Genomic DNA, 56214 nt, shown 5'->3' with positions numbered 1-56214 from the left:
AATGCCGTCTGTCCCGGCTTCACCGAGACGCCGATGCTCGAGCGTTCCATCGGCACGATCATGCAGAAAACCGGCAACAGAGCGGTCGCGCCGTTTCGAGGAAGGTTCCGCGCGTCCTGCGGGTGACCGGCCGCAGCGTGAACGTCCTGCCGGCGGCTATGCGGGCGGCGACAAGCCGCGCAGCTATGCCCCGCGTCCGCCCCGCGGCGATGACGAGCGGGCCGAGCGTCCAAAACGTTCTTTCGGATCGGACCGGCCGGAAGGTTCTCGTGATGGTCCGCGCCCGCCCCGCCCGCCACGGGTTGGCAAGCGCGAACGCGCCGAACTGAAAGAGCGGGAAGCCGCAGGCGGCAAGCCGTCCCACCAGTCCGAGCGCCCCAATCGCGCCGAACGTCCATACGGCACCAGCGGCCGCCCAACCCGGCAGGATGGCCGTTCCGGTGACCGGCCCTATGGCGGACCGAAAGGCGCGGCACCGCGTGGTGCGCCATCGAGCGCTCCCAAAGGTCCGCGCGGCGGTTCCGGCGGCGGCGCAGGCCGTCCGCCACGCAAACCCAAGCCATAGGCGTGGACTTCATGCGGATTGTCGGCGGCAAATTTCGCGGGCGGGCCTTGGCGACGCCGAGTACCAATGCCATCCGGCCAACCACGGACCGGACGCGGGAAAGCCTTTTCAACATTCTGGTGCACAATTATCCGGAAAAGTTTGAAGCTACCCGCGTGCTGGATCTTTTTGCCGGCACCGGCGCTCTGGGGCTTGAAGCCATGTCCCGGGGCGCGCGCTATGGTGTCTTCATCGAGGAGTCGACGGAAGGGCGCGGCCTGATCCGTACCAATGTCGAGGCCTTCGGTTTGCTTGGCAATACCAAGATTTTCCGCCGCGATGCCGCCAAACTCGGTGATGCCGGAACAATAGAACCCTTTGACCTCGTTTTCGCCGACCCGCCCTATGGCAAGGGCCTTGGCGAACTTGCCTTCACATCGGCGCTTGAAGGCGGTTGGCTCAATCCCGACACACTTCTCGTGCTTGAAGAAGAAGCCGAAGCCGTGATCAACCTCGATTCGCGGTTCTCGGTGGCCGAAGAACGTCACTATGGCGGAACAATCATACGATTTGTCACGTTGAGCGGCTAAATCGGGCGACCGGATCAAACTTGCTCCGGTTTCGAACAGGATTGCGAAGGAAGACTGATGCCGCAAATATTGAGCCGCGCCATTGCGGCATTCGTTTTGGCCGGAACATTATCGACTGCCGGTTTCATCCTTCCCGCCCATGCCCAGACGATGGCGCAACTGACTGCTGAGGTTCAGAAAGCCGATAGCGCGGGTGTCTCGTCCTTCCGCCTGGAGAACGGTTTGGACGTGGTGGTGATTCCCGATCATCGCGCCCCCGTCGTTACCCATATGCTCTGGTATCATGTGGGGTCGGCCGACGAAGAGCCGGGCAAGTCAGGCATTGCGCATTTCTTCGAACACCTGATGTTCAAGGCGACCAAAACCTATCCGGCAGGCGAATTCTCCCGCAAGGTGGCTGAAATCGGCGGCCGCGAGAATGCGTTCACCTCCTATGATTACACCGCATTCTTCCAGCAGGTGTCGCCGCAGGCGCTTGAAATGGTGATGACCTATGAGGCGGATCGCATGGAAAACCTCATCCTCAACGAGGATGTGGTGAAGACCGAGCGCGACGTGGTGCTTGAAGAGCGCCGTTCGCGCACTGATACCAATCCCGCCGCCCTGCTGTCCGAAGAGGTCAACGCGACGCTCTATCAGAACCATCCCTACCGTTTCCCGGTGATCGGCTGGTTGCACGAGATGCAGCAGCTCAACCTCAAGGATGCGCTCGCCTTCTACGAAAAATTCTACACGCCGAACAATGCGACACTCGTTGTCTCGGGCGATGTCGATGCGGCCGAGGTCAGGACGCTGGCGGAAAAGACCTATGGCAAGGTGCCACGCCGTTCGGAACCCGGCCAGCGCATGCGGCCGCAGGAACCGGAACAGAACACCAAGCGCACCGTGTCGCTTGCCGACCCGCGCGTATCGCAGCCGAGCTTCCAGAAAATATGGCTGGTGCCTTCCTATAACAATGCCAAGCCCGGGGAAGCCGAGGCGCTCGATCTCCTGAGCGAAATCCTCGGCGGCTCCACGCGCAGCCGCGTTTATCAGGCGCTGGTCGTGCAGGACGGATTGGCCGCCAGCGCCGGCGTCTATTATCAGGGCGGTGCGCTCGATGACGGGACATTCGCCGTCTACGGCGCCCCGCGCGGTTCAGCCTCCCTGCAGCAGGTGGAAGCTGGCGTGGATGCGCAGATTGCCCGCATCATCAAGGATGGCATTACATCCGATGAACTGGAGAAGGCCCGCAACCGCTTTCTGAAAAGCGTTATCTTTGCCCGGGACAGCCAGGCGGGTATGGCCCGCATCTACGGCTCGACGCTGTCGACCGGTCAGACGATCAAGGATATTCAGGAATGGCCGGATCGCATTCAGGCGGTGAAGGTTCAGGATATTCAGGATGTGGCCAAGCGCTATCTCGTCGATTCGCGCTCGGTGACCAGCTACCTGATGCCGGAGAACGGCAAGCCTGACGAGAAGATACCGTCGACGGGTGAGACCGCACCGATGCAACCACAGACCGAGGGAGTCATCCAATGATCCGCCTGTTGACGCCCGCTTTCAACCGGATGGCCGCTGCCTTGCTGCTGGTCTTTCTCGCCGCAGCACCTGTCTACGCGGTGGAAATCAAGGAAGTCGTGTCGCCCAAGGGGATTCGCGCCTGGCTGGTGCAGGATGATTTTGTTCCGCTGATTGCGCTGCAATTTTCCTTCCAGGGCGGTTCGGCGCAGGACCCCAAGGGCAAGGAAGGCCTTGCCAATCTGATGACCGGCCTTTTCGATGAAGGTGCGGGCAATCTCGATTCCGATACGTTTCAGGAAAAGCTCGACAATGTCGGCGCCGAAATGGGTTTTACGGCCGGGGATGACCGCATTTCCGGTGCCATGCGCATGCTGTCCGACAAGCGCGATGAAGCCGTCGATCTGCTGGCCCTCGCGGTCAACACGCCGCGCTTCGATCAGGCGCCGATTGACCGTATTCGCCAGCAGGTGGTCGCCAACATCAAGGCTGCCGAGCGCGATCCGAACACCATTGCCGGCCGCAAGTTTGCTGAAGCGCTGTATGGCAATCACCCTTATGGCCGCCAGTCGCAGGGCACCGAGGCCAGCCTGGCATCGATCACCCGCGATGATCTCGCCGCCTATCACAAGCGGGTCTTTGCCCGTGACAAGCTTATCGTCGGCGTTGTCGGCGCGATCAGCGCCGAACAGCTGGGACCGCTGCTCGACAAGGTATTCGGCGACCTGCCGGAAAAGGCCCAGCTTGATCCCATTGACGATGCCAAGCTGGCATTGGGCAAGACCACCCGTGTCGATTATCCCCTGCCGCAGACATCCATTTCCATGGTCTATCCGGGCGTGCGGCGTCAGGATGCGGATTTCTTCCCCGCCTACATCATGAACCACATTCTGGGCGGTGGCACTTTCTCCTCAAGAATTTACAGTGAAGTGCGCGAGAAGCGCGGCCTGGCCTATTCCGCCGGTTCAGCCCTCATCAGCAGAGACCACATGGCCGCCCTGACCATCTCCACGGCCACCCGCTCCGACAGGGCCGGGGAGACGCTGCAGATCCTCAAGGACGAGGTTGCCCGCATGGCCAAGGATGGCCCGACCGGGCAGGAGCTGGCCGAGGCCAAGAAATATCTTGTCGGCTCCTATGCCATCAACAATCTGGATTCGTCGTCGGCGGTCGCCAGCACGCTGCTCGGCCTGCAGGATGAGCATCTGGGCCGCGACTATATCGACAAGCGCGCGGATCTGATCAATGCTGTGACATTGGATCAGGTGAAGGCTGCGGCAAGGAAACTGCTTGAAACCGATCCGGCCATTCTGATCATCGGGCCGCCCCAATCCTGATCAACCGGGGATTTGTCATGAGCGCACGCGATCTCGAAAGTGTTTCCGGTTCTGCGGGAACCAGCGTTGTCAGCAGTTCACCAAGCTTTGCCATTGCCTTTGGCGGCGGCGGGGCGAGGGGGCTTGCGCATATCAATGTCATCGAGGCGCTGGATGAGCTTGGCATCAGGCCGGTGGCCATTTCCGGTTCCTCCATCGGTGCCATCATGGGCGCGGGCATGGCAGCCGGCATGTCCGGCCGGGATATTCGCGACTATGCGGTGGCAACATTGTCGCGGCGCGCCGAAATCGCCGCACGGCTCTGGCGCCTGCGCCCGGCAACCTTCGGCGAAATGTTCGGCGGCGGCATCCGCTTCAGCCAGTTCAATATTGAAAAGCTGCTCAAGACCTTCCTGCCCGAACAGATACCCGATACGTTCGAGGAACTGCCCATCCCGCTCAGCGTCACCGCAACGGATTTTTACGGTCAGCGGGAAATTCCCATCCACGAGGGTGATCTTTTCAACGCCATAGCGGCTTCCGCTGCCATCCCGGCGCTGTTCCGGCCGGTGCGCCGCGACGACCGTGTGCTGATCGACGGCGGGATCTACAATCCCGTGCCCTTCGATCATTTGAAGGACAAGGCCCAGTTCGTCATCGGCATCGATGTTGTCGGCGGCCCGGAAGGCGATGGCCGCAAGTTTCCGTCATCGATTGATGCGATGTTCGGTGCCAGCCAGCTGATGATGCAGTCGATCATCGCGACGCGGTTGCGGACCGATCCGCCGGCGATCTTCCTGCGTCCCAGCGTTGCCCGCTTTGGCGTGCTGGATTTTCTGCGGGTTGAACAGGTGCTGCGCGAGTCAATCGGCATCAAGGACGAATTGAAGCGCGCCGTTGATGCCGCCATTGCCTATACGGAACATGCCGAACAGGAATAGCAGCCTATGTCCCGGCGATGGCCGGTTCCGCCGGCCGCGTCCATTTACAGAAACGACATGACCTCAAGATAGACGGCCCACCAGAAGATCATCCCGAACGCCGCCATGCCATACCACAGCAGCGCCATGGCGAGACGGTTGCGCTTTTCGGTTCGAAACAACCCGCGATGCAGGGCGGGGTCCGGTGTAGGGGCGACTGCGATTGCGAATGTGACCATGATAAATGAGCCTTGCTGACTGTGCGTTCGTTGCTTTTTAGCAGGATCAGCGCGTCATCAGAATCCGTAGTCTTACCGATCTCACTCCGCCGGTTCGGGGTCGGGAAGCATTTCTTCCGTATCGATGCGCTTGGATTCGCGCGTCGGCTTGATCAGCGGCTCCGGCGTGACCGGGCGGGTCAGCAGCAGGTCATTGCCTGCCATCAACCCTTCGGACGCCTGGATGTGCAGCCGGTCCTCGTCACGGCGGCGGATGTCCTCCATGATCTCGTAGGCCACATCTTCGCTGGTTCCGAGCTCTTCAAGCGTGCGGCGGCCGAACAGCAAGCCTGATTCAAAGGTCTCGCGCAATTCATACTGTACGCCGCGGGCGCGCAGTTTCAGCGTGTGCCCCCGGTCATAGGAACGCACGAACAGCTTGATATCGGGATATTCCGACTGGATGAGCTCGACGATCCGGTCGGTGGTCTCTTTCTTGTGCGTGCAGATGGCAACGATTTTCGCCTGGCGGATACCGGCGGCTTCCAGCACTTCCTTGCGTGTGCCATCGCCGAAATAGATGCGGAAGCCGAATTTCGAGGCGGCGCGGATGCGGTCGGCCGAAGCGTCGATCAGCGTGACGCTGGTGCCGCCCGCCAAAAGGATCTGCGCGGCGATCTGTCCGTAGCGGGAAAAGCCGATCATCAGCACGTCGGCACCGGCGGCTCCGTCGAAATCCTCGTCGATCTGTTCTTCCGCATGGGCGGCAACAAGGAAGCGGTTGCCGAGAGCGACCGATAGCGGCATGACGGCCATGGACAGTGTGACCACCGCGATCATCTCCGATGCCGTCGAGGTGCTGAGCAATCCGGCAGCGGCCGCCGTGGTGAACAGGACGAAGCCGAACTCACCGCCCTGGGGCAGAAAGAAAGCGATGCGGACCGCATCATTGTGATTGCACCGGAACAGCCGCGCCAGGATGTAGACGACAAGCGCCTTCACCGCCATGAACACGGGAACGGCGAGAAGAATCGCCTCCCAGTCGGCAAGGATGACCTTGAGGTCAATCGACAGTCCGACGGCCATGAAGAACAGGCCGAGGAAAATACCGCGGAACGGTTCAATGTCCGCTTCCAGCTCGTGCCGGTAGGACGATTCGGCCAGAAGGACGCCGGCAATGAACGCGCCCATGGCCATGGACAGCCCGGCAAACTGCATCAAAAGCGCGGCGCCGAGCACGACGAACAGGGCGGCGGCAATCATCACCTCGCGCGCGCCGGTATTGGCGATGAACCGGAACAGCGGATTGAGGAGATAGCGGCCCACCGCAACGATGGCGCCGATGCAGACGATGGCGATGAGGAATTTACCAAGCGGGTCCGCCTGATGCTGGGCGGAACCGGGTGCAAGCACGGGAATCATGGCCAGCAGGGGAACGATCGCCAGATCCTGAAACAACAGGATGGCGAAGGAAGTCTGCCCGTGCGGCATATTGGTTTCGCCGCGCTCTTCCAATATCTGCATGGCGAATGCCGTGGACGAGAGCGCGAGGCCGAAGCCGATGACCAGAGCCGCCTGCCAATTGACGAGATGGAAGGCGAGGATAAGCCCGGTCAATGCCGCGCCGGAGACGATGACCTGCGCCGCGCCGAGGCCGAAAATCGCATGGCGCATGTTCCACAGGCGCGTGGGTTTCAATTCGAGGCCGATCACGAACAGCAGGAAAACCACACCCAGTTCGGAAAAATGCAGAACCTGCTCGCCATCGGTGATGAGGTTGGCCAGCGGCCCGATCAGCAGGCCCGCCGCGAGATAACCGAGCACGGTTCCAAGCCCGAGCCGTTTGAACAACGGGGCGGCAATGATCGCTCCGGCCAGCAGGGCCAGGGCCTGAAAGTAGAGATTGCCGCTTTGTGAAAGCATGAGCCTGACCCAGTCTGTTGCGAATGTTACCAGTGTTTGCCTTGATAGACCCCAATTTGCACCATATAGGAGGCAGTGCATTGTCTGATCATTGGTCAGATATGTCCTTGCATCCTATCATGCAATCAACTCTAGGGATGAATATGATCGAACCGGCCAATTCCCGCGAATTCGTTGACAATGCCGCTGCGCTTGTCGAAGCCGCACGCCGGGCCGGAGCCGACGCCGCCGATGCGGTTGTCGTGCGTTCGCGGTCGACGGGTGTCAGCGTCAGGCTTGGCAAGGTCGAGGCGACCGAATCTTCGGAAAGTGACGATTTCTCCCTGCGCGTCTTTGTTGGCAGGAAAGTGGCAAGCATATCGGCGACCGCCGGTTCCGATCCGAAAATTCTGGCCGAGCGTGCCGTGGCCATGGCCAGGGTTTCGCCGGATGATGCCTTTGAAGGCCTGGCCGATCCGGCCAATCTGGTGCGCGATATCCGCGACCTCGACCTTTTTGATCCGACGGTTGTCGCCGCCGCGCGGCTGACCGAGGATGCACTGGCTGCGGAAGCGGCGGCTCTTGGCGTGGAAGGCATCACCAATTCCGGCGGCGCATCGGCTTCCGCCGGGCTTGGCGGCATGGTGCTGGTGACGTCGGGCGGCTTCGTCGGCCATTACATGGGCTCGCGCTTCTCCCGCTCGGTCAGCGCCATCGCCGGTACGGGTACCGCGATGGAACGCGACTACGATTTTTCCTCGCGCCAGCATTTCGATGCACTCGAGGATCCTGCGGCCATCGGCCGTTCTGCCGCCGCGCGCGCGGTCAAGCGCCTGGGTGCCCGGCAGGCCAAGACCGGCGTGGTCAATGTGGTTTACGATCCGCGCGTGGCCCGCGGCATCGCATCCCATCTTTCCAGCGCCATCAATGGCGCGTCGGTTGCGCGCAAGACCAGTTTTCTGAAAGATCGCATGGGCCAGAAGATTCTCGCGGACAGCATCAACGTCACGGATGATCCGCTGCGCATCCGCGGCTCGTCCTCGCGGCCCTTCGACGGCGAAGGAATTGAAGGCCAGGCACTGACCATGGTCGAGAACGGTGTTTTGAAGCACTGGTTCCTGTCCACGTCCACAGCCAAGGAATTGGGGCTGAGCACCAATGGCCGGGGCGTGCGTTCGGGGTCGACGGTTGTTCCATCGTCCAGCAATTTTGCCATCGAGCCGGGGGATGAAACGCCGGAAGCCCTGATCCGCGCCGTCGGCAACGGCTTCTATGTCACGGAGCTTTTTGGCCAGGGCGTCGATATGATCACGGGACAGTACAGCCGCGGCGCCTCCGGTTACTGGATTGAAAATGGCGAGCTGGCCTATCCCGTCAGTGAAGTCACGCTTGCGTCCAACCTGAAGGATATGTTCCTGAACATGGTCGCGGCGAACGATATTGACCGTAATTTTGGCGTCGCCAGTCCGACACTCCTGATCGAAGGCATGACTCTTGCCGGCAAGTGAAAAAAATCGCGATGATCTTGCCCTGATCCGGGAGGCGGCGGAAGGTGCCGGGCGTATTGCCTTGTCCTATTTCCGCCAGGACCCGCAGGTCTGGATGAAGACGGGCAATTCACCGGTGACCGAAGCCGACCTTGCCGCGGACAAATACCTGAAGGACATGCTTTTGACCGCCAGGCCTGATTATGGCTGGATTTCCGAGGAAACCCTCGATGACCGCGCGGCAACACCGCGCCGGCGCTTTTTCGTCGTCGATCCCATCGACGGCACGCGCGCCTTCATCGAAGGAACGGATGTCTGGTGCGTCAGCGTGGCGGTTATCGAGGATGGCCGCCCGGTGGCGGGCGTACTGGAATGTCCGGCGCGCGGCCAGACGATCACAGCGCTCCCAGGGCAAGGGGCTGAACAGAACGGCGCGGCCATTCATGTCAGCACCAGCGGCGTTCCGTTCAAGGTAGCGGGGCCGGGGCCTTTCCTCAAGAAGCTGCCTGACCATTTCCAGCAATCCATGATCGCTGCGCCCTACATCGCCTCGCTGGCCTATCGCATCGCCATGGTGGCCCGGGGTGACATTGCCGGGACCTTTGTCCGGCCGAATTCCCATGACTGGGATCTGGCGGCCGCCGATCTCATTCTTGCGGAGGCGGGCGGTCACGTGTTGACGGCGAACGGCAAGCCGCTGACCTATGGTTTGCGCAACAACGAGACGGGTGACTATCGCCATGGTGCGCTTGTCGCTGCCAGCGGTTTATTGATGGACAACATGTTGGACGTTGTCGCCGAAACCGCCTTCGGCTAAACAGACTTAAATTTTAACGATTGATCACTGAACGGATGGGCGACCATGAGCGAAAATACAGCAGAACCGAAGCAGTTGCTTCACCTGGTTTTTGGCGGCGAACTGAAGAAGCTCGGCGGTGTTGAATTCCGCGATCTGGAAAAGCTGGATATTGTCGGCATCTATCCGAATTTCGAAACGGCACAGCGCGCCTGGAAATCCAAGGCCCAGCAGACGGTCGACAATGCCCATATGCGCTATTTCATCGTGCACATGCACAAATTGCTCGATCCCGATACGGGCAAGGCAAGCTGACCGGTTCTCCGGTCACGCATTGACGACGGCATGATTGATAACAGCACAGCAACCGCCAAGGCGCCCCGCAAGAAGAACGGGGTGCTGAAACGGTTTTGGCGCTCCATCCGGGGGCCGCTGGCAAAGTCGCGTTTTGTCCGCTTCCTGGTGGTCTGGCTGATTACCCAGTTTTTCCGGCTGGTGAATGCCACCAACCCGCGTCTGCCCGGCTCGTCCGATCTGGAGGATATGAAGCGGGGCGGTGAGCCGTTCATTGCCGTGGCCTGGCATGGCCAGCATCTGATGGCGCCCTTCCTGATGCCGCGCGGCGTGCGCTTCGCCGCCATGTTCTCCAAGAGCAAGGATGCGGAACTCAACGCACGGGTAGCCGAACGGTTCGGTGTGGAGATCATCCGCGGTTCCGGCGGGCGGGAGCCTACAAAAAGCATTGAAAAGGGTGGGGTAAGGGCCTTGCTCGCCCTGAAAAAGGCATTGAAGGACGGTAAGACGGCGGCAATGATTGCTGATATTCCCCATGGGACACCCCGCGATTCCGGTCAGGGTGTCATTCTCCTTGCCAAACTGTCGGGCCGCCCGATCATTCCCATCTGCTATATGACATCGCGCAGGAAAATTCTCGAGAAGAGCTGGGATAAGACAACCATTCCCTTGCCATTCGGCAGGTCAGGGTTGATTGTCGGCGACCCGATCTTTGTCCCCGAGGATGCTGATGATGCAATGCTTGAAGCCAAGCGTGTCGAATTGACCGCCAGCCTGAACGCCAATACGGCACGGGTGCAGGCGCTTGTGGATGGCCGGGCATGAGCGAACGGTGGGCGCGCATTGTCCTGAGCACCTATCGCTGGGTGGGTGCCATGGTCTTTCCGGCGGTTGGTGCCTATGTCGCCTTCCGCGCCAGCAAGGGCAAGGAAGAACGCGGGCGTCAGGGCGAGCGTTATGGCGTGGCCAGTGTCGCGCGGCCGGCAGGACCGCTGGTTTGGGTCCATGCGGCGAGCGTCGGTGAAACCTCGGCCGTCACGCCGCTGGTCGAAACCATCGTTGACATGGGAATCAATGTCGTTCTCACCACCGGGACCGTGACATCGGCCAAGATGGTGCAGGAGCGTTTGGGTGACCGGGTCATCCATCAATATGTGCCGCTCGATCTGAAACCGGCGGTTGACCGGTTCCTCAGTCATTGGCAGCCCGATCTTGCCGTGATCTGCGAGTCCGAGATCTGGCCCATGACCATTCTTGAACTGGGGCTGCGGCGGGTGCCGCAGGTTCTGGTCAATGGCCGCCTGTCCGATAAATCCTTTGCGGCCTGGCAGAAACGGCCGTCCATCGCCGAAGCGCTGTTTGAAAATCTCGCCCACGTGGTGGCCCAGTCCGACATTGACGGCGAACGGTTCCGCGCGCTCGGTGCCCGTCCGGTCACGGTATCGGGCAATCTGAAAGTCGATACGGCAATCCCGCCGGTCGTGGAGTCGGAACTTGAGGCTCTGCAGAGGCAGATCGGCAAGCGCAAGACCTGGGCTGCCATTTCCACCCACCAGGGTGAGGAAGACGTCGTTGCGCAAGTCCATCACATGCTGAAGGTCCGGCATCGCGACCTTCTGACCATCATCGTGCCGCGTCATCCTGACCGTGCGCCGGCAATTGCCGAAGACATCGAAAAGCTCGGCATGAAGGTGGCATTGCGCAGCCGCTGCGATGTCATCGCGCCGGATACCGACATCTATCTCGGCGATACGATCGGCGAGATGGGCCTGTATCTGCGGTTGACGGAAATCGCTTTTGTCGGACGGTCTCTCATGGCGCAGGGCGGCCAGAATCCGCTGGAGCCCGCCATGTTGAAGACGGCGATCCTTTCGGGCCGCAACGTGCAGAATTTCCGCGATTCCTACCAGCGCCTGATCAAGAACGGGGCGGCCAAGCTCATCCGCGACAAGGACATGCTGGCTGGGGCGGTCAACTACCTCTTCAACAATCCGGCTGAACGCCAGGTCATGATCGATGCGGGAACGAAGACGGTCGAAGACATGCGCGGTTCGCTTGATCTGACCATGACGGCGCTCGAGCCCTTCATCCAGCCCCTGGTGCTGAAGGCGCGATTGAACGCCCGTGAAGGTGGCTGGAAATGACCAGCGAAGCGCCTCCATTCTGGTGGGAAAAGCCGGATTGGCGCGCGCGGGCCCTCAGCCCCCTGTCGATGATATACGGTATGGTCGCCGGACGGCGCATGCGCCGCGCCAAGCCGCCTGCCGTTCCGGTGCCGGTTTTGTGCATCGGTAATTTCACCGTCGGCGGCGCGGGCAAGACACCTACGTCCATTGCCTTTGCGCAGGCCGCGGTTGCCGCAGGTCTGAAACCCGGTATTGTCTCGCGCGGCTATGGCGGCGCCTTCTCCGGACTGCACCGGGTTGATCCGGACCATGACAGTGCCCGGCATGTCGGCGATGAACCCATGCTGCTTGCCCGCCATGCGCCGGTGGTTGTATGCGCCGACCGCTTTGCCGGTGCCACTGCACTACAGGCGGCGGGATGCGATTTCATCATCATGGATGACGGGTTCCAGAGTGCCCGCCTGCATTTCGACTATGCGCTGATGGTCGTCGATGCGGGGCGGGGTATTGGCAATGGCCACGTTATTCCCGGCGGCCCGCTGCGTGCGCCGCTGACGGATCAGCTGGTGCGTACCGATGCCCTGCTCAAGATCGGATCGGCCAATGGCGCCGACCATCTCGTGAGGAACGCTGCACGTGCGGCCAAGCCGGTATATGAAGCCACGCTTCAACCCAAGGCGGTGCTCGGCGTTGCTGATAAACCGCTGCTTGCCTTTGCCGGCATCGGCGATCCCGCGAAATTCTTCCGCACGCTGGAAGAGGCGGGGGGCGTGATCACTGAGGCGCGCCCCTTTCCGGATCACCATCCCTATACGGACGAGGAGATCGCCGATCTCGTCAGAAGCGCCGATGCGGAAGGTTTGACCCTGATCACCACGGCGAAGGATCATGTTCGCCTGCTCGATGGCAGTGAAATCGCCAGGCAGTTCGCCGCGAGAACGCAGGTGCTGGATGTGGAGCTGGTCTTTGCACACCCGCAGACCGCATCGCGTATCATCGGCGAAACCCGGGAAAGAGCGCGCCTGCGTTTTATTCGCCGCTCATAGCCCGCGACGGAAGTTGCGTATGCGTGGCGGCGTTTCGCCCATGGGGATATCCATGGAGCGGCCGGTTGTCTGGCTGTATTGCCGGTCATTTGCAAAGAGGATTCGTCCCGGCGTACCGATCTGCACGGACAAGGCGACCTTTGGTGCTGATTTCGCCGCCGGTATTTCAATCTCATAGGCAATGGGGAAATAGCCGCTGCGACCCAGCGTGAAGCTTGTCTCGCCGATCACCGGCATGGGTTTGGAGTTGCCGTTGGTCGCGTCATAGGCGGTGATGTAAACGACCGAGCTTGGTGAAAGCCGAGCCAGCGGCGATCCGCGCAGATAACCCTTGATCGTCTTGGTCGGTCCGCTATAGGCCGGTTCGCGTTTGGCGCCCATCGTGGTGCAGCCGCCGCCCAGAAGAGCAATCGCGGCAAGGGCCAGAAGCGTGGACCGGCGATTGATCACCGGTCAGGCCTTGCTGCGCTGGCGCAGCGACGGGTTCATTGCAAGCTCGCGCTCAAGCGAAATCGTTGCATCCGCATAGGCTTCCTGGCGGGCAACGCTCCAATACCGCAGTTCATCCAGCGCAATCTTTTCCGACGTCACGGCGCACAGCACGTAAGAGCCCGGCGACAGCACCTGAAAGTCGCCGTCGAGGTAGCGTATCTTGGCTTCGCGCGAGCCGGGGCCTTCAAACCTGTTCATTGTCCGGTGGTTTCCAATTCTTTTCGTCAGCTCATTTAGGCGGCAGATGCCCTGCGGGTCAAGACGTCAGCGCCTGCCGAACAACCGCTCGATATCCGTGAGCTTCAATTCGATATAGGTGGGCCGGCCATGATTGCACGTGCCTGAGCCGGGCGTGTCTTCCATCTGGCGCAGCAGCGCATTCATCTCGTCCGGTTTCAGCCGCCGGCCGGAGCGCACGGAGCCATGGCAGGCCATCGTGGCGGCAACATGATCGAGAATGGCTTTCAGACCGTCGGATGTATCGTGTTCGGCAATCTCGTCGGCAAGGTCGCGGATGAGCTGCTGCACGTCGATCTCACCCAGCATGGACGGGGTTTCCCGCACGGCAACCGCACCGGGGCCGAAGGCTTCGACCCCGAGGCCGAAACGCGACAGGGTTTCCGCATGGGCCACAAGCCGTTCCACATCCTCTTCCGGCAGATCGACGATCTCGGGAATGAGCAGCATCTGCGCGGGCAGCGGTCTTGAATGCAGCGCCGTCTTCAATGCCTCGTAGACAAGCCGCTCATGGGCCGCGTGCTGGTCGACGATGATGAGGCTGTCTTCCGTCTGCGAGACGATGTAATTGGCATGTATCTGCGCGCGTGCGGCGCCGAGCGGAGCAGCCAGCAGCGCGTGCGGCGCTTCCGCAGTGCTTGCCCGCGTATCGGTGGCCAGCACCTCCGCTTCAGCCAGGAAGCTGCGTACCGGTTCCGAGAAACCGTTGCTTGTATAAGATGGTGCCGGGTCGGGTGTGATGGGGCGAAAGGCAGACTGCTGGGGTGTATAGTTCTGGTTGACGGAGGGGGCGCCTTGCCAGTGCTGTGCCGGTTGGGCCGGACGCAAAGGCTCCGCTCCGCCGAGCCGGAAGGACTGCAGCATGGCCTCCGCCCCGCTGGTGGCGGCGCGGATGCCGGAGTGGCCAAGCGCCTGACGGATCGCGCCGACGATCAGTCCGCGCACGAGGCCCGGATCGCGGAAGCGCACATCGGCCTTCGCCGGGTGCACGTTGACGTCAACCAGCGCCGGATCGAGGTTGAGGAACAGCACCACGACCGGGTGCCGGTCGCGGGAGATCACATCCGCATAGGCGCCGCGGATGGCGCCCCATATCTGCTTGTCGCGCACCGGCCGTCCATTGACATAGGCAAACTGGTGCAGGCTGTTGGCGCGGTTGAAAGCGGGTATCCCGGCAAATCCGGTCAGGCGTACCCCGTCGCGCTCCGCATCGATGGCAAGCGCGTTCTCTGGGAATTCCCTGCCGAGAACCTGTGAAATCCGCTCCAGCATGCCGGCCGAGCCAATGCCCGTCGCCGCAAGCTCGAGCGGCGTGCGGTCGCTGCCCGCCAGTGAAAAGCGGATATGCGGGAAGGCAATGGCAACCCGCTTGACGATATCGCTGATGGCCGAGGCTTCGGCCCGGTCCGTCTTCATGAATTTGAGACGTGCGGGCGTGGCAAAGAACAGGTCGCGCACCTCGGCAATCGTGCCATTGTTCATCGCCGCCGGACGCGGGCCGTCCATATGACCGCCATGCACGCTGATCTCGAAACCGGAATCGGCCTGTGCCGTGCGGGATTTGACCGACAGCCGCGATACCGAGCCGATGGAGGGCAGGGCCTCACCGCGGAAACCCAGCGCCCGGATGTCGTGCACGTCATCTGTCAGCTTGGACGTGCAATGACGCGAAACAGCCAGTGTCAGTTCATCCGAAGGGATGCCTGAGCCATTGTCGGTGATGCGGATGAGGTTCTTGCCGCCGCCCGCCGTCACCACTTCGATGCGGGTGGCCCCGGCATCGATGGCGTTTTCGACAAGCTCTTTCACCACGCTCGCGGGGCGTTCGATGACTTCACCCGCTGCGATCTGGTTGATGATGGTTTCGGTGAGCTGTTTGATGGCCATGCCATACATATAGGGGATTCGTCCCGCGACGGAAATTGGTCGCGGCCAAAGCACACCGGAATATATTTTAAGCCAAAACTATCTGGCCATCGACGCGATTTTGGTGCTAGGTCTGGTAAAAGCATTATGGAGGAAATTACATGGCGCATTCCAAAGCTTCCTTTGTCTGGACGGATCCGTTTCTGCTGGAAGATCAGTTGACCGAAGACGAACGGATGATCCGGGACAGTGCGCGGGCTTTCGCGCAGGGAGAGCTGGCACCGCGTATCGAGGAAGCCTATCTTGAAGAAAAGACCGATCCGGCGCTTTTCCGCATGATGGGCGAGGCTGGACTTCTCGGCGTCACCCTGCCGGAAGAGTATGGCACCGCCGGTGCGTCCTATGTCGCCTATGGTCTGGTTGCGCGCGAAGTCGAGCGTGTCGACAGTGGCTATCGCTCGATGATGAGCGTGCAGTCCTCGCTGGTCATGTATCCGATCTACGCCTATGGCTCGGAAGAACAGCGCAGGAAATACCTGCCGAAACTGGCATCGGGCGAGTGGATCGGCTGCTTCGGCCTGACCGAGCCGGATGCGGGTTCCGATCCGGCCGGGATGAAGACCCGCGCCGAAAAGGTTGCCGACGGCTACCGGATTTCCGGCTCGAAAATGTGGATTTCCAATTCGCCCATCGCCGATGTCTTCGTGATCTGGGCCAAGTCCGATGCGCATGACGGCCAGATTCGCGGCTTCGTGCTTGAGAAGGGCATGAAGGGTCTTTCCGCTCCGAAAATCGGCGGCAAGCTGTCCTTGCGCGCCTCCATCACCGGTGAAGTTGTCATGGACGGCGTTGTCGTTGGCGAAGAGCACCTTCTGCCCAACGTTGCGGGCCTCAAGGGGCCGTTCGGCTGCTTGAACCGTGCCCGTTACGGCATTTCCTGGGGCGTGATGGGCGCGGCGGAAGATTGCTGGCAGCGCACGGTGCAATATGGCCTCGACCGCAAGCAGTTCGGCAAGCCGCTGGCGGCCACGCAGCTGTTCCAGAAGAAATTCGCTGACATGCAGACGGAAATCACGCTCGGCCTGCAGGCCAGCCTGCGGGTTGGCCGCCTGATGGACGAAGACCGGATGGCGCCGGAGATGATCAGTCTGGTCAAGCGCAACAATTGCGGCAAGGCACTGGATATCGCCCGCGTTGCCCGCGACATGCATGGCGGCAACGGCATCCAGATCGGCTATCACGTCATGCGTCATGCGCAGAACCTTGAAACGGTCAATACCTACGAGGGCACGCACGATGTGCACGCGCTCATTCTCGGGCGCGCCCAGACCGGCATTCAGGCATTCTTCTAGGAATGGCCGACAGGCTCGTCCTGCTAGGAACCAAGGGTGGCCCGGCAATCCGTCCGGGCGGCCCATCGCCGACATCGACGCTGCTGGACATATCAGGACGGCGGATCGTCATCGACTGCGGTCTTGGCGTCGCCCGCGCGCTGGTCAATGCGGATGTGTCGCTCAAGGATCTGGATATGATCCTGATCACGCACCTGCATTCCGACCACGTGCTCGAACTCGGCCCGCTCATGCACACGGCCTGGACGTCTGGCCTTGCCCGCAAGGTCATGGTCTATGGTCCGGCCGGGATTGAAGACTACTGGTCAGGTTTCCTGCAATCCATGCGCTACGATATCGATCTGCGCATCGGGGACGAGGGCCGGCCCGATCTGCGCGATCTTGTCGAGCTGAAGGTTTATGCCGATGGTTTGGTCCATCGGGACGCGGAACTGACGATCACCGCCTTGCGTGTCGATCATCCGCCGGTTGTCGATTGCTTTGCGCTCAAGATCGAAGCGTCAGGCAAATCCATCGTCTTTTCGGCCGATACGGCCTATTTCCCGCCGCTGGCCGGTTTTGCCCGGGGGAGCGATCTTCTCGTGCATGAAGCGATGCTGCCGGAAGGCGTGGACCGTCTCGTCGCGCGGACGGGCAATGGCGCACGCCTGAAAGACCATCTTCTCGCCAGCCACACGCTCGTTGAAGATGCCGCGCGGATCGCGGTGGCAGCCGAAGTGAAGCATCTCGTGCTGCACCACCTCATTCCTGCCGACGATCCGCAATGCGGCGAAGCCGACTGGCTGGAAGCCCTGCATGGCAAGTGGGATGGCGGGTTGACCATCGGCCGTGATGGTCTGGTCATCCCGCTTTAGAGCCCTTCCTGTCCGAATGCAGTTTTTCAAGTGCCGCCAGCAGGATGCACAGCGCAATGCCTTCAGACGCCAGTGCCACTTCCTGCAGGGAAGGGAATGTCGGTGCGAGGCGCAATGTGCGGTCGTGCGGGTCCTTGCCATGCGGTGAGGTCGATCCGGCTGGCGTCAGGATGACACCAGCCTGTTTGGCCAGTTCGACCACATGCTTGGCGGTGCCTTCCATCGCATCGACGCAAATGAAATAGCCGCCCTGCGGCTTTGACCACTCGGCGACGCCCGTACCGGCGAGGCGCTTTTCCAGGGCATCATTGACCATGTCGAATTTCGGCGCGATCAGGGCACGGTGCGCCGCCATGTGCTTGCGTATGCCATCCTCGTTCTTGAGAAACCGCACGTGACGCAACTGGTTCAGCTTATCCGGTCCGATTGTCCGCTTGCTGGCGCTGGCAAGATACCAGCGCACATTGGCAGGTGACGAGGCGAAGAAGGCAAGGCCGGCACCGGCCAGCGTCACTTTCGAGGTGGAGGCGAAGACAAAGGCCCGGTCGGGATGTCCGGCCTTCTCGCACAGGTCGAGAATATCGGGGATCTGGTGCTCGGTTTCGGTGAGATGATGCACCGCATAGGCATTGTCCCAGAACAGGCGGAAATCCGGAGCGCCGGTTTTCATCGCGGCAAGGCGTTCGATCACCGCGTCGGAATAGGTCTCGCCCGACGGGTTGGAGTATTTCGGTACGCACCACATGCCCTTGACGTTTGGATCAGCCGCGAGTTGCTCGACCATGTCCATATCGGGTCCATCACCCTTGAGCGGTACGGGAAGCATGCGGATGCCGTATTCCTCCAGAATGGAGAAATGCCGGTCATAGCCGGGCACCGGGCAGATGAAAGCCGGGGCTTCCGTCTTCTGCCAGGGTTCGGTACTGCCGGGAACGCCCTTGACCCAAGCCCAGAGCAGGCAATCATGCATGAGCGCCAGGCTGGAATTGTCGCCGACAACGATCCGGTCAGGCGATGTGCCGAGCGTCGGCGCGAACAACGTGCGCACTTCCGCCAATCCCTGCAGATTGCCGTAGTTGCGGGCATCTTCACCGGCCTCGCTGAAATGGTCGCCATTGCCGGGCAGGGTCAGCATGCCGTTGGCGAGCGCCAATTGCTCCGGGCTGGGTTTGCCGCGGGTCATGTCGATCTTCAGCCCGCGGGCGCGAAAGGCCTCGTATTCAGTCAAAGTCTTTTGGAGCAGGGCGGCGAAATCGTCGCTGTTCAGATCGGCAATACGGCTCATGGGAAGGTCAGCTCTGTTGTCTATAGGTCTGGGGCGGTCAACGGTAAGACGGCTGCGGGGACCGCAGCCGTTCTTGCATGGTCAGCCTTTCTGCTGCTGAACAATGCCGTAAATATTGGTCGAGCGGGCGCCGGAGCGGCAATAGGCCAGCACCGGCCCATCCGCTTCTTCCAGCGCTGCGGCCATTGCGTCGACATCGTCCTGGGTCAACTGGCCCGAGACAACCGGAACGTAGTAAATCGGGATGCCTGCCTTTTCGGCAACCTTGGCGATTTCGGCAAATTCCGGCTGATCCGGCGATTCGCCATCGGGGCGGTTGCAGATCAGGGTCTGATAGCCTGCCGCAGCAATATCGCGTACATCGTCGGGTGAAATCTGCCCGGTCACGGCGAAGCCTTCGTCAATCTGACGGATATCCATTTTCTTTCCTCGAGAATGTGATTGGTGGCAGCACCATACATCAAACCAAGTCCAATGCCACATCAAAGCCGATTGATCGGAGCGGCAAATTGCAGGGTTCTGCTTTATAAATAGGCATATAAGACTAATTGATAATAATATAGGCATTCTACCGCCACCAAGGCAGTCACTGCTTCATCGGTGCCCAGTGCAAACGCCGTAATCCGCGGCCAAAACCCAAGATTTTACGATTGTATCGCGCGGTGCTCTCCGGTTGGCACGGTCGTTGCATTGTATTCCCTCGGTACAAACAACCATAAAGAGGGGTTTACCTGAATGTTCAGTCTGACAGCCAGATTCATTGGAACCTTCGCCGCCGCCGCAATGGGAGCGACGCTGGCCCTTGCGCCGGCCAAAGCGGCGGAGGATACGATCAAGGTCGGTATTCTGCATTCGTTGTCCGGTACGATGGCGATTTCCGAAACCACGCTCAAGGACACGATGCTGTTCCTCATTGACGAGCAGAACAAGAAAGGCGGGGTTCTCGGCAAGAAGCTCGAGGCCGTTGTTGTCGATCCGGCATCGGATTGGCCGCTGTTTGCGGAAAAAGCCCGTCAGTTGATCGAACAGGACAAGGTCGCGGCGGTTTTCGGCTGCTGGACATCGTCGTCGCGCAAATCCGTGCTTCCGGTTTTCGAAGAATTGAACTCGCTGCTGTTCTACCCCGTTCAGTATGAAGGCGAGGAAAGCTCGCGCAACGTCTTCTATACGGGTGCCGCGCCGAACCAACAGGCCATTCCCGCCGTTGATTATCTCGCCAAGCAGGAAGGCGTAGAGCGCTGGGTTCTCGCCGGTACGGACTATGTCTATCCGCAGACCACCAACAAGATCCTGAAGGCCTACCTCAACGCCAAGGGCGTGAAGGATGAGGACATCATGATCAACTATACGCCGTTCGGTCATTCCGACTGGCAGACGATTGTGTCCGACATCAAGAAGTTCGGCTCCGCCGGCAAGAAGACCGCAGTGGTCTCCACCATCAACGGCGATGCCAATGTGCCGTTCTACAAGGAACTCGCCAACCAGGGCATCAAGGCTGAAGACATTCCGGTTGTTGCCTTCTCGGTGGGCGAGGAAGAACTGGCGGGTCTCGACACCAAGCCGCTGGTTGGCCATCTCGCCGCCTGGAACTACTTCGAATCCGTCGATTCCGATGCCAATGCCGAGTTCATCAAGAAATGGCATGCCTATATCAAGAACGACAAGCGGGTGACCAACGATCCGATGGAAGCAACATTCATCGGTTTCAACATGTGGGTGAAGGCCGTCGAAGCTGCTGGCACCACCAAATCGGATGCCGTCATCGATTCGATCGTCGGCGTCTCTGTCCCGAACCTCTCCGGCGGTTACGCGGCGATGATGCCGAATCATCACATCACCAAGCCGGTCCTCATCGGCGAAGTGCAGGCCGATGGCCAGTTCGACATCGTCTACAGGACGCCGGGCCTCGTCGTCGGCGATGAATGGTCGGACTATCTGCCGGGTTCGAAGGATCTGATCTCCGATTGGCGCAAGCCGCTGTCGTGCGGCAATTTCAACGTTGCCACCGGCAAGTGCGGCGGCGCGACCAAGACGAACTAAGCATTAAAATCAGGCTCCGGCTTCGGGTCGGGGGCGACAACGCCGAAGCCAACTCCATCCCCGTCTCATGGCGGGGATGGAGCTCCTCCCAGGAATTTCAAATGTGGGATTGTCGAATGTCATTGAGCCGCTTCCTGTCCATCATCGCGATATTCGGGTTTTGCGTGTTTCCTGCCGTCGCCGGTGCGCAAGGCATGGGCGACGCCAAACTCACATCGCTGGTGCAGGCGCTGGCCGGTGATAATTTCGACGAGACGAGCACGGCTGTTTCCGGGCTCGCCAAAAGCGGCGCGCCGCGCGCCGCTGCCATTCTCAACGCATTGAGTGCAGGCGATCTCTATGTCTCGAAGGCCGACAGATCGGTGTTTATCGGTATGCGCGACGGCTCGGATTATGCGGCAACCGATCCGCTGAGCGGTGCAAAACTGCCTCCCGTTCCGCGCAATACGGCGGAGAAGATCAAGGTCAACAACCGGCTGCGCCGCGATATCGCTGCTGCCATCGGCGGCCTGACATTGATGAGCGGCGATGCGGCGGAGCGCCGGTCGGCCGCCGAAGCAATCCTGAAGAACCGCGATCCCGACTCCATCCCGCTGCTGGACCAGGCTTTGTCGTCCGAGAAGGATGCGGGGATCAAACTGCTGATGCAGCGGGCCAAGGCCGCCGCCGTTCTCAATTCCAGCGCGCCGGACGATATGAAGATCGCAGCCATCGCTGAAATCAAGTCCGGCAACGGCCGTGAGGCGCTTGGTCTGCTGACCCCGCTCGCCGGTGTCGAGGGGCCGGTCGGTCAGGCCGCCAGCGCGGCGATATCCAGCATCAACGCAGAACTCGAAATCTGGAACGGCATCCAGAACGTCATTTACGGTCTGTCGCTTGGCTCGGTTCTGCTGCTGGCCGCCATCGGTCTTGCGATCACATTCGGCGTCATGGGGGTCATCAACATGGCCCATGGCGAAATGGTGATGATCGGCGCCTACACAACCTTCGTGGTGCAGCAGATCATCCGCACATCCATGCCGGGGCTGTCGGAATATTCACTTCTGCTGGCCCTGCCTGCCGCCTTTCTCGTCTCCGGCGCCATCGGCGTCGTCATTGAGCGCGGAATCATCCGCTTTCTCTATGGCCGGCCGCTGGAGACCCTGCTGGCCACCTGGGGCATATCGCTGGTGCTGCAGCAGGCGACGCGCTCGTGGTTCGGTGCTTCGAACGTTCAGGTGGGCAGTCCGTCATGGATGTCGGGCTCCTTCGATGCCGGTATGCTGACGCTGACATGGTCGCGCCTCTGGATCATCGTCTTTGCCCTGTCGGTCTTTGCCGTGCTGCAACTGGTGCTGAAGAAAACCATGCTCGGCCTGCGCATGCGGGCCGTCACGCAGAACCGGCGCATGGCATCGTCCATGGGCATCCGCACGCCATGGGTCGACGCGCTTACCTTCGGTCTTGGTTCCGGCATCGCGGGGATCGCCGGCGTTGCGCTCAGCCAGATCGCCAATGTCAGTCCCAATCTCGGCCAAGGCTATATCATCGACAGTTTCATGGTGGTGGTCTTCGGCGGTGTCGGCAATCTCTGGGGAACGCTGGTCGGGGCCATGTCGCTCGGCATTGCCAACAAGTTCCTTGAGCCCTTTGCCGGGGCCGTCCTTGGCAAGATTCTGGTGCTGGTCCTTATCATTCTGTTCATCCAGAAGCGTCCGCGCGGTCTCTTCGCACTCAAGGGAAGGGCCATCGAGGCATGATCACCCAATGGTTTTTCAGGCATGGCGACCGGCGCAGCCGGATTGCGATCTTCCTTCTCCTGGCGGTTGCCTGTCTGGTGCCGGTCTTCAACCTGCTGATGCCGGACACCTCGCCGCTGCATATCCCGACCTATCTGGTTTCGCTGTTCGGCAAATACCTGACCTATGCGCTACTCGCCGTGGCGCTCGACCTGGTCTGGGGTTTTTGCGGCATTCTTTCGCTCGGCCACGGGGCGTTCTTTGCGCTTGGCGGCTACGCCATGGGCATGTATCTGATGCGCCAGATCGGCCCACGCGGCGTCTATGCCGATCCGGTCCTGCCGGATTTCATGGTGTTCCTCAACTGGAAGGAACTGCCATGGTTCTGGTACGGTTTCGACAATTTCTGGTTCGCGGCGCTGATGGTCGTGCTGGTTCCCGGTGCGCTGGCCTTCGGCTTCGGCTGGCTGGCCTTCCGTTCGCGCGTCACGGGCGTCTACCTCTCCATCATCACCCAGGCCCTGACCTATGCCTTGCTGCTCGCCTTCTTCCGCAACGACATGGGATTTGGCGGCAATAATGGCCTCACGGATTTCAAGGACATTCTGGGCTTCAACGTGCAGGCGGGGGCGACCCGCTCGGCGCTGTTCGCCGCAACCGCCCTGTTTCTGGCCCTCGCGGTTCTCGTTTCCAGTTTCATCATCCGCTCGAAGCTCGGCAAGGTGCTGGTCGGCGTGCGCGATGCGGAAAGCCGCATGCGCTTTCTTGGCTATCGTGTCGACCGGTACAAGCTGTTCGTGTGGACGGTCTCCGCCATGATGGCGGGCATTGCCGGGGCGCTCTATGTACCGCAGGTGGGCATTATCAACCCGTCCGAGTTCGAACCCGCCAATTCCATCGAAGCGGTCATCTGGGTGGCGGTCGGCGGGCGCGGCACCATCATCGGTCCGATTATCGGCGCGATACTGGTCAATTTCGGCAAGACCTACTTTACCGCCGCCTTTCCGGAGATTTGGCTGTTTGCCCTCGGCGCGCTGTTCATCCTCGTCACGCTGTTCCTGCCCAGGGGCATTATGGGACTTTACGGCTCGTGGACGAACCGGAGCGCCAGCCATGCGGCGCGCAAGGACGACGAAGTGCTGCCGCCGGTGGTGAAGCAGGGCGGCCAGCTCGCCCCGGTACCCGAACCCCAGGCTGCGGAGTAGCCCATGAAGGCCAAGGACACATTGCTATATCTTGACGGCGTTTCGGTTTCCTTTGATGGATTTCGCGCCATCAACAATCTTTCGCTCGTGCTCCAGTCGGGCGAGATGCGCGCGATCATCGGCCCGAATGGCGCAGGCAAGACCACGATGATGGATATCATCACCGGCAAGACCAGGCCGGACAGCGGCGAGGTCTATTTCAACGGCACGGTCGACCTGACCGGGCATGACGAAGCGGCAATCGCCATGCTCGGCATCGGCCGCAAGTTCCAGAAGCCGACGGTTTTCGAAAGCCATACGGTGGAGGACAATCTCGTGCTGGCACTGTCGGGGCCGCGCTCGGCCCTGTCAGCGCTGTTCCACCGCCAGAGCCAGGATGAAGCCGACCGCATCGACGAAATCCTCTACACGATCCGGCTGTTTGACAGGCGCCACTGGCTGGCGGCCAATCTGTCGCACGGCCAGAAGCAATGGCTGGAGATCGGCATGCTGCTCGCGCAGGACCCGAAACTGCTGCTGGTGGATGAGCCTGTTGCCGGGATGACCGATGCGGAAACCGCGGAGACGGCAAAACTGCTGCGCGATATCGCCCGCACCCGCTCGGTGATCGTGGTGGAGCATGACATGCATTTCGTGCGCGAGCTCGGCGTGAAGGTGACCTGCCTGCATGAGGGCTCGGTGCTGGCTGAAGGCTCGCTTGATCACGTCAGCAACGACCAGCGCGTTATCGAGGTCTATCTCGGGCGATGAGGCGGTGCATGCACATCAATGGGAAGGAACCTTCTGATGCTCACGGTTGAAAATGCCTCGCTTCACTACGGCGCAGCGCAAGCATTGCGCGGCATATCGCTCGAGGTGAAGCCGCAATCCGTCACCTGCGTCCTTGGCCGCAATGGCGTCGGCAAGACAAGCATGCTCCGGGCAATTGTCGGCCAGCACCCGCTATCGTCGGGGTCGATCAGCTTCGATGGTGCTCCGCTCGGCAAGAAGCCGCCCTATGACCGGGCACGAGCCGGTATTGCTTTCGTGCCGCAGGGGCGCGAAATTTTCCCGCTGCTCACCGTGCGCGAAAATCTGGCGACGGGTTTTGCCGCCGCCAAACGCGGCAACCGCAATGTACCGCCCGAGGTCTTCGAACTTTTCCCCGTGCTCAAGACCATGCTGGGCCGGCGCGGCGGCGATCTGTCCGGCGGCCAGCAGCAGCAGCTCGCCATCGGCCGTGCGCTGGTGACGCGCCCGCGGCTGCTTGTTCTGGACGAACCGACGGAAGGCATCCAGCCGTCGATCATCAAGGATATCGGCCGCGCCATCCGGTTTCTGCGCGACCAGACCGGGCTGGCCATCCTGCTCGTCGAACAGTATCTCGATTTCTGCCGCGAGCTGGCAGACCACGTCTACATCATGGATCGCGGCGAGATCGTCCATTCCGGCGACGCGGCGAGCCTCGACAAGCCGGAAGTGCGCAAGTTCCTTACCGTCTGAATTGGGTACTGCTCTTGCTGTCGGAGGGCAATCATCGATAGAGTCTTGCGGGAGGACGGATTTCGATGATCGACAAGCTGGAATTTTTTATCGCTCTGGTGCGCAACCAGCATTTCGGCCGCGCGGCGGAGGAATGCGGTGTCACGCAGCCCACCCTGTCGGCCGCGATCCGCCAGCTTGAAGACACACTGGGCGTGGTTCTCGTTCAGCGCGGCTCACGTTACAAGGGATTGACGCCCGAGGGCCAGCGGGTGCTTGAATGGGCGCGGCGGATTGTCGGCGATACCCGGACCATGCGTGAGGAAATCCGCGCCGCCCGCTATGGCCTGTCCGGGCACGTGAAAATAGCGGCAATTCCCACCGCGCTTGCCATGGTTTCGCGCCTGACGACACCGTTTCGCGAAAAACACCCCGGTGTGACCTTTTCGGTGACCTCGCGCACCTCGCTGGAAGTGCTGACGCTGCTCAGCAATTTCGAGATCGATGCGGGAATCAGCTATCTCGACAACGAGCCGCTCGGGCGGGTGACCTCGGTTCCGCTCTATTCGGAACGCTACCAGTTGATCACCTCGACCGGCAGCACGTACTCAGATCGCGAATTTGTGACCTGGGCGGAGGTCGGTCAATTGCCGCTCTGCCTGCTCACCCAGGACATGCAGAATCGCCGGATCATCAACAAGCATCTGCACGAAGCGGGGGTCGATGTGCATCCGACGCTGGAATCCAATTCGATGATTGTGCTGTTTTCGCACATACGCACGGGCAAGTGGGCGAGCATCATGCCGCTCAACCTTGCGGAAACGCTGGGTTTTTCCGAGCCGATCCGTTCCATTCCCATTGTCGAGCCCGACGCCCGCCACCTCGTTGGACTGGTCGCGGCCGACCGCGAGCCCCATACGCCGCTGGTCTCCGCGCTGCTGCATGAGGCCCGGGCGCTTGCCATCGACCTGAATATGGTTTGATAGAAATCTTCTATCGATCAACGGGACTGGTATATTGATTTGTTGTGCCGCTTTTGATCTGTTCTAAGCTACGAGGAGCATTTAGGGAGGGCGCTGCACGAAATGCAGACCGCAAGTACCGATATCGCTGGGAGAGCGATAGGCATTATCAATCAACTGAAGGGTCAAGAAGGTCCGCTCCTTCCGATTCTGCACGAGTTGCAGGGGGAGTTCGGTTATGTGCCGCAGGAGACCTTGCCGCTGATTGCCCAGGCGCTGAACATATCGCGCGCCGAGGTGCATGGTGTGGTCACGTTCTATCACGATTACCGCGACCATCCGGCCGGCCGCCATGTGCTGAAACTGTGCCGTGCGGAAGCCTGTCAATCGGTGGGTGGCGATGCCATGGCCCGAAAAGCCCGCGAACTGCTCGGCATTGACTGGCACGGAACCACCACCGACGGTGCGGTAACGCTCGAACCGGTCTATTGCCTCGGGCTTTGCGCCTGTGCACCCGCCGCCATGCTGGACGGCGAGGTCATTGGCCGCCTGGACGACGAAAAACTCGAAGAAATAGCGACGGGAGTGCGGCTATGACGGTCACATTCTTTGTTCCGCGCGATTCCGGCGCGCTTGCCCTCGGCGCCGAAAAGGTTGCCCGGACGCTGCAGGACGAGATTGTCGCCCGCAATCTCGATGCGCGCATTGTTCGCAACGGGTCGCGCGGCCTGTATTGGCTCGAACCGATGGTCGAGGTGGAAACACCCGCTGGCCGTGTGGCCTACGGTCCGGTCAAACCGTCTGACCTGGCTTCGCTTCTCGACGCCGGCATGAATGAAGGCCGGACTCACCCACTCTGGCTCGGCCCGACCGAACAATTGCCATTTCTGGCAAAACAGACCCGCCTGACCTTTGCCCGCTGCGGCATAACCGATCCCGTCTCGCTCGATGATTACCGCGCCCATGATGGCTTGAAGGGCCTGGAGAAAGCTCTTGCCCTTTCGCCGCTCGAAATCGTCACTCAGGTAACCGAATCCGGCCTGCGCGGACGCGGCGGTGCCGGTTTCCCCACCGGCATCAAATGGAAAACCGTCCTCGATACGGCAGGCGAACGTAAATACATCGTCTGCAACGCCGATGAGGGCGACAGTGGCACCTTTGCCGATCGCATGATCATGGAAGGCGACCCTTTCGTCCTGATCGAAGGCATGACCATTGCCGGCATCGCCGTTGGTGCCACCAAGGGCTACATCTATACCCGCTCCGAATATCCGCACGCGATCGCCGTGATGAATGAGGCGCTGGTGGTCGCCCGCAGGGCTGGCGTGCTCGGCGCTTCGGTGCTGGGGTCTGCCCATGCTTTCGACATCGAAGTGCGTGTTGGCGCCGGTGCCTATGTCTGCGGCGAGGAAACCGCACTGCTGGAAAGCCTCGAAGGCCGCCGCGGCATCGTCCGCGCCAAGCCGCCTTTGCCGGCGCATAAAGGGCTTTTCGGCAAGCCGACGGTCATCAACAATGTGATATCGCTTGCCTCCGTGCCGGTCATTCTCGACAGGGGCGCGGCGTTCTACAAGGATTTCGGCATGGGCCGTTCGCGCGGCACCATTCCGCTGCAGATTGCCGGTAACGTTCGGTATGGCGGACTTTTTGAAACCGCCTTCGGCCTGACACTCGGCGAAATCGTCGATGCTATCGGCGGCGGGACAGCGACAGGACGTCCGGTCAAGGCAGTGCAGATCGGCGGCCCGCTCGGCGCCTATTTCCCGCGCGAACTCTTCGATACGCCCTTCGACTACGAGGCCTTTGCCGCCAAGGACGGGCTCATCGGCCATGCCGGGCTCGTTGTCTTCGATGACAGCGTCGACATGCTGAAACAGGCGCGCTTTGCCATGGAGTTCTGTGCTGTCGAATCCTGCGGCAAGTGCACGCCGTGCCGCATCGGTTCGACCCGGGGCGTCGAGGTTGTCGATCGCATTGCCGCCAACATCGAACCGGAAAAGCAGATCGCGGTTCTGACCGATCTCTGCAACACGATGAAGTTCGGTTCGCTCTGCGCCCTGGGCGGTTTCACGCCCTATCCGGTCATGAGCGCGCTGACGCATTTTCCTGAAGATTTTCGTCCTGCGCCCGTCGCGGAAGCGGCGGAATAGGAGCCCAAAATGTCCCTGATCCACGAAATCGATTTCGGCACACCCGCCTCCCGATCCGAAAAGATGATCACCCTGACCATCGATGGCAACGAGGTCACCGTCCCCGAGGGCACCTCGATCATGCGCGCCTCGATGGAAGCGGGCATCAAGGTCCCGAAACTCTGCGCGACCGACATGGTCGATGCCTTCGGTTCCTGCCGTCTTTGCCTGATCGAGATCGAAGGACGCAATGGCACGCCCGCCTCCTGCACCACGCCGGCCATGGACGGTCTTGTCGTCCACACCCAGACCCAGCGCCTCAAGGACATCCGCAAGGGTGTGATGGAGCTTTACATTTCCGATCATCCCCTGGATTGCCTGACCTGCGCCGCCAATGGCGATTGCGAGCTGCAGGACATGGCCGGTGCGGTCGGGCTGCGCGATGTGCGCTACGGCTATCAGGGCGATAACCACGTCTTCGCCAAGGCGGACAACGTTGCCAATGACCGTTGGCTGCCCAAGGACGAATCCAATCCCTACTTCACCTATGACCCATCGAAATGCATCGTCTGCTCGCGCTGCGTGCGGGCCTGCGAGGAAGTGCAGGGCACGTTTGCGCTGACCATCGAAGGCCGCGGTTTTTCCAGCCGCGTTTCGCCTGGGATGCATGAGCATTTCATCGACAGCGAGTGCGTTTCCTGCGGTGCCTGCGTGCAGGCCTGCCCGACCGCAACGCTGACGGAAAAGTCGGTCATCCAGATCGGCCAGCCGGAACATTCCAAGGTGACCACCTGCGCTTATTGCGGTGTCGGTTGCTCGTTCAAGGCGGAAATGCGCGGCGAAGAACTGGTGCGCATGGTTCCCTACAAGGATGGCAAGGCCAATCGCGGCCATTCCTGCGTCAAGGGCCGGTTTGCCTATGGCTACTCGACTCACAAGGATCGCATCCTCAACCCGATGATCCGCGAGAAGATTTCCGATCCATGGCGCGAAGTCTCCTGGGACGAAGCCTACAAGCACGTTGCCAATGAATTCCGCCGCATCCAGTACCAGTATGGCCGCAATTCCATCGGCGGCATCACCTCCTCGCGCTGCACCAACGAGGAGACCTACCTCGTGCAGAAGCTGGTTCGTGCCGGTTTCGGCAACAACAATGTCGACACCTGCGCCCGCGTCTGCCATTCGCCGACCGGTTACGGCCTGAACAAGACATTCGGTACATCGGCCGGCACGCAGGATTTCGACAGCGTCGAGCATACGGATGTCGTTATCGTCATCGGTGCCAATCCGACCGATGGCCATCCGGTGTTTGCCTCGCGCCTGAAGAAGCGTCTGCGCAAGGGTGCCAAGCTCATCGTCATCGATCCGCGCCGCATCGATCTCGTGCGCTCGCCCCATGTGGCGGCGTCCTATCACCTGCCGCTGCGCCCCGGCACCAATGTGGCCGTGGTCACCTCGCTGTCCCACGTCATTGTCACGGAAGGCCTGTTCGACGAAAAGTTCATCCGCGAGCGCTGCGACTGGGATGAGTTCCAGGATTGGGCTGCCTTTGTATCCGCACCCGAACACAGCCCCGAAGCGATCGAACAACTGACCGGTGTCCCGCCGCAGACGCTGCGCGAAGCCGCCCGGCTGTTCGCCACCGGTGGCAACGGCGCCATTTACTATGGTCTCGGCGTGACCGAGCACAGCCAGGGATCGACAACGGTCATGGCCATTGCCAACCTCGCCATGGCGACCGGCAATATCGGCCGCAAGGGCGTTGGCGTGAACCCGCTGCGCGGCCAGAACAATGTGCAGGGGTCCTGCGACATGGGTTCGTTCCCGCACGAGCTTCCCGGCTACCGCCATGTTTCCGGCGAGGCGACCCGCGATATCTTCGACAAGCTGTGGGGCGTCAAACTGCAGGACGAGCCGGGCCTGCGTATTCCCAACATGCTGGATGCAGCCGTCGATGGCACGTTCAAGGGCATCTACATCCAGGGTGAGGATATTCTCCAGTCCGACCCCGATACCAAGCATGTGGCTGCCGGTCTTGCCGCCATGGAATGCGTCGTGGTCCACGACCTCTTCCTCAACGAGACCGCCAACTACGCCCATGTGTTCCTGCCGGGCTCGACCTTCCTCGAAAAGGACGGCACCTTCACCAATGCCGAACGCCGCATCAACCGGGTGCGCAAGGTCATGAGCCCCAAGAACGGTTTTGCCGACTGGGAGGTCACCCAGAAACTGGCGCAGACCATGGGTCTCAACTGGAATTATACGCACCCGTCGCAGATCATGGATGAAGTTGCCCTGACGACGCCGAGCTTTGCCGGTGTGTCCTATGACCTTCTGGAAAAAGAAGGCTCCGTTCAGTGGCCGTGCAATGAAAAGGCGCCATTGGGCACTCCGATCATGCACATCGAGAGTTTTGCCCGCGGCAAGGGCAAGTTCGTCCGCACGGAATATGTGGCAACCGACGAAAAGACCGGACCGCGATTCCCGCTCCTTCTCACAACCGGGCGTATTCTCTCGCAATACAATGTCGGCGCGCAGACCCGCCGCACCGACAATGTGGTCTGGCACGAGGAAGACCGGCTGGAGATTCATTCGCATGACGCCGAACAGCGCGGCATCCGCGATGGCGACTGGGTGCGGATCACCAGCCGTTCCGGCGAGACCACGCTCCGCGCGCTGATTACCGACCGGGTTTCACCCGGCGTAGTCTATACGACCTTCCATCACCCGACGACGCAGGCCAATGTCATCACCACGGATTTCACCGACTGGGCGACCAATTGCCCGGAATACAAGGTGACGGCGGTGCAGGTGGGCGCGTCCAACGGGCCGAGCGACTGGCAGGTCAAGTATGACGAGCAGGCCCGCCAGAGCCGGCGCATCGCCCATACACTCGACGCGGCAGAATAGTCATGGCCGGGCGCCCCACACGGTTGCAGGCTTCGCGCATCACCCGCCGCCGCAAGGGCGAGGGCGATGTCTACGCGACCGGCAGCCGCATGGTGCCCGAGGAAACACCCGTGGCATTCAGCTACAATGGCAGCACCCATGCGGTGATGATGGCAAGCCCGGCCGACATGGAGGATTTCGCCATCGGCTTCAGCCTGTCGGAAGGCATTATTGCCCGGCTCGAGGAAATCAGCGACATAGCCATTGAAGAGCATGGCGAGGGCATCGATGTCCAGCTGCGCCTCGCCGATGCGGCCGGACAGGAACTCACCGACCGCCGCCGCCGCATGGCGGGGCCTGTCGGCTGCGGGCTGTGCGGCATCGAATCCATCGAGCAGGCGTTGAAGCCGGTGGCTTCCGTCGGCGCGACGCGCCTGCAGCTGACGCCGGGTGATCTGGCGCAGGCGGTGCGGCTGCTGTCGCCGCTGCAGCCGCTGCACAACGAAACCGGCGCAGTCCATGCGGCCGGGTTCTATATACCCGGTCAGGGTATCGTGGCCGCGCGCGAGGATGTCGGCCGCCACAACGCCCTCGACAAGCTTGCCGGTGCCCTTTGCCGCACAGGCATCAGCGGCGCATCGGGCGCCGTTGTCATCACCAGCCGCGTCTCCATCGAAATGGTGCAGAAGGCGGCGATCATCGGCGCTTCCGTCCTGATTGCCGTATCCGCGCCGACGGCGTTGGCTGTGCGCACTGCCCAGGCGGCGGGCATGACCCTTGTTGCGCTGGTGCGCGGCGATGAATTCGATGTCTTCACGCGTCCCGAGCGCATCCCGGTCGCGGCAAATGCCGTGACGGTCGCAGCCGATGACGCCGCTGCATCCGGAAAATCCAATCCGGACCCGGTCTCGCCCACCCTTGTGCAAAGTCCAACCGTTCGATTGGTGCAATATGGATAATGAGAATCACCGGCAGTCGACCGCCGACAAGCTGGTCTATATGGCCAACCAGATCGCCACCTTCTTTCACACCCAGCCCAAGGATGAGGCGGTGGAGGGTGTCGCCGGCCATATCAACAATTTCTGGGAGCCGCGCATGCGTACCCAGCTCTTTGCCATCCTGGAAAAAAACGACAATGGCCTTGATCCGCTCGTGGTCGAGGCAGCGTCCCATATCCGTAGGCCGGGTCCTGTCTCGGCTTGATCGTTGCGAGGGCTGGGTTCTCGCCAGCTCAATGTGGATTGCCCGCTCGCCCCCGGAAGGCCGGAGAACAGCGGAACAACAAACCAGTCGGGGTTGAACCGGTACCGGCAGAAAAACTGAAATACCAAAACATGAACGACCGCCACGAGGGCTTGGAGGAGGAATTCACATGTCAGCAACGGACAGGGCAGGGCCGGGCATTTATGAAAACCCGGGTATTCTCGACCGGGAGCGCATCGTCGCCAAAGCGGGTTTCAACCGGTGGCTGGTGCCGCCCGCAGCGCTTGCCATTCACCTTTGTATCGGCATGGCCTACGGGTTCAGCGTGTTCTGGCTGCCATTGTCGCGCGCCATCGGCGTCGAGCAATCGGTTGCCTGTGCGGATCTCAATCTTCTGACAGCGCTTTTCACCACGAGCTGCGACTGGCGCGTCAGCGATCTCGGCTGGATCTACACGCTGTTTTTCGTGCTTCTTGGCTGCTCGGCCGCCATCTGGGGCGGTTGGCTTGAACGCGTCGGGCCGCGCAAGGCTGGCGTGGTCTCTGCACTGTGCTGGTGCGGGGGCATGGTATTGGCGGCCATCGGCGTCATCACCCACCAGCTCTGGCTGATGTGGGTCGGCGCCGGCGTGATTGGCGGCATCGGCCTCGGGCTCGGTTACATCTCTCCGGTGTCCACATTGATCAAATGGTTTCCCGACCGGCGCGGCATGGCGACCGGCATGGCCATCATGGGCTTTGGCGGTGGCGCCATGATCGGGGCGCCGCTGGCCAACCTTCTGATGAATCATTTCAAGTCACCGGACTCAGTCGGTGTCTGGCAGACGTTTCTGGTCATGGCTGCGGGCTATTTCGTCTTCATGATGTGCGGGGCGTTCGGCTACCGCATTCCGCCAGCCGGCTGGCGTCCGGAAGGCTGGACACCGCCGACCGATGCCAGGGCGATGATCACGACGCGGCACGTACATCTGCGCGATGCCCACAAGACAAAACAGTTCTGGCTGATCTGGGCGGTGCTCTGCCTCAATGTGTCCGCCGGTATCGGCGTGATCGGCATGGCGTCGCCCATGCTGCAGGAAATCTTTGCGGGCAAACTCATCGGCCTGCCTGACGTCAGCTTCACCCAGCTGGATGCCGGTCAGAAAACCGCCATCGCCTCCATTGCGGCTGGTTTTGCCGGCCTGATTTCCCTGTTCAACATTGGCGGGCGATTCTTCTGGGCCTCGCTCTCCGACCGGATCGGCCGCAAGGCCACCTATTTTACCTTCTTTGCGCTTGGCATCGTGCTCTATGCGCTGGCGCCGACCGCCGCCCATATGGGCAGCCAGGCGCTGTTCGTCGCCATTTTCTGCGTGATCCTGTCCATGTATGGCGGCGGCTTTGCCACGGTCCCGGCCTACCTCGCCGATATTTTCGGGACGCAGTTCGTCGGTGCCATCCATGGCCGGCTGCTGACGGCCTGGGCAACGGCGGGTATCGTCGGGCCTGTCGTGGTCAATTACATCCGCGAGTTCCAGATCAATGCGGGTGTGCCGCGCGATCAGGTCTATGACCGCACCATGTATATTCTTGCGGGCATGCTGGCGCTGGGCTTCATCGCCAACTTCTTTATCCGCCCGCTTGCATCGAAATGGTTCATGTCCGACGCCGAGGTTGCCGCGCTGCAGGCCAAGACCAAGACGGCGGATGCCGGCGCCACCGGCTCGTTCGGCATCGGCCATGGCGGGCTCGATGCCAAGGCGGCGCTCGCCTGGGCGGCGGTGGGTATTCCCATCCTCTGGGGTGTCTGGGTGACCGTGCAGCAGGCGGTCGTGCTGTTCCGGTAACCGTGTTCACGCGCATCAAGGCAGGCTCCGTTCGCGGGGCCTGTTTGCATTTTGAACCCCGGTCAGCAGCTGCGCAGGCCGCAGGGGTCGAAGGGCAGGTCGGCCAGTTCATCCAGGCCCATGGCTTGCAGCGCCGGATGAGAGAGCGGATCACGGCGCCAGTGATCCAGCGCATCATGATCGGCATGGCTGCTCTCCTCGCCCGGCGGGACGAGAGCCTCTGCGAACCATTTTATTAGCCAGAAAATCTTCATTGGGTATGTCCCAGTACTTGAGGGGTGTGCTATTTTGTGCCCGTTTCCTGCGCGATGCAATCAAGAATGGCGATATCTTGATGTAGAAAAACTGGATGAAGAATTTGCATGATGAAGAATTTGAATAGGGTTCACATCAACGGATTGCGTGCCGTTGAGGCAATCGGGCGGCTGGGGTCATTGCCGAAAGCCGCCGCCGAGCTTGGCGTTTCGGTCAGTGCGGTCAGCCAGCAATTGATCCGCACGGAAGCACAGATCGGCCACGCGGTGTTCGACAGGACGCGGGCGGGGCTGGTCCCGACATTCTTCGGCAAGGCTTTCATCGCCCGGCTTGAAGAGGGTTTTCAGCATCTGTCACGCGCCGTGGCACTGGCGGACGATGTCGAGCAGCCCCTGCTTCTTTCCGTCGCCCCGACCTTCGCGTCAAAATGGCTGGTGCCGCGTCTGGGACGGCTGCGGGCAGCGCATCCAGAAATGAAAATCCGCATCGATCCTTCGCCTGGCGTGCTCGATCTGAAGAGTTCCGACATCGATCTCGCCATCCGGCTTGGCAGCGGCGAGTGGCGGGACGGCACGCCGGAATGCCTGCTGCCGCAAAGGATGTTCCCGGTCTGCACGCGCGCCTTTGCCGAACGCCTGACCGGACCGGCGGACATTTTCCGCCAGCCAATCATCTGTTACGAGAACCCCATGTTCAGCTGGGACGAATGGCAGGCCGCTGCCGGGCTCGATGGCCCACTCGCCTTTGACGGGCCGACATTCTCCGATCCATGGCTGGCGATCGAAGCAACGATCAGCGGGCAAGGCATCATGCTGGCCTGGGAACTCTTCGTCGAGGACACGCTGGCGGATGGCCGGCTGGTGGCGCCGTTTCCGTTGCGTGTACCCTCAAATATCGCCTATTGGCTGGTTTCGCCGAAAAACCGCAAGCCAACCCAGCAAATGCAGCATTTCCAGGCCTGGATCCGCGCTGAAATCGCCGAAGACATCCGTGCGCCCACCGCATGATCTGTTGACAAGTTATACTGAAGTTTGAACAGTGCGGCTCACCACCACACGGGTTGCGTTGGGAGGACTTCATGTCTATGCGCGCGGTTATCGGCTTTTCAGCTTTTCTTCTCTCGGCCTTGGTTTCAGGGGCGCCTGCCGGTGCCGCCGAAACGAATCGCGACATTGTCACGACCAAGGACGGGGACTATTTCGGTTTTGACCTGCGCACCGAACAGGACGTGACCCTCGACCAGTGTGAGGCGGTCTGTCTGGCCGAGACAAGCTGCAAGGCCTTCACCTACAACCCCAAGGTGAAATGGTGCTTCATGAAGTCCGACTTCAATGAATTGCACAGTTTTCCCGGTGCCATCGCCGGCAAGGTGGTTGAAACCACGAGCGAGCCGGACATCGGCGCTCCCTCAAGACTGGCATTCCTGTCCGACCAGCTTGTGCAGGATGCGCGCCAGGTCAAGGCACGGCTCGCCCTGACGAACGAGCAGAAGGGGCAGGGCGCTGCCAGCCTGAAGGAGACGGCCCGCGCACAGCTCGCCGCCGGCAACATCGAAAATGCGCTGAATGCCTTCAAGGGCGCGCTGGCGGTTTCGCCGGAGGATGCGGATCTGTGGGTGGAGACCGCCCGCGCGGCCAACCGCGCCGACAAGAACACCTATGTTGCCGGTCAGGCGGCGCTGGCCGCCTATAATGGCTATCTCCTGACGCGCACCACCCAGAGCCGCGCCGATGCCCTCGCGGTGCTGGCCACCGCGTTGCAGAATGCCCAGAACTACCGTGCTGCGCTCAACGCCTACAAGGCAAGCCTTGCGCTTGTCGATGCCAAAACCGTCAATGCAGCCTATCTCGATCTGAAGGCCCGCCAGGGATTCCGTATCGTCAATCACACCATCGATGCGGACAGCGCTGCGCCGCGCGCCTGCGTGCAGTTCTCCGAGCCCCTCGTCAAAATGGGTACGGATTATGCGCCTTTCGTGACGCTGGACGGCGCCGCACCCAAGGCGGTCGAAGCCAAGGGCAGCGAGATTTGCGTCGAAGGCCTGACCCACGGCCAGCGTTACAAGCTGGCGCTGCGTGCCGGCCTGCCGTCTTCTGTCGGCGAAGCGCTGGAAGGCCAGGTGGATCTCGACATCTATGTCAAGGACCGCTCGGCGGTCGTGCGCTTTACCGGCGATAGTTTTGTGCTGCCCAGCACCGCGCGCCGCGGCATTCCGATTGTCTCGGTCAATACCACCAGCGCCAAGCTGAAGCTGTACCGGATCGGTGACCGCGGCATTGCTTCCCTGCTCACCAGCTCGCAGTTCCTCACCCAGATCGATGGCTACAACGCCCAGAAACTCCAGGATGAGTCGGGCGAACTGGTCTGGGAAGGCGCGATCGATATTCAGTCCGACCTCAACAAGGATGTGGTCACCAGTTTCCCGGTGGACGAGGCTTTGCCGAAACGCAAGCCGGGCGTCTATGTCCTGACTGCTGTTTCCGCCGACGCTCACAACAATGAATGGGATTCGCAGGCAACCCAGTGGTTCGTCGTTTCCGATATCGGGCTCTCCACCTATACCGGGACCGATGGGCTCAATGTCTTTGCGCGGTCGCTCGCAACCGCCCAGCCATTGATCGGCGTGGAACTGCAGCTCCTGGCCAAGAACAATGAGGTTCTCGGTACGGCGATCACCGATACGGACGGGCGTGCGACATTTACCGCCGGATTGCTGCGCGGCACGGCTGCCATGACACCGGCTGTCATCACCGCCAAGAACGGCGATGCGGACTATGTCTTTCTTGATATGACGCGGGCCGGCTTTGACCTGTCCGACCGCGGTGTGACCGGCCGCACGGCGCCCGGCGCGATTGATGTGCTCGCCTGGACGGAGCGCGGCATCTACCGTGCCGGTGAAACCGTGCACGCATCCGCACTCGCCCGCGATATCGGTGCGAAGGCGATCGAGAATCTGCCCCTGACCTTTGTATTCCGCCGCCCGGACGGCGTCGAAGACCGCCGCATGGTCAGCGACGGTGCGGCCCTTGGCGGCCACACGCTTGATCTCGCCTTGCAGGCCAATGCCATGCGCGGCACCTGGAACATGCAGATCTACACCGACCCGAAGGGTTCGCCCATCGCCGAAAAGTCCTTCATGGTCGAAGATTTTGTGCCCGACCGGATCGAGTTCGATCTGACGAGCGAGGCAAAGGCCATTGCGGTGGGCACGCCCACGCCGGTCAATGTGGATGGCCGCTTCCTCTATGGTGCACCGGCCGCAGGCCTTGCGCTGGAGGGCGAGGTCAGCCTCAAGCCGACGCACGAGGACGCCAATTTCAAAGGCTATCGCTTTGGTCTGGCCGATGAACAGGCCAACCAGGACACGCGCATTCCGCTCGAGGATTTGCAGGCGCTCGATGAGAACGGCAAGACAACGTTCGACGTGACGCTGAACGAAGTCCCGTCAACGACCCAATTGCTCAACGCCAATATCGTCGTGCGTATGCAGGAGGCGGGCGGGCGGGCCATTGAACGCAATTTGACTTTGCCGGTGAAATCACAGGGCGCGAAAATTGGTATCAAGCCCGAATTCGACGGCGATCTGGCTGAAAATGCTGTCGGCAAATTCCACGTGATCGGCGTTGACAACAGTGGCCAGAAACAGGCCATGAGCGGCCTGAGCTGGAAACTTGTTGCCGTCGAGCGCAATTACCAATGGTACCGGGATGGCAGTTCGTGGAAATATGAGCCCATCATTTCAACCAAGCTGGTTGCCAACGGCACGGTCGATGCAACCGCCGATGGCGCGGAGATTTCCGTTCCCGTGACCTGGGGCCGTTTCCGCCTGGAGGTCGAAACGGCTGATGTGGAAGGCCCGACATCCAGCGTCGAATTCGACGCTGGCTATTATGTTGCCGCCACCTCGACCGAAACCCCGGACGGGTTGGAGATCGCCCTCGATAAACAGAATTATGCGCCGGGCGACACGGCAAAGCTAAAGGTATCGCCGCGTTTTGCCGGCGAGCTTCTGGTGACGGTCGGTGCCGAGAGCCTGGTGGCGACGAAGCGCCAGAGCATTCCTGCTGAAGGCGGCGAGGTGGAAATCCCGGTCACGGCGGACTGGGGTGCCGGTGCCTATGTCACTGCAACGCTCTACCGTCCCGGCAATGACCGGGACAGCCACATGCCGATGCGTGCCATTGGCGTGAAGTGGCTGGGGGTCAATCCGGGCGACCGCAATCTTGCGGTGAAGCTGGATGCGCCCGAGAAAACATTGCCCCGTCAGCCGCTGAACATTCCGGTTCAGGTGACCGGCGCCGGTGTGGGTGATACGGCCTATGTCACGGTTGCCGCCGTCGATGTCGGTATCCTCAATCTCACCCGTTACGAGGCACCCAATCCCGATGGCTGGTATTTTGGCCAGCGGCAGCTGGGTCTGGAAATCCGTGATCTCTATGGCCGCCTGATCGATGGCTCGCAGGGTGCCGCAGGCCGTCTGCGTACCGGCGGCGACGGTGCACAGATGCCGTTGCAGGGCAGCCCGCCCACGGAAAAGCTCGTTGCGTTCTTCTCGGGCCCCGTTAAGCTTGACGCTGGGGGCAAGGCCAATGTGAGCTTTGATATCCCGCAGTTCAACGGGACGGCGCGGGTCATGGCCGTTGCCTGGTCCAAGGCCGGTGTCGGCCATGCCAGCAAGGACGTGATCATTCGCGATCCGGTCGTGGTGACGGCAAGCCTGCCGAAATTCCTGGCGCCCGGAGACAAGACGGCGCTGCGGCTTGATATCGCCAATACGGATGCCCCGGCTGGCGATTATCAGTTGCAGGTGACGAGCAATCAGGCCGTCAGCGTCGAGCAGCAGGTGGCTGCACAGACCGTGAAGCTGACGGCAGGCGGAAAGTTCGATCTGACACTGCCGCTGAAGGGTCAGCAGCCGGGTGACGGTGTTGTCTCGGTCAAAATGTCAAACGCCGCGGGCATTTCGCTGGAGCAATCACTGAACATTCCGGTCCGTCCGGCATCGCTGCCGATCACGGTGCGCAATCCGATCAAGATTGCCCCCAACAGCACGCTGAAGATCGACCGCGAACTTTTGGCAAGCAGCCTGCTGCAGGGTGCATCGGTCAGCCTCAACGTGTCGCGGTCTTCGGCCTTCGATATACCGGCCTTGCTCATGACGCTCGACCGTTATCCCTATGGCTGTGCGGAGCAGACGACAAGCCGCGCCATGCCGCTGCTTTATCTCAGCGAACTGGCCAAGCAGTCGAGCCTTGCCGACGATGGCGATGTGCAGAAGCGGGTGCAGGAGGCAATTTTCCGTGTCCTGTCCTACCAGTCCTCCTCGGGCAGTTTCGGCCTGTGGGGTCCGGGTTCGGGTGATCTCTGGCTTGATGCCTACGTCACGGACTTCCTGACCCGCGCCCGCGAGCAGAAATATGACGTGCCGGAAAAGGCACTCGTCCAGGCATTGGAAAACCTGCAGAATTCACTGAGCTATGACGTGAATGTCAAGGATCAGGGCAATCAGATCGCCTATGCGCTCTATGTTCTGGCCCGCAACCGCAAGGCTGCCGTCAGCGATCTGCGCTACTACGCCGATACGAAACTGTCGGAATTCCCGACGCCATTGTCGCGTGCCCATCTGGCGGCGGCCCTGGCGCTTTACGGGGATGCACAGCGGTCGCAGAGCATCTTCACCAATTCGTTGCAGATGTCGACGAAGGCCACCAATGTCAGTCTCGTGCGTTCGGACTATGGCTCGTCCCTGCGTGACGATGCGGCGGTTCTGGCGCTCGCCGCGGAAAGCCGGCCGGTCCCGGCCATCATTCCGCAGCTGTCGCAGATCGTTGCCAAGGAATGGGAGCGGAAGGTCTATACCAGCACACAGGAACAGACCTGGATGCTGCTGGCGGCCCGCGCCATTCAGGGCGGCGACAACGATCTGAAACTTGCCATCAATGGCGTGGCGCATACGGGCGGCTATGCCGTGCGGATGACCGGCGACGAGCTGATCGCCCAGCCAGTCAGCATCACCAACGGATCGAGCGAGGCCGTTTCGGCTGTCGTGACGACCGTTGCCGCACCGGCCCAGCCTTTGCCCGCTGGCGGCGATGGCTTCAACATCCAGCGGACCTACTACGCGCTCGACGGATCGGAAGCCAATGTCAGCGAAGCCAAGCAGAATGAGCGCTATGTCGTTGTCCTCAAGGTCACCGAGAACAACAACTGGCCGTCGCGGGTGCTGATCACCGATCTCCTGCCCGCCGGTTTCGAGATCGACAATCCCGGCCTCGTCAACAGTGCGCAACTGTCGAATTTCGACTGGATCGGCGAAGTCGAAGCCGCCCATACGGAATTCCGCAGCGACCGCTTTGTTGCCGCCTTTGATCGCAATACAGGCGACAACAGGGAAATCACCCTGGCCTATGTGGTCCGGGCCGTAACGCCGGGTACCTATGATCATCCGGCAGCAAGCGTTGAGGACATGTATCGTCCGCAATTCTCCGCACGCACGGCCACCGGCCGGATGGAGGTCGTCGCGGCGCAGTAAACAAGCCTTGGCTCAAGACCGGTTGATCCGATGATCACGTGGCGCACATTCTGTATCGGCATCTCCGCCAATCTGGTGGTGGCGACGGCGCTGGCCTTCGGCCTTGATCTTGCCGACAGGAAATTTCCGCCGCCGCTGGACAAGGCGGCGGAAGTCTCGCCGGAAGTGGTCGATGCCAATGGCCAGTTGCTCCGCGCCTTCGCCACGCCGGAGGGGCGCTGGCGCCTGCGGACGACGGCTGCGGATGTCGATCCGCAGTTCATTCGCATGCTTGTCGCCTATGAGGATCAGCGCTTCTTTCAGCACCGCGGCGTCGACCCGCGCGCCGTCGCCCGCGCCGCGCTGCAACTGGTCCGCAATGGCCGCATCGTCTCCGGCGGTTCGACCCTGTCCATGCAATTGGCGCGGCTGATCGAACCGCGCGAAGGGCGCTCGCTCAGCGCGAAATTTGCCCAGCTGGTGCGGGCGCTGCAGATCGAACGGCGTCTGACCAAAGCGCAGATTCTCGATCTCTATCTCACGCACGCGCCCTATGGCGGCAATCTTGAAGGTATCCGCGCCGCAAGCCTTGCCTATTTCGGCAAGGAGCCGCGGCGCCTGAGCGTATCTGAATCCGCCTTGCTTGTGGCGCTGCCGCAATTGCCGGAAAAGCGCCGTCCAGACCGCAATCTCGCGGCGGCAAAGACGGCGCGCGAGCGCGTTCTTGACCGTATGGCAGTTGCCAAAGTGGTGGGTGAAGGCGAGGCCGAGCGTGCCGGGCTGATACCCATTCCCTCCCGCCGCCTGCAGCTTCCAGCCTATGCCGCGCATCTGGCGGAAGCCGCCTTGCGCCGGGAGCCGCAGGTCAACCGGCACCAGACGACGCTGCTCCGCCCGATCCAGCAGGGCCTTGAAGCCGTTGCCAAGACTGCGGCGGCCAAGCTCGGCCCCAAAGTATCGATTGCCATGGTCATGGCCGATGCCCGTACCGGCGAAATCGTTGGCGAAGTGGGCTCTGCCGACTATTTCGATGCCAGCCGCTCCGGCTGGATCGATATGACGCGGGTGATGCGCTCGCCCGGATCAACGCTGAAACCCTTCATCTACGGCCTGGCGTTCGAGGATGGGCTTGTTTCGCAGGAGACGATCATCGAGGATCGCCCAGCCGATTTCTTCGGTTACCGGCCGCGCAATTTCGACATGAGCTATCAGGGCGATGTCAGCATCAGGCAGGCGCTGCAACTGTCGCTGAATGTGCCTGCCGTCCGCCTGCTTGACGCGGTAGGGCCGACACGGCTGCTGGTCCGCTTCCGCCGGGCGGAGGTGAGGCCCGTGCTTCCCGCCAATGAAGCGCCGGGTCTGGCGATCGGCCTCGGCGGTGTCGGCATTACATTGAAGGACCTGGTGCAGCTCTATGCGGCGCTGGCCAATCGCGGCAGGCCCGTGCTGCTGGGGGATGGTATTCAGGGCAAACCGCAGCCCATCGAAGCCGAACCATTGCTGGAGCCGGTGGCCGCATGGCATGTCGCCGATATTCTGTCGGGTGTCATGCCGCCGCTCGGCGCTGCGCAGCGCGGCATCGCCTACAAGACAGGGACGAGCTACGGTTACCGCGATGCGTGGTCGGTTGGTTTCGATGGCAATTACGTGCTTGGCGTCTGGGTCGGCCGTCCGGACAATGGCGCTGTGCCGGGTATCACCGGTTTCGGCACGGCGGCACCGATCCTGTTCGAGGGGTTTGTCAAATCCGGTGTGCCGGTCACGCCGCTGCCGCGCGCGCCGGGCGGGGCGGTGCGCATCGCGCAGGCGCAACTGCCGATCAGTCAGCGCCGCTTCACCCGGACATCGAACGGTCTGCTCGCCGCAACGACGCGCGAACCGGCACCGCAGATCGTCTATCCGCCCGAAGGCGCGCGGATCGAGCTTGGCGCGAAGACCGGCGGGGCACTGTCACCCCTCGCACTCAAATTGCAGGGTGGCCGGGCGCCGTTCCGCTGGCTGGCCAATGGCAAGCCGCTGCCCGATATGTCGCGCCGTCGTGACAATCAGTGGGTGCCGGATGGAGCGGGTTATTCGACCCTGACAGTTATCGATTCTGCCGGCCGCGCCGCCAGTGTGCGTATCTTTGTCGACTAGAAACAAAAAGCGGCGCCGAAGCGCCGCTCTGGTTTGACCGGGATTATTACCGGCCCTGGATCATCGATGCGATGATGCCGGATGCAATGCTGACCATGACGTAGTCATTGTTGACGCGCACCCAATGATAGCCGCGTGGCGGTGTCTTCAGGTGATAGCGATGATAGTCGCGCACCACGTTGCGGCGATAGTTGCCGGGCAGCTTGTGGCCGCGCACCCAGCGCGTCTTCTTCACGACGGTGCGCTCGTTGACGACCCGCTTCTTGACCATCCGGTCCTGCTGCTGGTGGCCGTAGCCTTGCTGCTGCTGCGCAAAGGCTGCAGGCGTGGCAATCAGGGAGAGGGCAAGGGCTGCCAGGGCGATCTTTTTCATGTTGGTTCCTCGTTCATTGCAGGGTTTATGATCAAACACCATGCTGTTTTACGAGGGGCGAGATGAACCAAAACTGAACGTCAACCTAAACAATTTGTAATGTTTTAAATGGCTTAGCTGGCGTATGGATGGTGACTTGAATTGGGTTCCCTCCGCCCGCTGACACGCATGCACGGGGCGGAGGACATCTGTCTCATCGTGTTCAGGCGTAGCGGCTGATGCCAAGTTCCGATGCGTCGACATCCGGCGTCTTGCCGGAAACAATGTCAGCCAGCACCCGTCCGGAACCGCAGGACATGGTCCAGCCAAGGGTGCCGTGGCCGGTGTTGAGATAGAGGTTCTGGTATCTGGTGCCGCCGCCGATAATGGGCGGGCCATCCGGCGTCATCGGGCGCAGGCCGGTCCAGAAGGTCGCCTTCGACAGATCGCCGCCGCCGGGGAAGAGATCACCGACCGAATGCTGCAAAGTGGCTTTGCGCGCATCGCGCAAGGTCAGGTCATAGCCGGAGATTTCAGCCGTGCCGCCGACGCGGATGCGGTCGCCGAGCCGGGTGATCGCCACCTTGTAGGTCTCGTCCATGACGGTGGATTCCGGCGCGCAGCTGGCATCAGCGATGGGTACGGTGATGGAATAGCCCTTGATCGGGTAGACCGGCACCGGTACGCCGATGCGGCGCAGCAGGAACGGCGAATAACTGCCGAACGCAACCACATAGGCATCCGCCGTCAGTTCTTCCGTCTCCGTCGATACGCTGGCAATGCGGTTGCCGCTGGTGTTGATCGAGGTAACAGTGGTGTTGAAGCGGAAGGTCACGCCCTTCTCGGCTGCAAGGGCCGCCAGCTTTTCCGTGAAGATCTTGCAATCGCCGGTTTCATCGCCGGGAAGACGCAGCCCGCCGACGAATTTCTCCCGTACATTGGCAAGGGCCGGCTCGGCGGCGATGCAACCTGCGGGATCAAGGAGCTCATAGGGCACACCGAACTGCTTGAGCACTTCGATATCGCCGCCCGTACCGTCATACTGGCTCTGCTTGCGGAAAAGCTGCAACGTGCCCTGGCTGCGCTCGTCATAGGCAATCCCGGTTTCGGCCCGCAAGTCACGCAGCGAGTCGCGGCTATATTCGGCGATGGGGACCATGCGGATCTTGTTGCGCGCGTAGCGTGCCGATGTGCAGTTGCGCAGCATGCGCACCAGCCACAGCGCCATATAGGGGTCGAATTTCGGCCGCACGACAAGCGGGCCAAAATGCATCAGCATCCATTTGATGGCTTTGAGGGGAACGCCGGGACCCGCCCATGGCGAGGAATAGCCGGGCGAGATTTCACCGGCATTGGCAAAACTCGTCTCCAGAGCCGGACCGGGCTGCCGGTCGACCACCACCACCTCGTGGCCCGCCTGGGCGAGATACCAGGCTGACGTGACGCCAACGACGCCACTTCCAAGGACGAGAACTTTCATAAGCGGAACGCTCCTTCAAACAACGCGAGAGAAGCCAGCTGTTTTTGTCGCCAGCATAAGAGTGACTCGCACTGTGGGATGCCGCAGAAATTCTTTCCAGAGTTTTCTTGGGGAATGCGCTGAAATGTCTTGGTTTTTTGGAGCGCGCCCTGAATTCAGGGCAAAATAAAAGGCCGGGTAAACCCGACCTTCTCAAATTCATCTCTGCCGTCAGTGCCAGTACATCCGTGGTCAAAGACGCGAAGACGAATTATTTTTAGCCAGCCTGAAGCTGGTCAGCAGTCATCTTGCCGGACTTGTTGTCACGAACCAGCTCGAAGCTGATCTTCTGACCGTCGTTGAGGCTGCGCATGCCAGCGCGCTCTACTGCGGAGATGTGAACGAACACGTCTGCCGAACCATCGTCTGGCTGAATGAAGCCGAAGCCTTTTGTGGAATTAAACCACTTTACTGTTCCAGTGCTCATAATGAACCCTTTCAAGGAATATGTTTTGGTCACCTATCATGCGACTGCACGATAGTTTTAGCTCGATTTTTGAAGAAGGATCGTTGAGAGCGCTTTGGCGCAATAAAACTAATAACAAACTACCAAATACCGATGGGTCATACATAGTGTCTGGGAGACATTCCGTCAATGCTGCAGCAGAAAAAATAATTTAATTATAAAAACTTAGCCGAATTCAACTGGTGATTTTGATGTTTTTATTGAACAATATTTTGCCAATACCAGCGATCATTTTATGAAGCGCAAGCATTTCCCGATACGGGTAAACGGGTTCGCACGCGGCCGCAAGGCCTCGCCACGAACCGTGCATGTTTGTCGTGGAGCGCTATTTACCCTTGGTCGCGAGCGTCACCTTTGCCTTGGCCTTTGCCGGTTTCTTGGCTGGCTTCAGGGCATTCTCCGCTTCTTCTTCCGCTTCCTTGGCCAGACGCAATGCCTTCAGGCGCGCGGTCTTGCTTTCCCACTTTGCGGTCTCGTCATTGATAATGGCGGATGCAGCTGCGGTTGTGGCCAGGCTTTTCTGTTCCGAAGGACTGAGAACCCGCTTCGGACGGACACCAACTTCAGGCAATTGTTTTGGACTGTGTTTCATCGTGTCTCGCATTTTTGAGCCACAATCATCGCATGCGGCGGTCCACAAGTCTATCGTGCATTCCGATTGTGTCCCGGTGTCCAGCCTCGCGCAAAGCCATAGGACATGGCCAGGGACGCGTATTCAATCTCGCGCAGCAGAAACTCGCGCTCGGCCAGAAGCGCCGCTATCGTCGCCCGGACATCGCCCTGATGATAAGCCAATGCCTCGTCAATTTCGTCGTCCGGTTGTTTCAAGATTGCATTCATCGGATTCTCCTTTGCAATCAAGAATGGCACAATCCGGCGTGCATGAAAAGAAATTTGTTCTTGTTTTGTTCTAAATTTGCACTTGACGCGTGTTCTGGGTTGTATTGCCGGAACGGGGAGAATGCCGGGGGTAAGATGGTATCCATATGCGATACGGCGCAATCCCTGGGGATCGCGCCGCATCTGAACACTCGGGTATCGCTGTGCCGGGCATGCCCTTAGCTCTTGGGCTTGCCCTTGCCGATGACTTCCGTCTGTTTGCCGATCGAGCTGGCAAATGGAACGGCGGCTTTCACTTCAACCTTGTCCTTCTTTGGCTTGCGTACTTCGCGGTTGCTGCGCTGTTGACCTTTGGCCATGGTGGTTCTCCTTCAGGTTTCGGGTAGGGATCGGGGCGGGACGTGATTAGCCGGGGCGGGACTGATCCTCGAGAAGCGCAGCTTCCAGATCGAAATGGTCGATCGGGAAAACCTGCCGGGTGCCGAGCTTCGACGACCGGGCCGGAACATGGATGTAGGTGGCCACGCGGCAATAGGCGGCGCGGGACAACCCGTCGATGAGTTCTTCATCCTGATCCACGTCGTAATCACCGGCGGGTAATGTCTTGTCCACCCCCTTCAGCGCAAAGGGTGCGTCGAAGTGGACGATGGAATGTGTGGTACGCGTGAACATGCCAATCCTCCTTTGGAAGTGGCAAGCAGCGGAAGCTGGCCTGCTGTGTTCTCATCCCGGCGGGTGCCGGAGATCAGTCGTCATGCAACGTTCAAAAAACCGTCGCCATTTTGGAACGAGATTGGCGGGTCGAGAACCTCTGACGCCGCGAAGAGCCAAATCTGAACCGAGGATATCCAAAAGGCGATAGCAAAACAATCGTCATGATTTGCGGCGTAATTGCGGGTGCCGTTTTCAAAAATCGTTCTATCCCAGAACGCCCGCGAAGCTTTTCGTCAATTTTCCCTGCCGGAACGCCTCGGCAATGAAATCAACGAATACCCGCGTTTTTGCCGGCAGCAGCCTGCGGCTGGCATAATAGATGGATAAGGTTCCAACATCGGCATGCCAGTCCGGCAAGAGACGCACGAGCTCGCCATTTTCCAGGTGGGGCAGGGCTACGGGCGCCGAGAGGATGGTTACGCCCAGACCCAGCAAAGCCGCCTGACGCATGGCAGCGGGATCGTTGACCACAATCCTGTCCCGGATATGCGCTGGCATTTCCATTCCGGCGCTGTTGCGCATCATGCGGACGGGAATGCGCCCCGTGCGCTGCTGGCGCAGGACAATCCCGTCCATGGCGGCAAGCCCTGCCGGGTCTGCCGGAAATGCGCGTCCCCGCATGTAGCCCGCAGAGGCCACGGCAATGAGATGCAGGGGCGCGAGCGAGCGTGAAACAACACCGGGCAGAAGTTCGAAGCCGCCGCCGATGGCGGCATCGAATCCTTCCGCGATGAGATCCACCTGCCGGTTTTCAAAGTGCCATTCCGGCCGGATCAACGGAAAGCGCTCGAGAAAGGCTGGAAGCAACGGCAGGACAAATCCGATGCCGAGTGTCGGGCTCATGCTGACCTTGAGCACGCCGGCCGGTTCGTCGCGATGCGCAGCAACATTGGCGATTGCCGCCTGCAGATCGTCGAGGTTTGTGCGGACGGCCTGCAGGAAGCGCTCGCCTTCCTCGGTGAGGGTCAGGTTGCGCGTGCTGCGATGAAACAGCCGCACCCCAAGATTGCGTTCCAGCATGGCCACGTTCCGGCTGACTGCCGCAGGTGTCAGCGACAGGCGCCGCGCCGCTGCGGAGAAACCGCCGGATTCCGCGCTGCGCACGAACGACTCCAGATTGGCGAGGGTTTCCATATCCATACCTTCAATTAATACTTGAAAATATTTAAAGCCATTACCTGCTTCACGTCAATGAATGCCTGTCCCATTTTCAGGCCATGCAACTCCATGCATTCACAAAGAGGAACAGGATCATGAGCATTGGTATTATCGGAGCAGGGCTGATCGGTTCGGCCTTTGCGCGGGCGCTGGCCCGGGCCGGGATCGAGGCGATCATTTCCAACAGCCGCGGACCGGACTCGTTGAAGGAACTGGTCGGTGAACTCGGGCCGTTCATCAAGGCGGGCACCGTAGAGCAGGCGGCGAGTGCGGATATTGTGGTGATTGCCGTCAACTGGTCGAAGCTGCCGCAGGCTCTGGCCGGCCTGCCCGCCTGGAACGGCCGCATTGTCATCAATGCCAACAATGCCATCGAGGCTCCGGCCTTCAAGCCTTTTGACCTCAAGGGGCGCCTGTCGAGCGACGTCGTTGGCGATCTCGTGCCGGGTGCGAAACTGGTGAAGGCGCTCAACCATTTGCCGGCAGCCTTGCTCGCGGGCGACCCGCAAGCCGAAGGTGGCCATCGTGTCCTGTTCTATTCGGGCGATGACGCGGACGCCAAGGCAAAGGTGGGCGCCCTGTTCGAAAAACTTGGCTTTTTCGCCCTCGATCTGGGCAGCCTTGCGGCGGGTGAGAAGATGGCGGCTTTCCCCGGCGGGCCGCTGGCTGTTCGTAATCTGGTGAAGTTCGGCTGATGACCGGAGAAGGGCCTGCCCATCGGCAGGCCCTTTCACAATCTATGGCGCCAGCGGACGGGCTTTAAGCCAGAGGAACAATGGAATCCGCGACCATTGCTGCAAGGCGGCCTGCAATTCCGCATCGGGCTGGGGTTCCAGCAGAGCGGTGATCGCAAGCCCCGCTGCCTGCAGCGCTGCCATGTAATCCTGCAGCGGCTGCGACCAGCCGGCGAAGTCCATCGTCAGCCCACCGCGTTCCTCGCTGCCTTCGAAGCGCTCGCGGCCATAATAGGTGCCGGGCACCACGAAGGGCGCGTCCGGTTCGCTGCCCGCAAAACTGCCGCGATCGCGGAATGGATGGACCAGCGAAATCAGCAGCGTGCCATCGGGGCGCATGACCCGCCGCATTTCTTTCACGCTGCCCGGAACGTCCTCCACATCCATCAGGACGTTGTAGGCGACAACGAGATCAAAGGTGCTGTCGTCAAAACCAAGGGTCGCGGCATCTGAAACGGCATAGGCATCGGCTGAATCCGCTTGCCGGGCGGCGTCGACCATTTCGGCCACCGCATCGGTTGCGGTGACGTGATAGCCCAGCGTTCTGAGATCGCGGGAAACGCGACCCTCGCCGCAGCCGACATCGAGTGCCTTGCCCGTACCTGTGCCGGTGAAGGCCAGAAGCGAATTGCGATAGGACCAGTAAGCGTCATGTTCGGGGGAACGTGCCCAGGCAATCCATTGCTTGGCCACGCGGGCCCAGTGTTCGCGGTCGGCGGGTGCATTTTGTGACATGGGAAACCTCTATCCGGGACAGGGCGGGTATCCATAATCATCCGCTATTTCGATGTCCAGACCATGTGTGCCCGGTGTCTGGACAGGCGGTTTTCCAGCGCCCGGCACATTGTCCCCCGCGCCTAATTTGCCTCAGGCACTTTTATATTCGGCAAATGATGTTACATTGGCTCCAACGTTAATGAACAAGCGCCTTGCCTGCGTCCTCCAGAGGTTCGCGCGGCGCCCGAAGGATAAGATTTTGAAAGACCCCGAATCGGACGCCCGCAAAGCGTCGAATGAAGGGGCGTCTGGCGGTCATCCGGTGTCAAATGGCACTGCAGGTCCCGCCAAGAACGGACCCGGACCACAAGGGGATTCTGCGCATCAACCGCAGGAGAGCCGGTCCGATTCCCAGGAAGGACGCTTCGATAAGAACCCCAAGAAACGGGCGCGCCGCCGTCGGCGCGGCAAGTCGAAACACGGTGCTGTTTCGGCGCAAAATCCTGTTGCCGCTGACGCGCCTGCGCATCCGGCGGGAGAAACCGGTGCCGCCGCGCAGGCGAAAACCGGCAAGAAGCGCCGCCCCAACCGTCACAGGCGCCGGGGCCGCTCCAAGGCAGGCCAGCAGGAAGCTGTTATCGCGGCGGCTGTGGAACAGAGCAATCCAGCCAAACCTTCCGAGCCTGACAATACACGGCGCGAACCCAGATATGCCGGCGCTCCACTCTATGCCGCGCTCGATCTGGGCACGAACAATTGCCGTCTGCTCGTGGCAACGCCGACGCGGCCGGGCCAGTTCCGTGTCATCGATGCGTTTTCGCGCATTGTCCGTCTTGGCGAGGGGCTGGGTGCAACCGGGCGCCTGAGTCCGAATGCCATGAGCCGTGCCATCGAGGCGCTGAAGATTTGTCGCGACAAGCTGGAAAATCACGATGTGCGGCGCGCCCGCCTCATCGCCACCGAGGCCTGCCGCCAGGCGGAGAACGGTGCGGAATTCCTGCATCAGGTCAAACACGAGACCGGCCTTGATCTGGAGATCATCAACCGCCAGACGGAAGCCCGCCTTGCTGTTTCCGGCTGTGGCACGCTGGTCGAACGTGAAACCGATGCGGTTGTCCTGTTCGACATCGGCGGCGGGTCCTCGGAAATCGCCCTGATCGACCTGTCCGAGCGGCGTTCCCCGCGTCTGGCCGAGCACATCATTGCCTGGACCTCGCTGCCAGTCGGTGTCGTCACGCTGGCGGAGCGTTTTGGCGGCCGCGATGTGACGACCGACAATTTCGCCGTCATGGTCAATCATGTGGCCGAACTCCTCAACGATTTCTCCGAACGGCACAAGCTCGGCGATCTCGTCAACAGCCAGAATTTTCACCTGCTCGGCACGTCAGGCACGGTGACGACGCTTGCCGGTATCCATCTTGGCCTGGATCGCTATGACCGGCGGCGCATCGATGGTATCTGGATGCAGAATGACGATGTGACCGAGATGACAAGCAAGCTCCTGTCGTGGAGCTTTGACGAACGGGTTGCCAATCCCTGTATCGGCGCTGACCGGGCGGATCTTGTTCTTGCCGGCTGCGCCATTCTGGATGCAATCCGCAATGTCTGGCCCAGCCAGAAGCTGCGTGTGGCTGATCGCGGCCTGCGCGAAGGTATTTTGACTGAACTCATGTCGCGCGATGGCGCGTGGCGCAATCGGTGGTTTCGCGCCAATGTCGCGTAAAAGAGGGGCGTAGATTCCCAATGGCTAAGACAACAACAGGCGGGCGCGGCGGTACGGGTACGCGCGGCCTGCATACCAAGATCAAGAAGAAGGCGGGCACGATCAAGGAATCGTCGCGCCGCTGGCTCGAACGTCACATCAACGATCCCTATGTGCAGCGGTCGAAGGCCGATGGCTATCGTTCGCGCGCGGCCTACAAGCTGATCGAGATCGATGACCGCTACAAGATCCTGAAAAAGGGTCAGCGCATCATCGATCTGGGTGCCGCTCCCGGCGGCTGGAGCCAGATTGCAGCCGGGATTGTCGGCTCTCCCGAGGAAGCGCCGACGGTTGTCGGCATTGACTATCTGCACATCGATCCCTTGCCGGGCGTAACGTTGCTCGAGATGGATTTCCTGGACGATGCCGCGCCGGACAAACTCATCGAAGCTCTGGGCGGCCAGCCGGATATCGTGTTGTCGGATATGGCCGCTCCAACCACGGGGCATCGCCGCACCGACCACATCCGCACGACACATCTGTGCGAAGTGGCAGCGGACTTTGCGGTTTCCGTGTTGCGTCCGGGCGGTCATTTCCTGACCAAGACCTTTCAGGGCGGCACTGAAAACGAAGTGCTGACCCTGCTCAAGCAGCACTTCAAATCCGTGCATCACGTCAAGCCGCCAGCCTCGCGTGCCGAGTCCGTGGAGCTTTACCTGCTTGCCCGTGATTTCAAGGGCAGATCCTAAACGGCGATCTATTCGGCAGGCGCGGGCTTCGCATTCGGGTAATGTCCGGATACTTCGGCGCCCGCATCCGGCTTCAGGCCGACGAATGAGAAGAATGCCAGCGACGATATGGCGGCTACCAGAAAGAACGCCGTGTGGAAATCCGAGAGCTGCAACGGTCCGCCATGCATGCTGGTGGATACTTCCAGAATGCCGCCTGCCACCGCGACGCCGAGCGCTATCGATATCTGCTGGGCGACGGATGCGATGGGGGTAGCGAGGCTGGTCTGCTCATTCGGCACTTCCGCATAGCCAAGCGCATTGGTGCCGGTGAAGAACAGCGAGCGGAAAAAACCCGCAACGAGCAGCAAACCGAGAATGAGAGCCGTCGGCGTTTCCGGGGTGAAGAAGCCGTTCATGGCAATGAAGCTTGCGGCAATCAGCGATCCATACATCAGCGCATTGCGGAAACCCGTCTTGCGGAAGAACCACTTGGTCACGAACTTCATGCCGATAGCGCCGGCGGCCGATATGAACGTCATGAGGCCGGATTGGAACGGTGTCATGCCAAAGCCGATTTGGAACATCAGCGGCAGCAGGAACGGTGTTGCACCGACGCCGATCCGGAACAGGCTGCCGCCGACAATCGAGGCGCGGAACACCTGATTCCTGAAAAGATCGAGCGCCAGCAGCGGTTCTGCCGTGCGCCTGGCATGGATGAGATAGAGTGCTGTCGAGACAAGCCCGATTGCAAGTGTCGTGATCCCGACCCATGCGGGGAGTGCCGGCAGGCTGACCACGGAAAGCCCGAACACAACGCCGGATGCGGCGATGCCGCTGAGGAAGAAACCGGGCACGTCCAACTTGCGCTGGATCAATGTTTCGACATCCGGCAGATAGCGTGTTGCGAACCAGATGCCGAGCATGCCGATGGGCACGTTGATCAGGAAAATCCAGTGCCAGGTGAAATAGGTGGTGAGAAACCCGCCGATGGGCGGTCCGACCAGCGGCCCGACCAGTGCCGGCACGGTCAGCCAGGCCATGGCGCCGACGAGTTCGCTGCGCGGCGTCGAGCGCACCAGCACGAGCCGTCCAACCGGCGTCATCATGGCACCGCCGACACCCTGCACGAAGCGCGAGACGACGAATGCCAGCAGGGAGTTGGACACGGCGCAGGCAACCGACCCCAGCACGAAAACCACGATGGCCGCACGGAACACATTCTTGGCCCCGAAACGATCGGCCATCCAGCCGCTGACCGGGATGAACACGGCAAGCGAGACGAGATAGGCGGTCAGCGCAAGCTTGAGCGCAATGGGGCTAGTCCCGATATCGGCGGCAATGGCGGGCAGGGACGTGGAAATGACGGTCGAGTCCATCTGTTCCATGAACAGAGCGACAGCAAGCACGAGCGGAACAATGCGATTCACAATGAATTCCAGTTCTCAGTAAAGAGCGTCGTCAGCAATCGGGGTCCGTCGCGGGACTCAGAGTAAAAAGCAACCCTTGCTGGCGCTGCGATAGCACCAGTGTGACGGGTGCTCAAGCACCGATCAATCAGATGTGATCCAGCGCAATACGATTTTCCGCTATGCAAACGGAACAGCCCGGCAGCCATGGCGTTGCCCATGCACGATCTCAACCGCAGCCCCCAAGACTGCCAGACGGAGACGAACCCATGACATCATACGAGATTTCCCGCCGCGACCTGTTTCTGGCGTCGAGCGCCATAGCCGGCGGCCTTGCCATGTCGCAAGTCATACCGGATTCTGCTGCCGCCGCAGTTCCGCTTTCCAACGTCAGATCGCCGGGCTTCAAGCGCTTCAAGCTGGGTGAATTTGAGGTGACCACGCTTCTCGATGGCCTGCGCCTGTCCGACGGCCCGTTTCCCACTTTCGGTGCCGATCAGTCGCAGGAGAAGGTCGCGGCGTTGATGCGCGCCAATTTTCTGCCGGAAACGAAATTCGTCAATGGCTTTGCCCCTGTTCTGATCAACACCGGGACTGAGCTGATCCTGTTCGACACCGGTTTTGGCGTTGCGGGGCGCGACAACGGTTTTGGCCAGCTGGAAGCCAATATGAAGGCGGCGGGCTACACGCCCGATCAGGTGAGTATTGTCGTCATCACCCATATGCATGGTGATCACATTGGCGGCCTGATGAATGGCGAGACGCCTGCCTTTGCCAATGCGCGCTATATTGCGGGGCAGATCGAATATGATTTCTGGACCGATCCGGCCCGGGCGGGCACGCCTGCCGAAGCGGGTGCCAAAGGCGTTGCGTCCAAAGTAAAACCCCTGGCGCAAAAGACCACGTTCATCAAGGCCGGGGATGCGGTTGTCTCCGGTATCACCAGTGAAGCGGCTTACGGCCACACGCCCGGCCACATGATTTTCCACGTGGAGTCCGCGGGCAAACGTCTGGTGCTGACCGCCGATACCGCCAATCATTACGTCGCAGCCCTGCAGCATCCGGAATGGGAGGTGGCTTTTGATGCGGACCGTGCCAAGGCCATCGAGACGCGCAAGCGGGTGCTCGACATGATCGCCGCCGACCGGGTGCCGTTCATCGGCTATCACATGCCGTTCCCATCCGCCGGCTATCTCGACCGGCAGGGAAGCGGCTACCGTTTCGTACCGGTTACCTATCAGTTCGACGTCTGATCCTGTTCCGGCACGGCTGATGCGGCTTTGGCGCGCTTGCGCCGGATCGTATCGGCAATGAATACCCGTGACAGGGCGTGGTAGAGCGGTTCATGCGAGATGATGCGCGCCGTGCCGTAACCGAGCATGGACGTGCACATCAGCGCAATGACGCTGTCATGGCTGCCGGTCATTTCCAGAATGATGACAAAGGCCGTCATCGGCGCTTGCACGACCCCGGCAAAGTAGCCAGCCATGCCGAGCACCGCAGCAAGGCCGATATTGCTGCCTGTCAGCAAGCCGACCGAACTGCCGAAGCTCGCGCCGACGGAAAGAGACGGGGCAAAAATGCCGCCGGGAATGCCGGAGACCATGGACAGGAAACTGGCGAGCAGTTTTTCCAGGAAGAAATACCAGGGCAGGGCATGGCCCTCCACGGCGCCGCGCGCCTGTTCGTAGCCCGTGCCGAAGGTTGTCCCGCCTGAAGCAACCCCGATCAGCGCCACGGCAAAACCGCACACAGCGGCAAGCAGCAAGGTGCGACGAAACGGATCGGGCGCCGTCCAGCGCTTGATCCTGCGCAATGCCTTGACGGCACCGGCGCTGAAGCAGGCGCCGAACGCACCGCCGCCCACGCCGCAGAGAATGACGAGCAGCCAGTCGGAAAAACCCGTGGCGGCTGCCGCCGATGCGCCGAAATAAGTGTAGTTGCCGACAAGTCCGATGGCGGCGAGGCCGGAGAGGATGACGGCTGTCAGGACAAGGCCGTTGGTGCGTGCCTCGTAGGAGCGGCCCATTTCCTCGATGGCAAAGACGATGCCGGCGAGCGGTGTATTGAAGGCTGCGGCAATCCCGGCGGCGGAGCCTGCGAGAATGAGCCCGCGCGCCTGTGCCATGCCGCCCCAGCGCGCCACCTGCAGCATCAGCGATGCACCGACCTGGACGGTTGGACCCTCGCGGCCGATGGAGGCGCCGGAGAACAGGCCGACGACGGTCAACAGGATCTTGCCGAAAACCATGCGCAGGGAAAGCAGCCGGACGCGGTCTTCGTGATCATTGAGATGCCGGGCGGCGATGGCCTGCGGAATGCCGCTGCCCTGGGCATTGGGGAAGAAGCTGTAAGCCATGTAGGCGCAGAAGATGAAGCCGAGCGGCGTGATGATCAGGGGCAGGAATGTCGTCCAGCCGCTTGTCCCTGTCACGCCATGAAACGTTTCCTGGGCGATATCCGCCAGCTTGGCGAAGAGGACGCTGACGACACCAATGGCGAGCGCACCCGCCCAGAACACCAGACGCGGGCGCCAGACCCGGGTGTTGCCCCACATGGCACGCGACCGGCGCAGGAAGGAAACTTTTCGGTAAATCGGGCGCACCATATCTCCTGTGTTGAGCCGTCCAAGGGATCGTGTGCTCCTAACATGCGGGAAAACGATGGGCCAGTCTCAACAATTCGCCCTTTTCCTGCCAAGATGCACAGGGCA

Annotated in this window: 50 protein-coding genes and 1 pseudogene; 32 read left to right on the top strand and 19 right to left on the bottom strand. The window is 61.0% G+C overall.

The window, feature by feature from the left end:
• From ACTJJ7_RS05600 to ACTJJ7_RS05580, 5 genes and pseudogenes are all read left to right on the top strand, one after another.
• A pseudogene (locus ACTJJ7_RS05600) lies at positions 1-565 on the top strand (hypothetical protein); the annotation flags it as partial.
• 11 nt (positions 566-576) lie between these two features.
• Positions 577-1134: a 16S rRNA (guanine(966)-N(2))-methyltransferase RsmD gene (rsmD, locus tag ACTJJ7_RS05595; RefSeq protein WP_105736730.1), complete on the top strand. Its 558-nt coding sequence runs from the start codon at positions 577-579 to the stop codon at positions 1132-1134.
• A 57-nt stretch (positions 1135-1191) separates the two neighbouring features.
• Entirely contained in the window at positions 1192-2658 is a 1467-nt protein-coding gene (locus ACTJJ7_RS05590) for a M16 family metallopeptidase (RefSeq protein WP_440965871.1), read from the top strand.
• Positions 2655-3974, top strand: a complete 1320-nt coding sequence (locus tag ACTJJ7_RS05585; RefSeq protein ID WP_440965869.1) for a M16 family metallopeptidase — start codon at positions 2655-2657, stop codon at positions 3972-3974. Before ACTJJ7_RS05590 ends, ACTJJ7_RS05585 begins: the two co-directional genes overlap by 4 nt.
• Positions 3975-3991: 17 nt before the next feature.
• Positions 3992-4894: a patatin-like phospholipase family protein gene (locus ACTJJ7_RS05580; protein WP_105736227.1), complete on the top strand. Its 903-nt coding sequence runs from the start codon at positions 3992-3994 to the stop codon at positions 4892-4894.
• Between the two features lie 44 nt (positions 4895-4938).
• Here ACTJJ7_RS05580 and ACTJJ7_RS05575 read toward each other — a convergent pair whose 3' ends face one another.
• Positions 4939-5112 (bottom strand): hypothetical protein, encoded by a 174-nt coding sequence (locus ACTJJ7_RS05575; RefSeq protein WP_158531267.1) that lies wholly within the window; start codon positions 5110-5112, stop codon positions 4939-4941.
• Between the two features lie 81 nt (positions 5113-5193).
• Positions 5194-7014 (bottom strand): monovalent cation:proton antiporter-2 (CPA2) family protein, encoded by a 1821-nt coding sequence (locus ACTJJ7_RS05570; RefSeq protein ID WP_105736225.1) that lies wholly within the window; start codon positions 7012-7014, stop codon positions 5194-5196.
• A 143-nt stretch (positions 7015-7157) separates the two neighbouring features.
• Here ACTJJ7_RS05570 and ACTJJ7_RS05565 point away from each other — a divergent pair, with 143 nt between their 5' ends.
• From ACTJJ7_RS05565 to lpxK, 6 genes are read left to right on the top strand one after another with little or no spacing between them, the layout of a single operon-like run.
• Positions 7158-8501, top strand: coding sequence for a TldD/PmbA family protein (locus ACTJJ7_RS05565; protein WP_130268762.1), 1344 nt, complete (start codon positions 7158-7160; stop codon positions 8499-8501).
• Positions 8488-9297 (top strand): 3'(2'),5'-bisphosphate nucleotidase CysQ, encoded by an 810-nt coding sequence (locus ACTJJ7_RS05560; protein ID WP_105736223.1) that lies wholly within the window; start codon positions 8488-8490, stop codon positions 9295-9297. The genes ACTJJ7_RS05565 and ACTJJ7_RS05560 overlap by 14 nt, the downstream gene beginning before the upstream one ends.
• A gap of 45 nt (positions 9298-9342) precedes the next feature.
• Entirely contained in the window at positions 9343-9591 is a 249-nt protein-coding gene (locus ACTJJ7_RS05555) for a DUF4170 domain-containing protein (RefSeq protein ID WP_105736221.1), read from the top strand.
• 30 nt (positions 9592-9621) lie between these two features.
• The gene (locus tag ACTJJ7_RS05550) at positions 9622-10395 is read left to right on the top strand and encodes a lysophospholipid acyltransferase family protein (RefSeq protein ID WP_105736219.1); all 774 of its coding nucleotides are present in this window, start codon (positions 9622-9624) and stop codon (positions 10393-10395) included.
• Positions 10392-11714, top strand: coding sequence for a lipid IV(A) 3-deoxy-D-manno-octulosonic acid transferase (gene waaA / locus ACTJJ7_RS05545; RefSeq protein WP_440965867.1), 1323 nt, complete (start codon positions 10392-10394; stop codon positions 11712-11714). The genes ACTJJ7_RS05550 and waaA overlap by 4 nt, the downstream gene beginning before the upstream one ends.
• A complete protein-coding gene (gene lpxK, locus ACTJJ7_RS05540; protein WP_440965865.1) occupies positions 11711-12742 on the top strand; it encodes a tetraacyldisaccharide 4'-kinase in 1032 nt (343 codons plus the stop codon). The genes waaA and lpxK overlap by 4 nt, the downstream gene beginning before the upstream one ends.
• On the opposite strand, the gene ACTJJ7_RS05535 is transcribed toward lpxK, so the two are convergent.
• The 3 genes from ACTJJ7_RS05535 to mutL all read right to left on the bottom strand — a co-directional run bounded on the left by ACTJJ7_RS05535 (position 12737) and on the right by mutL (position 15358).
• On the bottom strand, positions 12737-13192 hold the full coding sequence (locus ACTJJ7_RS05535) for a hypothetical protein (protein WP_440965863.1): 456 nt from the start codon (positions 13190-13192) through the stop codon (positions 12737-12739). The two genes, lpxK and ACTJJ7_RS05535, sit on opposite strands and share 6 nt — an antisense overlap.
• 3 nt (positions 13193-13195) lie before the next feature.
• On the bottom strand, positions 13196-13432 hold the full coding sequence (locus ACTJJ7_RS05530) for a DUF2093 domain-containing protein (RefSeq protein WP_105736211.1): 237 nt from the start codon (positions 13430-13432) through the stop codon (positions 13196-13198).
• A 66-nt stretch (positions 13433-13498) separates the two neighbouring features.
• Positions 13499-15358: a DNA mismatch repair endonuclease MutL gene (mutL, locus tag ACTJJ7_RS05525; protein ID WP_440965861.1), complete on the bottom strand. Its 1860-nt coding sequence runs from the start codon at positions 15356-15358 to the stop codon at positions 13499-13501.
• A 140-nt stretch (positions 15359-15498) separates the two neighbouring features.
• Here mutL and ACTJJ7_RS05520 point away from each other — a divergent pair, with 140 nt between their 5' ends.
• Both ACTJJ7_RS05520 and ACTJJ7_RS05515 read left to right on the top strand, forming a co-directional pair.
• Entirely contained in the window at positions 15499-16689 is a 1191-nt protein-coding gene (locus tag ACTJJ7_RS05520; protein WP_105736209.1) for an acyl-CoA dehydrogenase, read from the top strand.
• Positions 16690-16691: 2 nt separating this feature from the next.
• Entirely contained in the window at positions 16692-17543 is an 852-nt protein-coding gene (locus tag ACTJJ7_RS05515) for an MBL fold metallo-hydrolase (RefSeq protein ID WP_440965858.1), read from the top strand.
• Here ACTJJ7_RS05515 and ACTJJ7_RS05510 read toward each other — a convergent pair.
• Positions 17530-18828: an aminotransferase class I/II-fold pyridoxal phosphate-dependent enzyme gene (locus tag ACTJJ7_RS05510; RefSeq protein ID WP_440965857.1), complete on the bottom strand. Its 1299-nt coding sequence runs from the start codon at positions 18826-18828 to the stop codon at positions 17530-17532. The genes ACTJJ7_RS05515 and ACTJJ7_RS05510 overlap by 14 nt on opposite strands.
• Before the next feature lie 81 nt (positions 18829-18909).
• Entirely contained in the window at positions 18910-19248 is a 339-nt protein-coding gene (locus ACTJJ7_RS05505; protein ID WP_130268767.1) for a TIGR01244 family sulfur transferase, read from the bottom strand.
• Positions 19249-19563: 315 nt separating this feature from the next.
• Between ACTJJ7_RS05505 and urtA the strand changes: the two genes are divergently transcribed.
• The 12 genes from urtA (at position 19564) to ACTJJ7_RS05445 (ending at position 34260) form a co-directional block, all read left to right on the top strand.
• Positions 19564-20868 carry an urea ABC transporter substrate-binding protein gene (urtA, locus tag ACTJJ7_RS05500; protein ID WP_440965855.1) on the top strand — a complete coding sequence of 435 codons (1305 nt, stop codon included), beginning with the start codon at positions 19564-19566 and terminating at the stop codon, positions 20866-20868.
• A 116-nt stretch (positions 20869-20984) separates the two neighbouring features.
• Positions 20985-22607, top strand: coding sequence for an urea ABC transporter permease subunit UrtB (urtB, locus tag ACTJJ7_RS05495; RefSeq protein WP_440965853.1), 1623 nt, complete (start codon positions 20985-20987; stop codon positions 22605-22607).
• Complete coding sequence (urtC, locus tag ACTJJ7_RS05490) at positions 22604-23791, top strand: urea ABC transporter permease subunit UrtC (protein ID WP_440965852.1); 1188 nt, start codon at positions 22604-22606, stop codon at positions 23789-23791. The genes urtB and urtC overlap by 4 nt, the downstream gene beginning before the upstream one ends.
• 3 nt (positions 23792-23794) lie before the next feature.
• On the top strand, positions 23795-24541 hold the full coding sequence (gene urtD / locus ACTJJ7_RS05485) for an urea ABC transporter ATP-binding protein UrtD (RefSeq protein ID WP_440965850.1): 747 nt from the start codon (positions 23795-23797) through the stop codon (positions 24539-24541).
• Between the two features lie 36 nt (positions 24542-24577).
• Entirely contained in the window at positions 24578-25273 is a 696-nt protein-coding gene (urtE, locus tag ACTJJ7_RS05480; protein ID WP_440965848.1) for an urea ABC transporter ATP-binding subunit UrtE, read from the top strand.
• A 65-nt stretch (positions 25274-25338) separates the two neighbouring features.
• Positions 25339-26235, top strand: a complete 897-nt coding sequence (locus ACTJJ7_RS05475; RefSeq protein WP_105736192.1) for a LysR family transcriptional regulator — start codon at positions 25339-25341, stop codon at positions 26233-26235.
• A 102-nt stretch (positions 26236-26337) separates the two neighbouring features.
• Entirely contained in the window at positions 26338-26811 is a 474-nt protein-coding gene (locus ACTJJ7_RS05470; protein WP_440965846.1) for a formate dehydrogenase subunit gamma, read from the top strand.
• A complete protein-coding gene (locus ACTJJ7_RS05465) occupies positions 26808-28364 on the top strand; it encodes a formate dehydrogenase beta subunit (protein WP_440965844.1) in 1557 nt (518 codons plus the stop codon). The genes ACTJJ7_RS05470 and ACTJJ7_RS05465 overlap by 4 nt, the downstream gene beginning before the upstream one ends.
• Positions 28365-28373: 9 nt before the next feature.
• Positions 28374-31253 (top strand): formate dehydrogenase subunit alpha, encoded by a 2880-nt coding sequence (gene fdhF, locus ACTJJ7_RS05460; RefSeq protein WP_105736186.1) that lies wholly within the window; start codon positions 28374-28376, stop codon positions 31251-31253.
• A 2-nt stretch (positions 31254-31255) separates the two neighbouring features.
• Positions 31256-32191 carry a formate dehydrogenase accessory sulfurtransferase FdhD gene (gene fdhD / locus ACTJJ7_RS05455; protein ID WP_440965842.1) on the top strand — a complete coding sequence of 312 codons (936 nt, stop codon included), beginning with the start codon at positions 31256-31258 and terminating at the stop codon, positions 32189-32191.
• Entirely contained in the window at positions 32184-32435 is a 252-nt protein-coding gene (locus ACTJJ7_RS05450; RefSeq protein ID WP_130268777.1) for a formate dehydrogenase subunit delta, read from the top strand. The genes fdhD and ACTJJ7_RS05450 overlap by 8 nt, the downstream gene beginning before the upstream one ends.
• A 169-nt stretch (positions 32436-32604) precedes the next feature.
• Positions 32605-34260: an OFA family MFS transporter gene (locus tag ACTJJ7_RS05445; RefSeq protein ID WP_440965840.1), complete on the top strand. Its 1656-nt coding sequence runs from the start codon at positions 32605-32607 to the stop codon at positions 34258-34260.
• Positions 34261-34322: 62 nt separating this feature from the next.
• Here the strand turns inward: ACTJJ7_RS05445 and ACTJJ7_RS05440 are convergent, their stop codons facing one another.
• Positions 34323-34514: a hypothetical protein gene (locus ACTJJ7_RS05440; RefSeq protein ID WP_440965838.1), complete on the bottom strand. Its 192-nt coding sequence runs from the start codon at positions 34512-34514 to the stop codon at positions 34323-34325.
• 108 nt (positions 34515-34622) lie between these two features.
• On the opposite strand from ACTJJ7_RS05440, the gene ACTJJ7_RS05435 reads away from it, so the two are divergent.
• The 3 genes from ACTJJ7_RS05435 to pbpC all read left to right on the top strand — a co-directional run bounded on the left by ACTJJ7_RS05435 (position 34623) and on the right by pbpC (position 43162).
• A complete protein-coding gene (locus ACTJJ7_RS05435) occupies positions 34623-35522 on the top strand; it encodes a LysR substrate-binding domain-containing protein (protein ID WP_440965836.1) in 900 nt (299 codons plus the stop codon).
• Between the two features lie 77 nt (positions 35523-35599).
• Positions 35600-41047, top strand: coding sequence for an MG2 domain-containing protein (locus ACTJJ7_RS05430; protein WP_440965887.1), 5448 nt, complete (start codon positions 35600-35602; stop codon positions 41045-41047).
• A gap of 30 nt (positions 41048-41077) precedes the next feature.
• A complete protein-coding gene (gene pbpC, locus ACTJJ7_RS05425; RefSeq protein ID WP_440965834.1) occupies positions 41078-43162 on the top strand; it encodes a penicillin-binding protein 1C in 2085 nt (694 codons plus the stop codon).
• 46 nt (positions 43163-43208) lie between these two features.
• Here pbpC and ACTJJ7_RS05420 read toward each other — a convergent pair whose 3' ends face one another.
• From ACTJJ7_RS05420 to ACTJJ7_RS05385, 8 genes are all read right to left on the bottom strand, one after another.
• Positions 43209-43535 (bottom strand): RcnB family protein, encoded by a 327-nt coding sequence (locus ACTJJ7_RS05420; RefSeq protein ID WP_440965832.1) that lies wholly within the window; start codon positions 43533-43535, stop codon positions 43209-43211.
• Between the two features lie 202 nt (positions 43536-43737).
• Positions 43738-44994, bottom strand: a complete 1257-nt coding sequence (locus ACTJJ7_RS05415; RefSeq protein ID WP_440965830.1) for a D-amino acid dehydrogenase — start codon at positions 44992-44994, stop codon at positions 43738-43740.
• A 256-nt stretch (positions 44995-45250) separates the two neighbouring features.
• The gene (locus tag ACTJJ7_RS05410) at positions 45251-45460 is read right to left on the bottom strand and encodes a cold-shock protein (RefSeq protein ID WP_091881096.1); all 210 of its coding nucleotides are present in this window, start codon (positions 45458-45460) and stop codon (positions 45251-45253) included.
• Positions 45461-45824: 364 nt separating this feature from the next.
• Positions 45825-46091 carry a hypothetical protein gene (locus ACTJJ7_RS05405; RefSeq protein WP_105736820.1) on the bottom strand — a complete coding sequence of 89 codons (267 nt, stop codon included), beginning with the start codon at positions 46089-46091 and terminating at the stop codon, positions 45825-45827.
• 50 nt (positions 46092-46141) lie between these two features.
• The gene (locus tag ACTJJ7_RS05400; RefSeq protein WP_105736822.1) at positions 46142-46339 is read right to left on the bottom strand and encodes a hypothetical protein; all 198 of its coding nucleotides are present in this window, start codon (positions 46337-46339) and stop codon (positions 46142-46144) included.
• A 218-nt stretch (positions 46340-46557) separates the two neighbouring features.
• Entirely contained in the window at positions 46558-46698 is a 141-nt protein-coding gene (locus tag ACTJJ7_RS05395) for a hypothetical protein (RefSeq protein ID WP_165401771.1), read from the bottom strand.
• Positions 46699-46744: 46 nt separating this feature from the next.
• Positions 46745-47011 carry a hypothetical protein gene (locus tag ACTJJ7_RS05390; RefSeq protein ID WP_105736824.1) on the bottom strand — a complete coding sequence of 89 codons (267 nt, stop codon included), beginning with the start codon at positions 47009-47011 and terminating at the stop codon, positions 46745-46747.
• A 246-nt stretch (positions 47012-47257) separates the two neighbouring features.
• Complete coding sequence (locus ACTJJ7_RS05385; protein ID WP_105737311.1) at positions 47258-48187, bottom strand: LysR family transcriptional regulator; 930 nt, start codon at positions 48185-48187, stop codon at positions 47258-47260.
• A 119-nt stretch (positions 48188-48306) separates the two neighbouring features.
• Between ACTJJ7_RS05385 and ACTJJ7_RS05380 the strand changes: the two genes are divergently transcribed.
• The gene (locus ACTJJ7_RS05380; RefSeq protein WP_440965828.1) at positions 48307-48906 is read left to right on the top strand and encodes an NADPH-dependent F420 reductase; all 600 of its coding nucleotides are present in this window, start codon (positions 48307-48309) and stop codon (positions 48904-48906) included.
• Between the two features lie 42 nt (positions 48907-48948).
• Here the strand turns inward: ACTJJ7_RS05380 and ACTJJ7_RS05375 are convergent, their stop codons facing one another.
• Complete coding sequence (locus ACTJJ7_RS05375; protein WP_440965826.1) at positions 48949-49680, bottom strand: class I SAM-dependent methyltransferase; 732 nt, start codon at positions 49678-49680, stop codon at positions 48949-48951.
• 241 nt (positions 49681-49921) lie between these two features.
• Here ACTJJ7_RS05375 and ACTJJ7_RS05370 point away from each other — a divergent pair, with 241 nt between their 5' ends.
• Together ACTJJ7_RS05370 and ACTJJ7_RS05365 are read left to right on the top strand one after the other, a co-directional pair.
• Positions 49922-51385 (top strand): Ppx/GppA phosphatase family protein, encoded by a 1464-nt coding sequence (locus ACTJJ7_RS05370; RefSeq protein WP_105737313.1) that lies wholly within the window; start codon positions 49922-49924, stop codon positions 51383-51385.
• A 20-nt stretch (positions 51386-51405) separates the two neighbouring features.
• Entirely contained in the window at positions 51406-52113 is a 708-nt protein-coding gene (locus ACTJJ7_RS05365; RefSeq protein WP_105736828.1) for an RlmE family RNA methyltransferase, read from the top strand.
• Between the two features lie 8 nt (positions 52114-52121).
• Here ACTJJ7_RS05365 and ACTJJ7_RS05360 read toward each other — a convergent pair whose 3' ends face one another.
• A complete protein-coding gene (locus ACTJJ7_RS05360) occupies positions 52122-53522 on the bottom strand; it encodes an MFS transporter (RefSeq protein ID WP_440965824.1) in 1401 nt (466 codons plus the stop codon).
• A gap of 248 nt (positions 53523-53770) precedes the next feature.
• Here ACTJJ7_RS05360 and ACTJJ7_RS05355 point away from each other — a divergent pair, with 248 nt between their 5' ends.
• Complete coding sequence (locus ACTJJ7_RS05355; protein ID WP_440965822.1) at positions 53771-54754, top strand: MBL fold metallo-hydrolase; 984 nt, start codon at positions 53771-53773, stop codon at positions 54752-54754.
• Here ACTJJ7_RS05355 and ACTJJ7_RS05350 read toward each other — a convergent pair.
• Positions 54739-56109 carry a chloride channel protein gene (locus ACTJJ7_RS05350; RefSeq protein ID WP_440965821.1) on the bottom strand — a complete coding sequence of 457 codons (1371 nt, stop codon included), beginning with the start codon at positions 56107-56109 and terminating at the stop codon, positions 54739-54741. The genes ACTJJ7_RS05355 and ACTJJ7_RS05350 overlap by 16 nt on opposite strands.
• Positions 56110-56214 lie beyond the last annotated feature (105 nt).

This window comes from Phyllobacterium sp. 22229 (assembly GCF_052056495.1).
GTDB classification, from domain to species: domain Bacteria; phylum Pseudomonadota; class Alphaproteobacteria; order Rhizobiales; family Rhizobiaceae; genus Phyllobacterium; species Phyllobacterium myrsinacearum.
The sequence above is the reverse complement of the archived record's forward strand: the minus strand, read 5'-3'. Positions and strand labels throughout refer to the sequence as shown.

Coding starts and splice junctions, on each gene's coding strand:
- ACTJJ7_RS05575 (WP_158531267.1), bottom strand. CDS start 5,112: ATGGTCACATTCGCAATCGCAGTCGCCCCTACACCGGACCCCGCCCTG.
- ACTJJ7_RS05465 (WP_440965844.1), top strand. CDS start 26,808: ATGACGGTCACATTCTTTGTTCCGCGCGATTCCGGCGCGCTTGCCCTC.
- ACTJJ7_RS05395 (WP_165401771.1), bottom strand. CDS start 46,698: ATGGCCAAAGGTCAACAGCGCAGCAACCGCGAAGTACGCAAGCCAAAG.
- waaA (WP_440965867.1), top strand. CDS start 10,392: ATGAGCGAACGGTGGGCGCGCATTGTCCTGAGCACCTATCGCTGGGTG.
- ACTJJ7_RS05470 (WP_440965846.1), top strand. CDS start 26,338: ATGCAGACCGCAAGTACCGATATCGCTGGGAGAGCGATAGGCATTATC.
- ACTJJ7_RS05475 (WP_105736192.1), top strand. CDS start 25,339: ATGATCGACAAGCTGGAATTTTTTATCGCTCTGGTGCGCAACCAGCAT.
- urtC (WP_440965852.1), top strand. CDS start 22,604: ATGATCACCCAATGGTTTTTCAGGCATGGCGACCGGCGCAGCCGGATT.
- ACTJJ7_RS05565 (WP_130268762.1), top strand. CDS start 7,158: ATGATCGAACCGGCCAATTCCCGCGAATTCGTTGACAATGCCGCTGCG.
- urtA (WP_440965855.1), top strand. CDS start 19,564: ATGTTCAGTCTGACAGCCAGATTCATTGGAACCTTCGCCGCCGCCGCA.
- ACTJJ7_RS05505 (WP_130268767.1), bottom strand. CDS start 19,248: ATGGATATCCGTCAGATTGACGAAGGCTTCGCCGTGACCGGGCAGATT.
- ACTJJ7_RS05420 (WP_440965832.1), bottom strand. CDS start 43,535: ATGAAAAAGATCGCCCTGGCAGCCCTTGCCCTCTCCCTGATTGCCACG.
- ACTJJ7_RS05530 (WP_105736211.1), bottom strand. CDS start 13,432: ATGAACAGGTTTGAAGGCCCCGGCTCGCGCGAAGCCAAGATACGCTAC.
- ACTJJ7_RS05375 (WP_440965826.1), bottom strand. CDS start 49,680: ATGTCACAAAATGCACCCGCCGACCGCGAACACTGGGCCCGCGTGGCC.
- ACTJJ7_RS05520 (WP_105736209.1), top strand. CDS start 15,499: ATGGCGCATTCCAAAGCTTCCTTTGTCTGGACGGATCCGTTTCTGCTG.
- ACTJJ7_RS05405 (WP_105736820.1), bottom strand. CDS start 46,091: ATGAAACACAGTCCAAAACAATTGCCTGAAGTTGGTGTCCGTCCGAAG.
- urtB (WP_440965853.1), top strand. CDS start 20,985: ATGTCATTGAGCCGCTTCCTGTCCATCATCGCGATATTCGGGTTTTGC.
- ACTJJ7_RS05570 (WP_105736225.1), bottom strand. CDS start 7,014: ATGCTTTCACAAAGCGGCAATCTCTACTTTCAGGCCCTGGCCCTGCTG.
- ACTJJ7_RS05390 (WP_105736824.1), bottom strand. CDS start 47,011: ATGTTCACGCGTACCACACATTCCATCGTCCACTTCGACGCACCCTTT.
- ACTJJ7_RS05350 (WP_440965821.1), bottom strand. CDS start 56,109: ATGGTGCGCCCGATTTACCGAAAAGTTTCCTTCCTGCGCCGGTCGCGT.
- lpxK (WP_440965865.1), top strand. CDS start 11,711: ATGACCAGCGAAGCGCCTCCATTCTGGTGGGAAAAGCCGGATTGGCGC.
- ACTJJ7_RS05400 (WP_105736822.1), bottom strand. CDS start 46,339: ATGAATGCAATCTTGAAACAACCGGACGACGAAATTGACGAGGCATTG.
- urtE (WP_440965848.1), top strand. CDS start 24,578: ATGCTCACGGTTGAAAATGCCTCGCTTCACTACGGCGCAGCGCAAGCA.
- ACTJJ7_RS05555 (WP_105736221.1), top strand. CDS start 9,343: ATGAGCGAAAATACAGCAGAACCGAAGCAGTTGCTTCACCTGGTTTTT.
- ACTJJ7_RS05550 (WP_105736219.1), top strand. CDS start 9,622: ATGATTGATAACAGCACAGCAACCGCCAAGGCGCCCCGCAAGAAGAAC.
- mutL (WP_440965861.1), bottom strand. CDS start 15,358: ATGGCCATCAAACAGCTCACCGAAACCATCATCAACCAGATCGCAGCG.
- ACTJJ7_RS05585 (WP_440965869.1), top strand. CDS start 2,655: ATGATCCGCCTGTTGACGCCCGCTTTCAACCGGATGGCCGCTGCCTTG.
- ACTJJ7_RS05365 (WP_105736828.1), top strand. CDS start 51,406: ATGGCTAAGACAACAACAGGCGGGCGCGGCGGTACGGGTACGCGCGGC.
- ACTJJ7_RS05515 (WP_440965858.1), top strand. CDS start 16,692: ATGGCCGACAGGCTCGTCCTGCTAGGAACCAAGGGTGGCCCGGCAATC.
- ACTJJ7_RS05590 (WP_440965871.1), top strand. CDS start 1,192: ATGCCGCAAATATTGAGCCGCGCCATTGCGGCATTCGTTTTGGCCGGA.
- ACTJJ7_RS05410 (WP_091881096.1), bottom strand. CDS start 45,460: ATGAGCACTGGAACAGTAAAGTGGTTTAATTCCACAAAAGGCTTCGGC.
- ACTJJ7_RS05430 (WP_440965887.1), top strand. CDS start 35,600: ATGCGCGCGGTTATCGGCTTTTCAGCTTTTCTTCTCTCGGCCTTGGTT.
- ACTJJ7_RS05385 (WP_105737311.1), bottom strand. CDS start 48,187: ATGGAAACCCTCGCCAATCTGGAGTCGTTCGTGCGCAGCGCGGAATCC.
- pbpC (WP_440965834.1), top strand. CDS start 41,078: ATGATCACGTGGCGCACATTCTGTATCGGCATCTCCGCCAATCTGGTG.
- ACTJJ7_RS05510 (WP_440965857.1), bottom strand. CDS start 18,828: ATGAGCCGTATTGCCGATCTGAACAGCGACGATTTCGCCGCCCTGCTC.
- ACTJJ7_RS05580 (WP_105736227.1), top strand. CDS start 3,992: ATGAGCGCACGCGATCTCGAAAGTGTTTCCGGTTCTGCGGGAACCAGC.
- fdhD (WP_440965842.1), top strand. CDS start 31,256: ATGGCCGGGCGCCCCACACGGTTGCAGGCTTCGCGCATCACCCGCCGC.
- ACTJJ7_RS05380 (WP_440965828.1), top strand. CDS start 48,307: ATGAGCATTGGTATTATCGGAGCAGGGCTGATCGGTTCGGCCTTTGCG.
- urtD (WP_440965850.1), top strand. CDS start 23,795: ATGAAGGCCAAGGACACATTGCTATATCTTGACGGCGTTTCGGTTTCC.
- ACTJJ7_RS05415 (WP_440965830.1), bottom strand. CDS start 44,994: ATGAAAGTTCTCGTCCTTGGAAGTGGCGTCGTTGGCGTCACGTCAGCC.
- ACTJJ7_RS05435 (WP_440965836.1), top strand. CDS start 34,623: ATGATGAAGAATTTGAATAGGGTTCACATCAACGGATTGCGTGCCGTT.
- ACTJJ7_RS05440 (WP_440965838.1), bottom strand. CDS start 34,514: ATGAAGATTTTCTGGCTAATAAAATGGTTCGCAGAGGCTCTCGTCCCG.
- ACTJJ7_RS05450 (WP_130268777.1), top strand. CDS start 32,184: ATGGATAATGAGAATCACCGGCAGTCGACCGCCGACAAGCTGGTCTAT.
- fdhF (WP_105736186.1), top strand. CDS start 28,374: ATGTCCCTGATCCACGAAATCGATTTCGGCACACCCGCCTCCCGATCC.
- ACTJJ7_RS05445 (WP_440965840.1), top strand. CDS start 32,605: ATGTCAGCAACGGACAGGGCAGGGCCGGGCATTTATGAAAACCCGGGT.
- ACTJJ7_RS05355 (WP_440965822.1), top strand. CDS start 53,771: ATGACATCATACGAGATTTCCCGCCGCGACCTGTTTCTGGCGTCGAGC.
- rsmD (WP_105736730.1), top strand. CDS start 577: ATGCGGATTGTCGGCGGCAAATTTCGCGGGCGGGCCTTGGCGACGCCG.